The 53,864-nt window shown below is 61.9% G+C and carries 62 protein-coding genes, 2 tRNA genes and 1 riboswitch (2 of these 65 running past the window's edge); of the genes, 26 read left to right on the forward strand and 38 right to left on the reverse strand.

The genetic code is table 11. The annotated features are described in order from the left end of the window. The 9 genes from metK to miaB all read right to left on the reverse strand — a co-directional run. Positions 1-615: the 5' portion of a methionine adenosyltransferase gene (gene metK / locus KJP30_RS10260; protein WP_218449042.1), read on the reverse strand. It extends 564 nt beyond the left edge of the window; 615 of the gene's 1,179 nt are visible here — the first part of the coding sequence; its start codon is at positions 613-615; its stop codon lies beyond the left edge, outside the window. A gap of 6 nt (positions 616-621) precedes the next feature. Further along, positions 622-669, reverse strand: a riboswitch (SAM-SAH riboswitch). Positions 670-708: 39 nt separating this feature from the next. Further along, the gene (lnt, locus tag KJP30_RS10265) at positions 709-2,193 is read right to left on the reverse strand and encodes an apolipoprotein N-acyltransferase (RefSeq protein WP_218449043.1); all 1,485 of its coding nucleotides are present in this window, start codon (positions 2,191-2,193) and stop codon (positions 709-711) included. A gap of 49 nt (positions 2,194-2,242) precedes the next feature. After that, complete coding sequence (locus tag KJP30_RS10270) at positions 2,243-3,202, reverse strand: hemolysin family protein (protein ID WP_218449044.1); 960 nt, start codon at positions 3,200-3,202, stop codon at positions 2,243-2,245. A gap of 12 nt (positions 3,203-3,214) precedes the next feature. After that, on the reverse strand, positions 3,215-3,736 hold the full coding sequence (ybeY, locus tag KJP30_RS10275) for an rRNA maturation RNase YbeY (protein WP_218449045.1): 522 nt from the start codon (positions 3,734-3,736) through the stop codon (positions 3,215-3,217). Next, on the reverse strand, positions 3,730-4,227 hold the full coding sequence (locus KJP30_RS10280; protein ID WP_218449046.1) for a DUF6389 family protein: 498 nt from the start codon (positions 4,225-4,227) through the stop codon (positions 3,730-3,732). Before KJP30_RS10280 ends, ybeY begins: the two co-directional genes overlap by 7 nt. 96 nt (positions 4,228-4,323) lie before the next feature. Beyond that, a complete protein-coding gene (locus tag KJP30_RS10285; protein WP_218449047.1) occupies positions 4,324-5,292 on the reverse strand; it encodes a PhoH family protein in 969 nt (322 codons plus the stop codon). A 188-nt stretch (positions 5,293-5,480) separates the two neighbouring features. Beyond that, positions 5,481-5,789, reverse strand: a complete 309-nt coding sequence (locus KJP30_RS10290) for a hypothetical protein (protein WP_218449048.1) — start codon at positions 5,787-5,789, stop codon at positions 5,481-5,483. Between the two features lie 19 nt (positions 5,790-5,808). Next, entirely contained in the window at positions 5,809-6,405 is a 597-nt protein-coding gene (locus KJP30_RS10295; RefSeq protein ID WP_224874105.1) for an OmpA family protein, read from the reverse strand. Positions 6,406-6,624: 219 nt separating this feature from the next. Then, positions 6,625-7,935 carry a tRNA (N6-isopentenyl adenosine(37)-C2)-methylthiotransferase MiaB gene (miaB, locus tag KJP30_RS10300; protein WP_218449049.1) on the reverse strand — a complete coding sequence of 437 codons (1,311 nt, stop codon included), beginning with the start codon at positions 7,933-7,935 and terminating at the stop codon, positions 6,625-6,627. Between the two features lie 111 nt (positions 7,936-8,046). Between miaB and KJP30_RS10305 the strand changes: the two genes are divergently transcribed. After that, positions 8,047-8,916: a glycosyltransferase family 2 protein gene (locus KJP30_RS10305; protein ID WP_218449050.1), complete on the forward strand. Its 870-nt coding sequence runs from the start codon at positions 8,047-8,049 to the stop codon at positions 8,914-8,916. 15 nt (positions 8,917-8,931) lie between these two features. Here KJP30_RS10305 and KJP30_RS10310 read toward each other — a convergent pair whose 3' ends face one another. From KJP30_RS10310 to fabB, 4 genes are all read right to left on the reverse strand, one after another. Then, entirely contained in the window at positions 8,932-9,990 is a 1,059-nt protein-coding gene (locus tag KJP30_RS10310) for a GAF domain-containing protein (protein ID WP_218449051.1), read from the reverse strand. A gap of 91 nt (positions 9,991-10,081) precedes the next feature. Then, positions 10,082-10,420 carry a hypothetical protein gene (locus KJP30_RS10315; RefSeq protein WP_218449052.1) on the reverse strand — a complete coding sequence of 113 codons (339 nt, stop codon included), beginning with the start codon at positions 10,418-10,420 and terminating at the stop codon, positions 10,082-10,084. Between the two features lie 10 nt (positions 10,421-10,430). Beyond that, complete coding sequence (locus KJP30_RS10320; protein ID WP_218449053.1) at positions 10,431-11,219, reverse strand: enoyl-ACP reductase FabI; 789 nt, start codon at positions 11,217-11,219, stop codon at positions 10,431-10,433. 15 nt (positions 11,220-11,234) lie between these two features. Continuing rightward, entirely contained in the window at positions 11,235-12,464 is a 1,230-nt protein-coding gene (gene fabB / locus KJP30_RS10325; protein WP_218449054.1) for a beta-ketoacyl-ACP synthase I, read from the reverse strand. 305 nt (positions 12,465-12,769) lie between these two features. Here fabB and KJP30_RS10330 point away from each other — a divergent pair, with 305 nt between their 5' ends. Continuing rightward, positions 12,770-13,327: a hypothetical protein gene (locus KJP30_RS10330; protein ID WP_218449055.1), complete on the forward strand. Its 558-nt coding sequence runs from the start codon at positions 12,770-12,772 to the stop codon at positions 13,325-13,327. A 224-nt stretch (positions 13,328-13,551) separates the two neighbouring features. On the opposite strand, the gene fabA is transcribed toward KJP30_RS10330, so the two are convergent. After that, positions 13,552-14,061, reverse strand: coding sequence for a bifunctional 3-hydroxydecanoyl-ACP dehydratase/trans-2-decenoyl-ACP isomerase (gene fabA / locus KJP30_RS10335; protein WP_218449056.1), 510 nt, complete (start codon positions 14,059-14,061; stop codon positions 13,552-13,554). 182 nt (positions 14,062-14,243) lie between these two features. Here fabA and irr point away from each other — a divergent pair, with 182 nt between their 5' ends. Then, positions 14,244-14,666, forward strand: coding sequence for a Fur family transcriptional regulator Irr (gene irr, locus KJP30_RS10340; RefSeq protein ID WP_218449057.1), 423 nt, complete (start codon positions 14,244-14,246; stop codon positions 14,664-14,666). 75 nt (positions 14,667-14,741) lie between these two features. After that, complete coding sequence (locus KJP30_RS10345) at positions 14,742-15,800, forward strand: TauD/TfdA family dioxygenase (RefSeq protein WP_218449058.1); 1,059 nt, start codon at positions 14,742-14,744, stop codon at positions 15,798-15,800. A 49-nt stretch (positions 15,801-15,849) separates the two neighbouring features. On the opposite strand, the gene KJP30_RS10350 is transcribed toward KJP30_RS10345, so the two are convergent. The 3 genes from KJP30_RS10350 to KJP30_RS10360 form a co-directional block, all read right to left on the reverse strand. Then, a tRNA-Leu gene (locus KJP30_RS10350) sits at positions 15,850-15,935 on the reverse strand. 50 nt (positions 15,936-15,985) lie between these two features. Continuing rightward, the gene (locus tag KJP30_RS10355) at positions 15,986-16,441 is read right to left on the reverse strand and encodes a tetratricopeptide repeat protein (protein WP_246594463.1); all 456 of its coding nucleotides are present in this window, start codon (positions 16,439-16,441) and stop codon (positions 15,986-15,988) included. A 114-nt stretch (positions 16,442-16,555) separates the two neighbouring features. Next, positions 16,556-17,059 (reverse strand): Lrp/AsnC family transcriptional regulator, encoded by a 504-nt coding sequence (locus tag KJP30_RS10360; protein WP_218449060.1) that lies wholly within the window; start codon positions 17,057-17,059, stop codon positions 16,556-16,558. A gap of 130 nt (positions 17,060-17,189) precedes the next feature. Between KJP30_RS10360 and putA the strand changes: the two genes are divergently transcribed. The 3 genes from putA (at position 17,190) to KJP30_RS10375 (ending at position 21,875) form a co-directional block, all read left to right on the forward strand. Continuing rightward, positions 17,190-20,624, forward strand: coding sequence for a bifunctional proline dehydrogenase/L-glutamate gamma-semialdehyde dehydrogenase PutA (gene putA, locus KJP30_RS10365; protein WP_218449061.1), 3,435 nt, complete (start codon positions 17,190-17,192; stop codon positions 20,622-20,624). A gap of 106 nt (positions 20,625-20,730) precedes the next feature. Then, on the forward strand, positions 20,731-21,510 hold the full coding sequence (locus KJP30_RS10370) for a rhomboid family intramembrane serine protease (protein ID WP_218449062.1): 780 nt from the start codon (positions 20,731-20,733) through the stop codon (positions 21,508-21,510). After that, a complete protein-coding gene (locus tag KJP30_RS10375; protein ID WP_218449063.1) occupies positions 21,507-21,875 on the forward strand; it encodes a GFA family protein in 369 nt (122 codons plus the stop codon). The genes KJP30_RS10370 and KJP30_RS10375 overlap by 4 nt, the downstream gene beginning before the upstream one ends. A gap of 15 nt (positions 21,876-21,890) precedes the next feature. Here the strand turns inward: KJP30_RS10375 and KJP30_RS10380 are convergent, their stop codons facing one another. The 3 genes from KJP30_RS10380 to KJP30_RS10390 form a co-directional block, all read right to left on the reverse strand. Further along, positions 21,891-22,682: an inositol monophosphatase family protein gene (locus KJP30_RS10380; protein ID WP_218449064.1), complete on the reverse strand. Its 792-nt coding sequence runs from the start codon at positions 22,680-22,682 to the stop codon at positions 21,891-21,893. 85 nt (positions 22,683-22,767) lie between these two features. After that, positions 22,768-23,061 (reverse strand): hypothetical protein, encoded by a 294-nt coding sequence (locus KJP30_RS10385; protein ID WP_218449065.1) that lies wholly within the window; start codon positions 23,059-23,061, stop codon positions 22,768-22,770. Between the two features lie 105 nt (positions 23,062-23,166). Further along, positions 23,167-23,463: a hypothetical protein gene (locus KJP30_RS10390; protein WP_218449066.1), complete on the reverse strand. Its 297-nt coding sequence runs from the start codon at positions 23,461-23,463 to the stop codon at positions 23,167-23,169. Between the two features lie 141 nt (positions 23,464-23,604). Here KJP30_RS10390 and KJP30_RS10395 point away from each other — a divergent pair, with 141 nt between their 5' ends. Further along, entirely contained in the window at positions 23,605-24,063 is a 459-nt protein-coding gene (locus KJP30_RS10395; protein WP_218449067.1) for a YHS domain-containing (seleno)protein, read from the forward strand. 291 nt (positions 24,064-24,354) lie between these two features. On the opposite strand, the gene KJP30_RS10400 is transcribed toward KJP30_RS10395, so the two are convergent. Together KJP30_RS10400 and KJP30_RS10405 are read right to left on the reverse strand one after the other, a co-directional pair. Further along, a complete protein-coding gene (locus KJP30_RS10400) occupies positions 24,355-24,756 on the reverse strand; it encodes a hypothetical protein (RefSeq protein WP_218449068.1) in 402 nt (133 codons plus the stop codon). After that, positions 24,753-25,955 carry a pyridoxal phosphate-dependent aminotransferase gene (locus tag KJP30_RS10405; RefSeq protein ID WP_218449069.1) on the reverse strand — a complete coding sequence of 401 codons (1,203 nt, stop codon included), beginning with the start codon at positions 25,953-25,955 and terminating at the stop codon, positions 24,753-24,755. Before KJP30_RS10405 ends, KJP30_RS10400 begins: the two co-directional genes overlap by 4 nt. Positions 25,956-26,042: 87 nt before the next feature. Here KJP30_RS10405 and KJP30_RS10410 point away from each other — a divergent pair, with 87 nt between their 5' ends. The 3 genes from KJP30_RS10410 (at position 26,043) to KJP30_RS10420 (ending at position 27,393) form a co-directional block, all read left to right on the forward strand. After that, positions 26,043-26,435: a helix-turn-helix domain-containing protein gene (locus tag KJP30_RS10410; RefSeq protein ID WP_218449070.1), complete on the forward strand. Its 393-nt coding sequence runs from the start codon at positions 26,043-26,045 to the stop codon at positions 26,433-26,435. Positions 26,436-26,437: 2 nt separating this feature from the next. Then, a complete protein-coding gene (locus tag KJP30_RS10415; protein WP_218449071.1) occupies positions 26,438-26,710 on the forward strand; it encodes an FAD assembly factor SdhE in 273 nt (90 codons plus the stop codon). Between the two features lie 185 nt (positions 26,711-26,895). Then, positions 26,896-27,393, forward strand: a complete 498-nt coding sequence (locus KJP30_RS10420; protein WP_218449072.1) for a MarR family winged helix-turn-helix transcriptional regulator — start codon at positions 26,896-26,898, stop codon at positions 27,391-27,393. A gap of 111 nt (positions 27,394-27,504) precedes the next feature. Here the strand turns inward: KJP30_RS10420 and KJP30_RS10425 are convergent, their stop codons facing one another. Genes KJP30_RS10425 through KJP30_RS10445 form a run of 5 tightly spaced genes read right to left on the reverse strand, consistent with a single transcriptional unit; the run spans position 27,505 to position 31,748 of the window. After that, positions 27,505-28,182: a DUF1194 domain-containing protein gene (locus tag KJP30_RS10425; RefSeq protein WP_218449073.1), complete on the reverse strand. Its 678-nt coding sequence runs from the start codon at positions 28,180-28,182 to the stop codon at positions 27,505-27,507. Further along, complete coding sequence (locus KJP30_RS10430; protein ID WP_218449074.1) at positions 28,179-28,892, reverse strand: DUF1194 domain-containing protein; 714 nt, start codon at positions 28,890-28,892, stop codon at positions 28,179-28,181. The genes KJP30_RS10425 and KJP30_RS10430 overlap by 4 nt, the downstream gene beginning before the upstream one ends. Beyond that, on the reverse strand, positions 28,886-29,314 hold the full coding sequence (locus tag KJP30_RS10435; RefSeq protein WP_218449075.1) for a VOC family protein: 429 nt from the start codon (positions 29,312-29,314) through the stop codon (positions 28,886-28,888). The genes KJP30_RS10430 and KJP30_RS10435 overlap by 7 nt, the downstream gene beginning before the upstream one ends. Before the next feature lie 28 nt (positions 29,315-29,342). Further along, positions 29,343-30,722 (reverse strand): porin family protein, encoded by a 1,380-nt coding sequence (locus KJP30_RS10440; protein WP_218449076.1) that lies wholly within the window; start codon positions 30,720-30,722, stop codon positions 29,343-29,345. A gap of 3 nt (positions 30,723-30,725) precedes the next feature. Continuing rightward, positions 30,726-31,748 (reverse strand): hypothetical protein, encoded by a 1,023-nt coding sequence (locus KJP30_RS10445; RefSeq protein WP_218449077.1) that lies wholly within the window; start codon positions 31,746-31,748, stop codon positions 30,726-30,728. Positions 31,749-31,982: 234 nt separating this feature from the next. On the opposite strand from KJP30_RS10445, the gene KJP30_RS10450 reads away from it, so the two are divergent. The 7 genes from KJP30_RS10450 (at position 31,983) to KJP30_RS10480 (ending at position 38,986) form a co-directional block, all read left to right on the forward strand. Then, on the forward strand, positions 31,983-32,774 hold the full coding sequence (locus KJP30_RS10450; protein ID WP_218449078.1) for a thymidylate synthase: 792 nt from the start codon (positions 31,983-31,985) through the stop codon (positions 32,772-32,774). A gap of 11 nt (positions 32,775-32,785) precedes the next feature. Next, the gene (locus KJP30_RS10455; RefSeq protein ID WP_218449079.1) at positions 32,786-33,265 is read left to right on the forward strand and encodes a dihydrofolate reductase; all 480 of its coding nucleotides are present in this window, start codon (positions 32,786-32,788) and stop codon (positions 33,263-33,265) included. 1 nt (position 33,266) lies between these two features. Continuing rightward, a complete protein-coding gene (locus KJP30_RS10460) occupies positions 33,267-34,208 on the forward strand; it encodes a GIY-YIG nuclease family protein (protein WP_218449080.1) in 942 nt (313 codons plus the stop codon). Positions 34,209-34,570: 362 nt separating this feature from the next. After that, positions 34,571-36,529: a DNA topoisomerase IV subunit B gene (gene parE, locus KJP30_RS10465; RefSeq protein ID WP_218449081.1), complete on the forward strand. Its 1,959-nt coding sequence runs from the start codon at positions 34,571-34,573 to the stop codon at positions 36,527-36,529. 145 nt (positions 36,530-36,674) lie between these two features. Then, entirely contained in the window at positions 36,675-37,487 is an 813-nt protein-coding gene (locus KJP30_RS10470; protein ID WP_218449082.1) for a hypothetical protein, read from the forward strand. A 240-nt stretch (positions 37,488-37,727) separates the two neighbouring features. Continuing rightward, complete coding sequence (locus tag KJP30_RS10475; RefSeq protein ID WP_218449083.1) at positions 37,728-37,898, forward strand: hypothetical protein; 171 nt, start codon at positions 37,728-37,730, stop codon at positions 37,896-37,898. Between the two features lie 86 nt (positions 37,899-37,984). Further along, positions 37,985-38,986: a P1 family peptidase gene (locus tag KJP30_RS10480; RefSeq protein ID WP_218449084.1), complete on the forward strand. Its 1,002-nt coding sequence runs from the start codon at positions 37,985-37,987 to the stop codon at positions 38,984-38,986. A gap of 1 nt (position 38,987) precedes the next feature. Here KJP30_RS10480 and KJP30_RS10485 read toward each other — a convergent pair whose 3' ends face one another. Next, positions 38,988-39,782 (reverse strand): SseB family protein, encoded by a 795-nt coding sequence (locus KJP30_RS10485; RefSeq protein WP_218449085.1) that lies wholly within the window; start codon positions 39,780-39,782, stop codon positions 38,988-38,990. After that, on the reverse strand, positions 39,779-40,360 hold the full coding sequence (locus tag KJP30_RS10490; protein WP_218449086.1) for a uracil-DNA glycosylase family protein: 582 nt from the start codon (positions 40,358-40,360) through the stop codon (positions 39,779-39,781). Before KJP30_RS10490 ends, KJP30_RS10485 begins: the two co-directional genes overlap by 4 nt. A 121-nt stretch (positions 40,361-40,481) precedes the next feature. Between KJP30_RS10490 and KJP30_RS10495 the strand changes: the two genes are divergently transcribed. From KJP30_RS10495 to KJP30_RS10510, 4 genes are all read left to right on the forward strand, one after another. Next, positions 40,482-40,826 carry an ArsR/SmtB family transcription factor gene (locus KJP30_RS10495; protein WP_218449087.1) on the forward strand — a complete coding sequence of 115 codons (345 nt, stop codon included), beginning with the start codon at positions 40,482-40,484 and terminating at the stop codon, positions 40,824-40,826. Beyond that, on the forward strand, positions 40,819-41,844 hold the full coding sequence (locus KJP30_RS10500) for a permease (protein WP_218449088.1): 1,026 nt from the start codon (positions 40,819-40,821) through the stop codon (positions 41,842-41,844). Before KJP30_RS10495 ends, KJP30_RS10500 begins: the two co-directional genes overlap by 8 nt. Before the next feature lie 149 nt (positions 41,845-41,993). Further along, positions 41,994-42,653: an ABC transporter ATP-binding protein gene (locus tag KJP30_RS10505; RefSeq protein WP_218449089.1), complete on the forward strand. Its 660-nt coding sequence runs from the start codon at positions 41,994-41,996 to the stop codon at positions 42,651-42,653. After that, positions 42,631-44,310 (forward strand): KpsE/RkpR family capsule polysaccharide export protein, encoded by a 1,680-nt coding sequence (locus KJP30_RS10510; RefSeq protein WP_218449090.1) that lies wholly within the window; start codon positions 42,631-42,633, stop codon positions 44,308-44,310. Before KJP30_RS10505 ends, KJP30_RS10510 begins: the two co-directional genes overlap by 23 nt. A 15-nt stretch (positions 44,311-44,325) precedes the next feature. On the opposite strand, the gene KJP30_RS10515 is transcribed toward KJP30_RS10510, so the two are convergent. After that, the gene (locus KJP30_RS10515; RefSeq protein ID WP_218449091.1) at positions 44,326-45,018 is read right to left on the reverse strand and encodes a nitroreductase family protein; all 693 of its coding nucleotides are present in this window, start codon (positions 45,016-45,018) and stop codon (positions 44,326-44,328) included. Between the two features lie 148 nt (positions 45,019-45,166). Here KJP30_RS10515 and KJP30_RS10520 point away from each other — a divergent pair. Together KJP30_RS10520 and KJP30_RS10525 are read left to right on the forward strand one after the other, a co-directional pair. Then, positions 45,167-45,256: transfer RNA gene (locus tag KJP30_RS10520), tRNA-Ser, on the forward strand. Between the two features lie 147 nt (positions 45,257-45,403). Further along, entirely contained in the window at positions 45,404-46,672 is a 1,269-nt protein-coding gene (locus KJP30_RS10525; protein ID WP_218449092.1) for a DUF6538 domain-containing protein, read from the forward strand. On the opposite strand, the gene KJP30_RS10530 is transcribed toward KJP30_RS10525, so the two are convergent. The 7 genes from KJP30_RS10530 to KJP30_RS10560 form a co-directional block, all read right to left on the reverse strand. Beyond that, positions 46,654-46,851, reverse strand: a complete 198-nt coding sequence (locus KJP30_RS10530; protein ID WP_218449093.1) for a hypothetical protein — start codon at positions 46,849-46,851, stop codon at positions 46,654-46,656. The genes KJP30_RS10525 and KJP30_RS10530 overlap by 19 nt on opposite strands. 67 nt (positions 46,852-46,918) lie before the next feature. Next, on the reverse strand, positions 46,919-47,251 hold the full coding sequence (locus KJP30_RS10535; protein ID WP_218449094.1) for a DUF2190 family protein: 333 nt from the start codon (positions 47,249-47,251) through the stop codon (positions 46,919-46,921). A 2-nt stretch (positions 47,252-47,253) separates the two neighbouring features. Continuing rightward, on the reverse strand, positions 47,254-47,472 hold the full coding sequence (locus KJP30_RS10540; RefSeq protein WP_218449095.1) for a phage head-tail joining protein: 219 nt from the start codon (positions 47,470-47,472) through the stop codon (positions 47,254-47,256). Between the two features lie 2 nt (positions 47,473-47,474). Further along, a complete protein-coding gene (locus KJP30_RS10545) occupies positions 47,475-49,259 on the reverse strand; it encodes a prohead protease/major capsid protein fusion protein (RefSeq protein WP_218449096.1) in 1,785 nt (594 codons plus the stop codon). Continuing rightward, complete coding sequence (locus tag KJP30_RS10550) at positions 49,249-49,434, reverse strand: hypothetical protein (RefSeq protein WP_218449097.1); 186 nt, start codon at positions 49,432-49,434, stop codon at positions 49,249-49,251. Before KJP30_RS10550 ends, KJP30_RS10545 begins: the two co-directional genes overlap by 11 nt. Beyond that, positions 49,431-50,813 carry a phage portal protein gene (locus tag KJP30_RS10555; RefSeq protein WP_343222761.1) on the reverse strand — a complete coding sequence of 461 codons (1,383 nt, stop codon included), beginning with the start codon at positions 50,811-50,813 and terminating at the stop codon, positions 49,431-49,433. Before KJP30_RS10555 ends, KJP30_RS10550 begins: the two co-directional genes overlap by 4 nt. Positions 50,814-50,815: 2 nt before the next feature. Then, positions 50,816-51,355, reverse strand: coding sequence for a hypothetical protein (locus KJP30_RS10560; RefSeq protein WP_218449098.1), 540 nt, complete (start codon positions 51,353-51,355; stop codon positions 50,816-50,818). A gap of 174 nt (positions 51,356-51,529) precedes the next feature. Between KJP30_RS10560 and KJP30_RS10565 the strand changes: the two genes are divergently transcribed. Together KJP30_RS10565 and KJP30_RS10570 are read left to right on the forward strand one after the other, a co-directional pair. Continuing rightward, positions 51,530-51,778, forward strand: a complete 249-nt coding sequence (locus KJP30_RS10565; RefSeq protein ID WP_218449099.1) for a hypothetical protein — start codon at positions 51,530-51,532, stop codon at positions 51,776-51,778. A 67-nt stretch (positions 51,779-51,845) separates the two neighbouring features. Continuing rightward, positions 51,846-52,745: a hypothetical protein gene (locus KJP30_RS10570; RefSeq protein WP_218449100.1), complete on the forward strand. Its 900-nt coding sequence runs from the start codon at positions 51,846-51,848 to the stop codon at positions 52,743-52,745. Positions 52,746-53,270: 525 nt separating this feature from the next. Here KJP30_RS10570 and KJP30_RS10575 read toward each other — a convergent pair. Continuing rightward, positions 53,271-53,864, reverse strand: partial view of a phage terminase large subunit family protein gene (locus KJP30_RS10575; protein WP_218449101.1) — the final stretch only. Its footprint extends 1,179 nt past the window's final position; only the last 594 of its 1,773 coding nucleotides appear in the window; its start codon lies off the right edge, out of view; its stop codon occupies positions 53,271-53,273.

The following is a 53,864-nucleotide window of genomic DNA, read 5'->3' on the forward strand; positions in this document are numbered from 1 at the left end:
GTCATCGCTCGACATACTTTCGTCAAGATGCTGGGTCGACAGCACGATCGAGGTCACACCAACCGGCTTGCCGCCTTCGTAGCGGACCGACAGTTGCGATTTCGCGTCCGGCCCCAGCTTGGGTTCGGTGCCGTTCTTGCGGACCTCGGCCAGACGGCGCAGGATCGCATGGCTGAACTGGATCGGCGCGGGCATCAGTGCTTCGGTTTCGTTCGTCGCGTAGCCGAACATGATGCCCTGATCGCCAGCACCTTCGTCGCCCTGCTCGCCCGTTACGCCCTGCGCGATATGCGCGGACTGTTCGTGCAGCAGATTGGTGATCTCGCAGGTTTCGTGGTGAAACTTGTCCTGCTCGTAACCGATGTCCTTGATGCAGGCCCGCGCGATGTCGGGAATGCTGGCCATGAAGGCGGGCATCTTGGATTGATCGGTCAGACCCACCTCACCCCCGATAACCACGCGGTTTGTGGTGGCAAAGGTTTCGCAGGCAACACGCGCCAGCGGATCCTCGGCCAGGAAAGCGTCAAGGATTGCATCGGAAATACGATCGCAGACCTTGTCCGGGTGCCCTTCCGAGACGGACTCGGAGGTGAAAATATAGTTCTGTCGGGACATGTAAGGTGCTCCATTGAATGCCACCATCACGCCAGGAAGCCGTTGTGACGGGTTTTTGTATCCGAATTCGCCTACTCCCCGGAGCGCTCCGGGTCAATCGGCTTCTGTGTCTTTGCGCCACCGGGACAGCCCCCAAGCCAGCAGAAGTGCCAGAAACAGAACAAATCCTAAAGGTTTGTCTCCGGTGCGCGCGTAGACCGTGTGCCGCATCGGCGGCGGCAGGGGCGAATCGATATACCCCGCCTCGCCCAGCGCAATCGACCCCAGCACGCGCCCTGCCCCGTCGATCACCGCAGAGACCCCGGTATTGGCCGCACGCAGCATGGGCAGACCCTGTTCGATCGCACGGATTCGCGCCTGGGCAAGATGCTGGTACGGCCCCGACCAGGTGCCGAACCACGCATCATTTGTGATCTGGACCATCATCGCGGGGCGCAGAGGCGCGCCGCCGACATCCTGCGGAAAAACTGCCTCGTAACAGATCAGGGGCAAAGCCGTTCCCAAGGGGCCCAGATCAATGATCTGCGGACCGGGACCGGCCGTGTAGCCCCCCTCTGCACGCGCGGCCAGACCGGCAATGTTCCACCGCGCAAACAGCGCTGCGGCAGGCATGTATTCGCCAAAGGGCACCAAATGGTGCTTGTCATACAAGGCCTGCACACCACCGCCCGGCGCCAGCACGATCAGCGAATTGTAATATCCGGCCTGATCGGCGCGTTGGACACCGAGCACAACAGGCGTACCGCCTGCGGCTTCGGCAATGCGATCCAGCGTCGGACCGGCACGATGCAGCAAGCTGGGCACGCTGGTTTCCGGCCAGACCACCAGTGACGGCGCGTCCTGCCCTTCGGCCGGGGCCGCGCGGGTAAAGGACAGCTTGCGCTCCATGAACACGGGGATCTTGGCAGGGTCCCATTTTTCATGCTGCGGTGCATTGGGCTGAACCAGGCGGACAACCGGCTGTAGTGACAGGTCCTGTGCAGATGGAGTCAGAACCACGCCGCCGCCGAACAGCCCGGCCAGAACGGCCACGCCCCCCGCCGCGGCCAATGTGTTTCGACCGCCGCCCCTCAGAGCCACGGCAAACAAGGCTGCGCCGCCCAAAGTCGCAAAGGTCAGACCGTGCGGGCCAATGACCGAAACCAATTGGATCACCGGCACCGGCAGCCAAAAATAAGACACCAACGCCCAAGGAAATCCGGTGAAAACATAGGCCCGCGCCAATTCGGCCGCGGTCCATGCCAACACCAGTGTCAGGGCCGGATACCGTGCCGACGCCGACAGCCGAAAGGCAAGCCCCCAGAAAAGCGCCAACCCTCCGGCAAGACCGATCAGGGCAAAGGGGGCCATCCATCCGGTCGCCGCAGCATCAACGAAAAAAGGCTCGACGATCCATGTCATCGACACGCCGAAATAGCCCAGCCCCACGGCCCAGCCGATCCCGGCAGACCGCATTCCCGCTGGAAAACTCAGAAACAGCCAGAAGGCTGCGACATAGCCCCCAAAGGCCAAGAACCAAAGGTCGTAAGGCGGTTGCCCAAGCCCGATGATCGCGCCCGCGACCAAAGACAGGGGCATCCGTGTCCATAGCGGAAGAGTTGCGCGGCCGTTTCCGGCCGCCGCGATCTCAGGCACGGCCGGCTTCCGGGTTTGCCGCCGGCGGTTCGGGTGTGGCGACCGTGGTCACGACCTGCTCGGCCCGGGTTGTTCCCGACGGTCGCACCCTCAGACGCTTGATGCGCCGCGGATCGGCATCCACGACCTCGAAATCGAGCCCGACCGGGTGCGGGACCACCTCACCTCGGGCCGGAACACGCCCCGCCAGCATAAAGACAAGGCCGCCCAGAGTGTCGATCTCCTCGCCGTCGATCGTGTCGTGATCGGTCAGCGTCAAGCCAAGCTCGCCCTCGAAATCGGTGAGCGGCGTCTTGGCCTGCACCAGGTAGCATCCGGTCTTTTCACGGGTCCAGAACATGTCCTCATCAGTGTCATGTTCGTCGGCGATTTCCCCGATGACCTGTTCGATCAGATCCTCGATGGTCACCAACCCGTCAACGCCGCCGTATTCATCGATCACCAGCGCCATGTGCCGCCGCTCTGTCTGCATCTTTGTCAGCAGCACGCCGATCGGCATGGATGGCGGCACAAAAAGCAGGGGGCGCAACATGCGTTTGAGGTTAAACCGCCCCCCGGTGCCGTTGAAGCCGTGCTGAAGGGCAAAATCCTTCAGGTGGGCCATGCCGACCGGGGTGTCCAGCGTCCCTTCGTAGACCGGCAGGCGCGTCAGCCCGCTTTCGCGGAACACGCTGACCAGGTCATCCTTGGTGATCGTGTTCGGCACGGCGATGATATCGGCCTTTGGGACGGCCACATCCTCCACCCTCATCCGGCGCAGGTTGATCATCCCGTGTATCGGACGCTCCGGCGTTCTTGGCGCACTGGATGCCGAGGCACTGTCGTCCTCTTCCCCGTTGCCACCAAATCCAAGCAACCGTTGCCAAAAGCCCGGTTGCGGCTCGTGTCCGTTCATGTCTCCCGTCCCAGGCGCGCTCTGCGCTGCCATAGACGAGTCGTCGCTATCGCCCATCTTTCCGTTCCATCACGCCCCCGCGGGGCTCTCATCCTCACCATATGGGTTCGGCAGACCGAGATTGCCAAGTATCTCGACCTCAAGCCGTTCCATCAGCGTGGCGTCTGCATCACGCATATGGTCATAGCCCAACAGATGTAACACACCATGAACCACCAAATGTGTGACATGTTGCTCCATCGGCTTGCCCTGATCGGCGGCTTCCCGCGCACAGGTTTCCCAAGCCAGGGCAATATCGCCAAGGTGGTGCGGGTCTTCATCCTCGGGTTCGGGCCGGTCGGGCACCTCACCATCCACGTCGGCAGCAAGATCTTCGGACGGCCAGCTAAGGACATTCGTCGCCTTTGGCTTGTCCCGGAAATCACCATTCAGCACCGCGATGCGTGCGTCGTCACAGCCCAGAACCGCAATTTCATACTCGGCGGCGGGCAGATCGAGATGTGTCAGGGTCGCGACAGCAGCCATTTCGGCAAGTCGCTCCAAACCGCCCTCTTGCCAGCGGTCGTCTTCGCAAATCGTATCGGTCAGCATCCCGGTCCCTTATGCAACCGGCAGGCAGGGCGCAACTCTTCGGTCCAGCCGTTTTCGGCAAAGACCTCGACCGGGATGCCCAGCGCCTTGTCCCCGAACCGATCCCAAAGCCGACCCGCCCATGCAAAGCCTTCATCCGCGATGATCGCGGGAAAATCGAATGGCAGGTTTTCTGGATCAAAGCCCGGCAGATTGGCAAGTTTGCCGTCAAAGGCGAAACACCGCCCCTCAAACAGCGTCCGATACGGCGCAATAGCCTTGTTCAAGACGAACTGGTCGGGCCCGACCGCATGCAGCCACACGTCAAAACCGCCTTCCCCGTCCTGATCCAGATGCAGACCGATCTGCAAGACCTGAACCATCCGTGGCAGGGTCTCTTGCGCAGCACAAAGGGCCGCGCCGGCTGTCTCCTCGGATAGTGCAAACCTGTCCCGCAAAAGCGCCCGGTATTCGTCAGGATCCGAAATGGCAGGTGGCCGTGCAGGGGGCATCTGGCCCCCTCGCCTGCGACCACCGGTTATCACGGCAAAGAAATGACGAAGTCTGGGCACTGGCACTCCATGTTACGCAATCCGCACCCGGCGCGGTCAGCTTTCCGCGTCTTTCTCGTAGGCTTCGATGATGGCGGCCACCAGTGGGTGGCGCACCACGTCCTTGCCCGTGAAGTAGTTGAAGGAAATCCCCGGCACCTTGTCCAAGAGCCGTTCCGCATCCGCCAGCCCCGAGGGCACGCCGCGCGGCAAGTCGATCTGCGTGCGGTCGCCGGTGATGACCATGCGCGACCCTTCGCCAAGGCGGGTCAGGAACATCTTCATCTGCATGGTGGTGGCGTTCTGCGCCTCGTCCAGCACGACAAAGGCATTGGACAGCGTCCGCCCCCGCATGAAGGCCAACGGCGCGATCTCCACGGTCTTTTCCTCGCGCATCTTGGCAAGCTGCTTGCCCGGCAGGAAATCATTCAGCGCGTCCATCAGCGGCTGCATGTAGGGATCGACCTTTTCCTCTTGCGTGCCGGGCAGAAAGCCCAACCGCTCGCCCGCCTCGACGGCAGGACGGCAGAGGATGATCTTGTCGACCTCGCCGGTGATCAGCATGTTCACGCCCACCGCCACGGCCAGATAGGTCTTGCCCGTCCCGGCCGGGCCGATGCCAAAAGCCATCTCATTGGCAAAGAGCGACTGCACATAGGCCTTTTGCGCGTCGGTGCGCGGCTCGATCAGCTTCTTGCGTGTCTTGATCTCGACCTTGCCGCCGCTGAACATCTCCAGTTGCTCGTCAGGCGCGATGTCTTCAAGACGAAAGGCGCGATCGATGTCGCCCCGCCCCACTTCGCGCCCCTGTTCAAGCCGTTCATACAGCGTGCGCAACACTTCGACCGCCGCCGGGACCGCATCCTCTGGTCCATGCACGGCCAGCTGATTGCCGCGGCGCAAGATTTGCACCCCGGTGCGGGCCTCTATATCGGTCAGGTTGCGGTCGAACTCGCCACAGAGATCGATCAACAAACGGTTGTCGGGGAATTCAAGGATGGCTTCGGTCAAGGTGCCCGCTGTCAAACCCGTCTCCTGCACAGGGCCGTCCGAATCCGGACGCGTGTTTCTTCTAGATATGGTGCACTTGGCAACGGCAGGGCGCAAGTCTCGGTCGCGCTTCGTGATCGAATGTCATGCAAGTGCCACAAAAACAGACCGCGCAGCAGATGCCGCGCGGCCCATTTTCCCGTCGTGCCTGTACGGGTTGGAAATCAGAGAGGGTCGCCGATGACCGAGGTCGAGCCGCCCTTGAAATCGCCGGTGGCGATGGTCGGCGGAGCAATGCCCGAACAGACCGGCTTGCCGTATTTGTCCAGACGCGCCGAAAGATAGCCTTCGACGCCGTCGTCGATGATCCAGTGGTCACAGCCGTTCGGATCGACCCAGATGCCAGCCTTCATGCCGGTCAGGTCGTCACGGTCGATGGACTGACGGTCGCGGCTCTTGTCCGGGCCGACCGGATCGCAGGCCGACAGACCTACGGCGGCAACTACCAGAAGGATCGGTTTCACAAAGTTCATTGTCTTGGTCCCTTCTGGATCAACGGAAGCAGAGAATTTCGACACGGCGGTTCTTGGCCATGCCCTGCGCGGTGTTGTTCTTGGCGACCGGCATCCGTTCGCCATAGCCGCGGACATCGGTGATATTGGCGCCAACGGAACGGGCGACCTTGGCCACGGCCAGCGCGCGGTTGTAGCTCAGCTTGATGTTGTATTCATCCGACGCGCGGCTGTCGGTGTGACCGGCGATCACATAGCCCACGGCCGAGGCGCTGCGGAAGAACTCCGCGATGCGGGCCTGACCGGCCTTGGAGATCCGGTAGCTGTCGGTCGCAAAATACTGGTCGGTGTTCAGCACGCCGCAGGTGTTGGCGCGGCGGCAGACCGGGATGCCCTTGCGGGTCACGTGGGGGCTCATATAGCCCTCGACACCGTCGTCCATGACCCAATGCTCACAGCCATCGGGATCAACCCAGATGCCCGGAATATACTGCTCACCCTTGATGGTGCGGGTGTTCTGAGCAGAAATGAAAGGTGTTTTGCCCGCGTCTTCGGCAGCTGCCGGCGCAGCGGCCGACAGACCAGCGAGAGCCGCAAGCGCCATCGCGCCGATGGCCTTGGAAATGCGATACGCCACAGCCTGGTCCCTTGGTTATAGTTTCCCCGAATGCGTGCGCCACCTTTGGCAGCGGGCGCACGCAAATTTACTATAATCAACACATTAGCAAAGTTGCCTTCCCTGTGAAGAGAAAAGCTATGCATACTGTCCCAAATTCGGAAACAGTTCCCGCAACCGCCTTGTTTTACTGTGGATAATCCGAACCTATTTTTTGAAACAAAGGGTTCGGAGCGGTCGTTAGAGTGGGTTCAGGCGTCCCTTGAGCGAGTTCGGCCCGCTGGAATCGATTCGGACTCTGGCCAGATCACCGGGGGCGATTCCGTCGCTTTCGACATGAACCGCGTGCAGATACTCGGATTTTCCGACCATCTGGCCGGGCATCCGTCCGGGCTTTTCGAACAGCACGTGGACATCCCGTCCGACCATCGCGTCCTGAAGGCTGCGCTGCTGGCGGGTCAGCAGCGCTTGCAGCCGCTGCAACCGGTCATCCTTCTCTGCCTCGGGCACCTGCGGGCGTTCGGCCGCAGGGGTGCCGGGGCGCTCTGAATACTTGAACGAAAAGGCCGAGCCGTACTGAACCGCCTCGATCAGGTCCATCGTGGCCTTGAAATCCTCTTCGGTCTCTTCGGGGAACCCGACGATGAAATCGCCCGACAGATGCAGATCGGGCCGTGCCGCGCGCAGCCGTTCGATCAGGCGCAGATATTGCTCGGCCGTGTGCTGGCGGTTCATCCGCTTCAGGATCTTGTCCGAGCCCGCCTGCACCGGCAGGTGCAGATAGGGCATCAGCTTTTCGCACTCGCCATGCGCCGCGATCAGGGCGTCGTCCATGTCATTCGGATGCGACGTGGTGAACCGGATCCGCGCAAGCCCGTCGATCTCGGCCAGTGCATGGATCAACCCGGCTAACCCGCCGTCGTGGCCGTGGTAGGCGTTCACGTTCTGACCCAAGAGCGTGATCTCGCGCACGCCGCGTTCGACCAGATCGCGCGCTTCGCGCAACACACGTTCCGCCGGACGGCTGACTTCGGCACCGCGCGTATAGGGTACCACGCAAAAGGCGCAGAACTTGTCACAGCCCTCCTGCACCGTTAGGAAAGCCGTCGGCCCGCGCTTGGCCTTGGGGCGTGCCTTGAGGTGTTCGAACTTGTCTTCCTCGGGGAAATCCGTGTCCAGCGCCTTGGCGCCGTTGTGCGTCCGCGCCGTCAGTTCCGGCAGGCGGTGATAGCTTTGCGGCCCGACCACAAGGTCCACCATCGGCTGCCGCCGCATGATCTCTTCACCCTCGGCTTGCGCCACACAACCCGCCACGCCGATTTTCAGGTCCGGCTTTTCCGCCTTCAGGCCTTTGTAGCGGCCCAGTTCGCTGTAAACCTTTTCTGCCGCCTTTTCGCGGATGTGGCAGGTGTTCAGCAGGATCATGTCCGCGTCTTCGGGCCGTTCCGTCGTTTCATAGCCCTCACCGCCCATGGCTTCTGCCATGCGCTCGCTGTCATAGACGTTCATCTGGCAGCCGTAGGTCTTGATATACAACTTCTTCGGGGCCATGGCGCGCGCTCCTGTGTGGTACGAGGGCTGCGGATACCCCAGAATCCCCCAATCTTGCAATGCACCAGATTTTCACCGACTCTGGGGCAAAAGCCCCACCAGAGGCCGAGCATGTTCTATTCAGACCTAGATCAATTCCTGTCCCAAGGCGCAGAGGCGCTGAAACGCGGGCCTGTCGCGATGATCTTTGCCGAGGATGCGACTGAGCTGGACACCACGCTGCGCCATCATCGGCACTGTGGTTTTCGGGCCGTGGTGCTTTTTGGGGATAGCGAGCTTGCCCTGCCCCCGGATCTGGAAGGCAAGATCCACCACGTCGGCCATGACATGCGTGAGGACGGCGCCCTGCAAACCGCTGTGAACGCCGTGATTCCCCATGCGACCGGGCAATGGCTGTACTACTGCTACAATGCCGAGTACCTCTTTTTTCCCTTTTCCGAAAGCCGCACCATCGGCGAGATGCTGACCTTCCACACCGAGGAACGGCGCGACGCCATGCTGACCTATGTGGTCGATCTCTACGCCGGCGACCTAGACCGCCACCCCGATGCTGTTTCGCTTGACGACGCATGGATGGACCGGTCGGGATACTACGCGCTTGCCCGCCCGGATGCCGCCAATCACAATCATCCGAAGGAACGGCAGCTTAATTTCTTTGGCGGGCTGCGTTGGCGGTTCGAGGAACATGTGCCCGAAGACCGGCGCAAGATTGACCGGATCGCGATCTTTCGCGCCAAACCCGGTCTGACCCTGCGCGAGGATCACACTTTTTCGGATGAAGAGTACAACACCTATGCCTGCCCGTGGCATAACAACCTGACGGCCGCCATCGCATCGTTCCGCACGGCCAAGGCGTTGAAACGGAACCCTGGCTCGACCTTCGACATCCAGAGCTTTCGCTGGCACAACTCGACACCGTTCGAATGGCATTCACGGCAGTTGCTGGACTTGGGATTGATGGAACCGGGCCAGTGGTTCTGACCCGCCCCCTACACGTCAGGCAGGCACGCCCTCTCGGTCTGACGGGCTGAACTCCAGCAGCATCGCAGCGAACATGCTGGCAATGCCAAGAACCGTTTCGTCGTTCACGTCCAGAGGGGTTGCCCGCAGGTCCGGCCCCGTCAGTTCGATCACCCCGATGGACTGCCCGCGGGCGTCTTGAATCGGGACGGCGGCATAATCGCGGGCCGGTGCGCCTGTCAGGTCGGTCCGTGTCTCGGCCGTCATGCCCGCGTGACGACTTAGGATGCGCCCGCTCTGCATCACCTGCCCTGCCAGTGTATTGTCCAGCGGCATGCATTTGCCGGGCTGATGAAAGCCCGATGGAGACATCCGTGCAAGGATGCGCGCCTGCCCACCCTCGACCAAGGCCAGATGCCCCGCAGAAAACCCAAAGGCCTGCACCGTTGTCCGCACCAGTTCACGCAGACGGGATGGCAGATCCAGACCGGGTGCCAAAGCCGGTTGCGCCACCAATTCGTTCAAGGCGGCATAGCGTTTCAGGCGTTCGTGAGCCACTTGAAGGCTGCGATACAATTGCTCTTGTTTCAGGACGTGCGACCGCAAGCGGATCTCATCGCTGACACAGACCGCCAAATCGCCCAACAGCGCCTCATCCCGGGCCGACCATTTCCGTGGCCGGGCGTCAATCACGCATAGCGCGCCCAGCGGGTTGCCCCCGGGATCATGAACCGGCTGCCCAAGATAGGCGATCACGTTCAGATCGCGGATGGCGAGGTTTTCGCATACCAACGGATGCTCGCGCGCATCGCTGACGATCAGCGGCGTATTGCTGTTCTTGACGTGCTGGCAAAAAGAATGCGACAGCGGCGTTTCCCCGCGATCGGACCACGGGGCGTCAAGCCCCAGTTGGCTGGCAAAGACCTGCCGGTCGCGCAATTCGTCGATGATCGAGATCAGCGCCACCGGCACGTCGAACATGGCCGTCGCCACGCGCGTCAGGCTATCGAACGCAGGCGGAGAGGTATGAGATTTCAGTTCCTGAACAACAGGTTTCAGGACAGAATCCGCCCAATTGGACGGTTTGATCTGCATCATTTGGGATAGGTCCTCAGGCGCGTGTTTAGCGACCGAAGCTATCCCTCACATGGTTTACAAACAGTTAACGAAAGCCTCTGACACGAGGTCAGACAGAGGGATCGACAAGCCCGCCATAGGTGCAGATCGCGCCATGTCCATCGGTCGCGCGGACCAGTCGATCCACCCGGAAAATCGCATGCACGTAGCGCAAATTGCCTTCGGCTCCGTAGACATAGCTGACGCATGTCTCATCCCAGTCCGCGGGATTGCGCTCGTATCCGGCATCCACGCCAAAGACCGCTTCGGCCTGTGCCGGCGACATGCCGGTCGACAGTTTGCGGGCCTGTGCGCCTTGACCTCCGCCCCCACCCGTCACGGGGGCAGCGCCCTCCATGCAACCTCCAAGGGCCAGACTTGCGGTCAGGGCAATTGCAAAGCCGCGCATCGCCATCTCCTTACAGGTTTTCCAACTGCGGCATCCCGACCACGTGATATCCGCCGTCCACCATGATGACCTCACCGGTCGTACAGGCCCCGGCATCCGAGACCAGCCAGACCGCCGTGCCGCCCACCGCCTCCAGCGTTGCGTTCGAGCGCAGAGGCGCGTTGGCGCCCGTGTGCTTGTAGGTCCGCCGCGCACCGCCGATGGCCGCACCGGCCAGCGTTTTCATCGGACCGGGGGAAATCGCGTTGACGCGGATGCCTTCCGGCCCAAGGTCATTCGCCAGGTAACGTGTCGTCGACTCCAGTGCCGCCTTGGCAACGCCCATGACATTGTAATTCGGCACCACCCGCTGGCTGCCCAGATAGGTCAGCGTCAGCATGGTGCCGCCTTCGGTCATCATCGGATGCGCCCGCCGCGCCACCTCGATGAAGGAATAGACCGAGATATCCATCGAGTTCTTGAAGTTCGCCCGGCTGGTGTTGATGAACCGCCCGGTCAGTTCTGTCTTGTCCGAATAGGCAATCGCATGGACGAGAAAGTCCAGACGGTCCCAACGCTCTGCCAGTGCGGCGAAACCCGCATCAAGAGAGGCATCGTCGGTCACGTCCATATCCACAAGCAGGTCGGACCCAACGCTCGCCGCCAACGGCTCCACGCGCTTGCCAAATGCCTCGCCCTGATAGGAAAAGGCCAGTTCTGCACCGGCCTCGTAGCAGGCCTTGGCAATTCCCCAGGCGATCGAACGATCGTTCGCCACGCCCATCACAAGCCCGCGCTTGCCTTCGAGACTCATCATCATCCCAGCCTATCCGCGTCAGTCGTCATATCGCGACAGCACCATCGACCCGTTGGTGCCGCCAAAACCAAAGGAGTTCGTCATCACCGAATCCAGCCCCGCGTTTTCCACCAGCGAGGTCGCGATCTCTGCGGGCTTCAGCGCGGGGTCCAGCGTTTCCACGTTGATCGAGGGGATGATGAAATCGTTCTGCAACGCCAGCAGGCAATAGATCGCCTCTTGTGCGCCGGTCGCGCCCTGGCTGTGGCCGGTCATCGACTTGGTCGAGCTGACCGGCGGTGTCGAACCGTCACCGAACACGCGGCGCACGGCCTCGATCTCGCCCACGTCGCCCACCGGAGTCGAGGTGCCATGCGCGTTGATATAGCTGACCTTACGGCCCTCGGGCAGCGTCGACAGCGCGATCCGCATCGCCCGCTCACCGCCTTCGCCCGAAGGGGCCACCATGTCCGCCCCGTCCGAGGTCGCGCCATAGCCGGTCACTTCGGCATAGATCTTGGCGCCGCGCGCGCGGGCGTGCTCCAGCTCTTCGAGCACGACGATGCCGCCGCCGCCCGAGATGACAAACCCATCACGATCCGCATCAAAGGCGCGGCTCGCCCGTTCCGGGGTGTCGTTGTACTTGGACGACATCGCGCCCATGGCGTCGAACAGGCAGGACAGGGTCCAATCCAGTTCCTCGCCGCCACCGGCGAACATCACGTCCTGTTTGCCCATCATGATCTGCTCGGCCGCGTTGCCGATACAATGCAGAGAGGTCGAACAGGCCGAGGTGATCGAATAGTTGATCCCCTTGATCTTGTAGGCCGTCGAAAGGTTCGCCGACACGGTCGAGCACATGGCCTTGGGCACCGCGAAGGGGCCGACCCGTTTGGTCGCGCCAGTCTTCAGCACCGTCTGATGCGCTGTCAGCATGGCCGAGGTCGACGGCCCGCCGGACCCGGCCACAAGGCCGGTGCGCGGGTTCACGATGTCGCTTTCGTCCAGACCGCTGTCCGCGATGGCCTGCCCCATGGCGATATAGGCATAGGCCGCGCCCGGCCCCATGAAACGCAGCGTGCGCTTGTCCACGTGGTCGGCCACATTGAGGTCAATGGCCCCGGCGATCTGGCTGCGAAAACCATGTTCCTTCATCTGCTCGTTGGCAGTGATCCCGGATTTGCCCGCCTTGAGCGAGGCAAGAACCTCTTGGGCATTATTGCCGATGCTCGAGACAATCCCGAGCCCGGTGACGACGACGCGGCGCATGGAGCCTCCTCCTGATGTGTCAGGATGTTACTAGGGTAAGGAGGGGGGGAGGCGCAAGGAGGTGTCGGACAACGCCCTACTGCATGAATCTTCGCGGCAGGGGCAATTCGGCCCAGAGCTTTCCACCATTGCCGGGCTCCGATCGCCCAAACCCGCGCCCCCGGAAACAGGCCATCCTACACCTATGGGTGAAATTGTGGTAACGTCGGCGCGTCAAAGTGGAGCGCGATTCAGCCGGCCCGCTTTGAGGTGTTTTGCCGAGACCTCCCTTTCTTATCTTTGGATTCAAACTTGGAGACCGTCCAATGTCACCAATCAAGCGACTAATCTCGATAGTAATTTGTGGCGCTGCATTTCTGACGACCACACCTGCCGCCAAAGCCGATATTATCAGCATCCTGGGCAAGGCCGAACGCGGCGAGGAAGGTATTTCGATACAGGACTATTTCTGTTTGTGCGTGACCGCCGAAAACTGCCCCTGCATGGCAAGCCCCCTTCCCCTTCCCACCCCTGACGATCCAATTGTCCGGGAAAGGGGATACACCCGGGTTATCCTGATCCCCGACGAAGCCAATCCACGCGTTGAGGAAATGGAAAACGGGCTGGCCAAAGTCAGCTTCGAGTCTTCCGTGCCGATCCGGTTTTCAACCTCCTATGACGCCTCCATCGACGCGCTGCGCCAAGACGTCATGGAGTTCAACGCCGACAGCGACGATGTGAAAGTCGACGATGAAGACATTCAGGTCCTCTATCTATGGGGCGGGCTGACCAAGCTGGGGAAATTGGCATGGAAGCATCGGGTCAAGATCGCGCTGGCCGTTGAGGCCGCCGTCGAAACCATCATCGAAGAGTTCGACGAGTAGAACCGGCCCCGGAAAAAATCGCTGCCGCAAGGTTTGACCGAACCTTGCGGCGGTCCTTTCGTTCCCGACAGAGCGCGCGTTTCAGTCTTTGCACTGCGGGAGCCGCCTACAAAGACAACGACACCGTGTCCAATCCTGGAACAGCCCCGCCACCTCAAAGAAAAAACGGGCCCCCGAAGGAACCCGTTCGCGATCTTTGGAACTGCCGTTCACCCAAGGCGGGCTCAGCTTTCGGACAGGGCCACCTTCATGTCCTTGACCTCGTAGATGACCTCTCCATCAGCTTCCACGATCCCGTCGGCCACGCCCATGGTCAGGCGGCGGGTTTGCACAGCCTTGGTGAAATCCACCTTGTAGGTCAGCATCTTCCGGTCGGGCCGCACCATGCCCTTCAGCTTGACCTCGCCCACGCCCAGCGCATAGCCCCGACCCGTCCAGCCGCGCCAGCCCAGGTTGAAGCCGGTCAACTGCCACAAACCGTCCAGCCCAAGGCAGCCCGGCATGATCGGATTGCCCGGGAAATGGCAGTCAAAGAACCACAGGTCCGGGGTGATGTCGAACTCGGCCAGAACATGGCCCTTGCCATGCAGGCCACCGTCGCCGGAAATCTCGGTGATCCGGTCCATCATCAGCATCGGCGGTTCGGGCAGCTGGGCGTTGCCCGGCCCGAACAACTCTCCACGGGCGCATTTCAGCAGCTCTTCCTTGCCAAAGCTGGTCGGATAGTCGGCCATTCAGGCGGATCCCTCTTGTCGTGTCACATTCAAAACCTGAACCGGTCTAGCACCCGGCGTCCGCGCCATGCAAGCCTGCCACCAAGGGGTGCGACCCTGCCGCCCGGCTGCAAAATGCATTGAATTGCGGCACGAAGCCGCTTTATATACACTGTCAAAGTTCGAACAGACGGCGAGAGACGATGTCCGAGGCGATCGAGCGAGGAAAAACATGGCTGGGCCGCAGCGACCTGCGCCCGACGCGTCAGCGCGTCGCGCTGGCTGCGTTGCTCGTTGGCGATGGCCAGAACCGCCACGTGACCGCCGAAAGCCTCTTTGCCGCCGCCAAGGACAGCGGTGAACAAGTCTCGCTTGCCACGGTCTACAACACGCTCAAAGCCTTTTGCGAGGCTGGCCTGATGCAAGAAGTCACGGTCGATGGTTCGCGCAGCTACTTTGACACGAACACCCATGATCACCCTCACTTCTACTGGGAAGACAAGGGCGCGTTGACCGACGCACCTGCGCATCAGCTGGAAATCAGCCGCCTGCCCGACGCGCCGGAAGGATCTGAAATCGCCTCTGTCGAGGTGGTGATCCGCCTGCGTCGCAAAACGAACCCCTAAAGGCCGCAAACGGACCTGCCGGGCCCATAGGGCGCTGCCTATCCTGACCGAAGAACGGCAGGGAGGCGCAGGACCATGAGCATTCTGGATAGCATTCCGGATCGGATCGACGGACCGCAGGCCTGGACCGGGGACGAGATGCGCGCCAACCCATCGCGCTGGCTGGTCCAGCTAGACGCCAAGGATGTGGCCGACCTTGAACAGGCGGCGGCGCATTTCCTCTCGCTTGACCGCGATGTGGGAGAGATCACGCGCAAGGATTTCCCTTTGCGCAATTTCCAGTCGCACCTCGAACAGCTTCAGAAGAAACTGCGGAACGGCAACGGGGTGGAGGTTCTGCGCGGGTTGCCGATCAAAACCTACGATCAAAAGACGGCGGCGACGATCTTTTGCGGCATCGGCGCCCATCTTGGGGTGGCACGGTCCCAAAACGCCGCCGGGCACATCCTTGGCCATGTCCGCGACCTTGGCGCGGACGCCAGCAATCCCAACACCCGGATCTATCAGACGGCTGATCGCCAGACCTTTCACACCGACAGCGCCGATGTGGTCGGCCTGCTGTGCCTGCGCAACGCACGCGAAGGTGGCGACAGCCTGCTGGTCAGCGCCGTATCGATCTACAACCGGATGCGCGCTGAGCGGCCCGACTTGTTGGAGCGCCTCTTTGATCCCATTGCCACTGACCGGCGCGGCGAGGTCCCCGAGGGTATGCAGCCCTTCATGACGATCCCGCCCTTGAATTGGCACGCGGGACAGTTGACCGTCTTTTACCAGCGCCAGTACATCGACAGTGCACAGCGTTTCGCCGAAGCTCCGCGTCTAACCCCCGATCACGTGGCGGCCTTGGACATGTTCGACCAGCTGGCAAACGATCCCGCGTTGCATTTCTCGATGCGGTTGCAACCCGGAGACATGCAGTTTGTCTATAACCATGCCCAGCTGCATGACCGGACCCGCTTTACCGACTGGCCCGACCGCGAGAAACGCCGGCACCTGTTTCGACTATGTCTTTCGCTTCCCGGCGACCGCCCCCTGCCCGAGTGTTTTCGCCAGCGCTACGGGTCAATCGAGATTGGCAACCGCGGCGGGATCATCACACCGGAAACGCGACTGCACGCCCCGCTGGACGTCTAAGAACGGCCCGTCACCGACTGGCTGAAGCGTCATCGTTTTTCTGAAACACTGGTACCCGCGGCCGGACTCGAACCGGCACGGCCATACGGCCTGGAGATTTTAAGTCTCCTGTGTCTACCATTCCACCACGCGGGCCAGTGTCGCGACCATAGACTTTCGGCCTGCCGTGTAAACCGCCAGAATGCCTAGAGTTCATCCCCGGGTAACGGTTTCAAAAGCGCACGTTCCGCCAACCAGGGATTGACAGCCAGGGCAGCCCTCAGGGCAAGCTGTGCGTCTTCCTCGCGCCCCATGGCAAAGAGTGTCACCGCCTTGCCCGAAAGCGCGCCCACATGGCGCGGGTTCAGCTCCAACGCCCGGTCGAGGTCGGGCAAAGCCGCCGCGAAATCCTCGCGCAGAAAGTTGACAAAGGCTCGCTGGTTGTACCCCTCGGCATAAAACGGACAATAACCAACCAGCGCGTTCAACCGATCCAGCGCGTGCAGGAAATCAAACCGTGCGCGCGCACGCATACCGTCATCCAGCATGGCCTGACTGGCCTCGTCCGGCGCGTTGTCCCAGTATCCCCACATCTGGTTTGTGATGGCCCGCGCAGCCATTTCGTCAGGGGCAACAAGCAAGGCATCATACAGCGGGTCCATTTCCGCACTGTGATCCGGGGCAGTCGGGCACCCATCACCCCATAGGGGAGAGGCGAACATAGTCAGGACAGCGGCATATTTCATAAGCAAATGGTGGCACGGGTTGCCCTTGGGTCAAGTCACATCCGCGACACCGTCCTCTTTGACCGCCTCCATCGCCACAAAGGTCGAGGTCGAGGCGACCCCCGGCAGGGTCGACACTTTCTCGGCCAACACGCGCCGATAGCTGGGCATATCCTGTGTTCGGACTTTCAGAAGATAGTCGAAATTCCCGGCAATCAGATGCGCCTGTTCGATTTCGGGGATGGTTGCGATCGCATCATTGAACCGAGCAAGCGTCTTTTCCCGCGTATCGACCATGCGGACTTCGACAAAGGCCACGTGATCCAAGCCCAGCCGGATCGGGTCCAGTACCGCCCGGTATCCGCGGATATAGCCCGCCTCTTCCAGCCGCTTCAGTCGGGTCTGTGTCGGGGATTTGGACAAACCGATACGCCGGGCCAGTTCAGTGACGGAAATCCGCGCCTCACCCGCCAGTTCACCCAGAATCGCCCGGTCAAAGCCATCCAGATCATCACCACCCGTTTGCACCGAAAAAACCTCCAAAATCAGACGCATTGGCGCAGCATTCGCCAACCTTCGGGAAATTCGCCCGCACGCCTCGGATTATCTTACCCGAAATGACGCGTCAGAGAAGCCCCTGCGCGCCATTTCCCCATTTCCGCATCAGAACGCGAAAGGCACGAGAATGCCGAAGGACCAGATGACAGACCTGCGCACGCGCATTGACGCGCTCACCTATGCCGACGAGGGCGACACGCTTGCCCACCTGCGCGAGAGCGCCGCGCTTGATACCGTCGCGCGGGCCGCGATCTCTGGCAAGGCCGCACAGCTTGTCCGCGATATCCGATCGTCGACCCGCCCCGGGTTGATGGAGGTCTTTCTGGCCGAGTATGGCCTTTCGACCGAAGAAGGCGTGGCGCTCATGTGCCTTGCCGAGGCCCTGCTGCGCGTGCCTGATGCCGCCACTATCGACGCGCTGATCGAGGACAAGATCGCACCGTCCGACTGGTCTCAGCACCTCGGCCATTCCACCTCGCCGCTGGTCAATGCCTCGACATGGGCGCTTATGCTGACGGGCAAGGTTCTGGAAGATGCCAAACCGGGGCCGGTTGGCCATCTGCGTAGCGCCATCAAACGCCTTGGCGAACCGGTGATCCGCACCGCGGTCGGCCGCGCAATGCGCGAGATGGGCGCGCAGTTCGTTCTGGGGGAAAGCATCGAGGCCGCGATGAAGCGCGGCAAGGCGCAAGAGGCCAAGGGCTATACCTACTCCTACGACATGCTGGGCGAAGCCGCCCGGACCGAAGCCGACGCCCAGCGCTATTTTGACGCCTATGCCCGCGCGATCCGCGCCATCGCCGCAAATGCGCCGCATGAGGCTACCCGCGACAACCCCGGCATTTCCGTCAAACTGTCCGCCCTGCATCCGCGCTATGACGAATTGCAGGCCGAAAGTGCCTGCGCCGCGCTGGCGCCCCGCCTCAACGCTCTGGCCCTGCAAGCCAAGGACGCGCGCATCGGACTGAACATCGACGCCGAAGAGGCCGACCGCCTGTCGCTCTCGCTTGACGTGATCGAAGAGGTGCTGTCCGACCCGCGTCTTGCCGGATGGGAAGGTTTTGGCGTGGTGGTTCAGGCCTATGGTCAACGCGCAGGCGCGGTCATCGACTACCTTTATGCGCTGTCCGAAAAGCTGGATCGCCGCATCATGGTACGTCTGGTGAAAGGGGCTTATTGGGACACCGAGATCAAGCGCGCTCAGGTTGCAGGGCTAACGGGTTTCCCGGTGTTCACCTCCAAATCCGCGACGGATGTGTCTTATATCGCCAACGCGCGCAAACTGCTGTCGATGACGGACCGCATCTACCCGCAGTTCGCCACGCATAACGCGCACACGGTTTCCGCCATCCTGCACATGGCAGATGACCTGACCGCCTTTGAATTCCAAAGGCTGCACGGCATGGGCGAAACCCTGCACCGTCTGGTCATGGAGCAGAACACGACCCGCTGCCGGATCTATGCCCCGGTTGGCGCACATCGTGACCTGCTGGCCTATCTTGTCCGCCGTCTTCTGGAAAACGGGGCGAACTCCAGCTTCGTCAACCAGATCGTGGATGAGGACGTGCCTCCCGAAACCGTGGCCGCCGACCCGTTTGAGGCCGCACCGGGGCGGGCCCTGACCGCCGGGCCAGACCTGTTCCAGCCGGAACGCCGCAACTCTGCCGGGCTGGACCTGCGCCACCGTCCCAGCCTGACTGCCCTGGATGCGGCGCGCGGGGCTTTCAAGGGGCACCAGTGGTTGGCCGGTCCGCTGACGGTGGCCGACGCACCTGCGGGCGAAACCGCCGCCGTCCTTAACCCCGCGGCGAGCCAAGATACGGTTGGCCATGTCACTTGGGCCAGCGCCGAGCAGGCGCGCGCAGCGGCCTCTGCCGCCCAGCCATGGCAGGTCACGCCAGCCGAGCGCGCCCGCATTCTGAACGCCGCCGCCGATCTGTATGAAGCCAATCAGGCAGAGATTTTTGCAATCCTGCACCGCGAGGCAGGCAAGACACTGATGGACGCCTTGGCCGAACTGCGCGAGGCTGTGGACTTCCTCCGTTACTATGCCGCGCGCGGACAGGACGGTGCCGACAGCCCGCTGGGCACCTTTGCCTGTATCTCGCCGTGGAACTTCCCTCTTGCCATCTTCACCGGCCAGATCGCCGCTGCACTGGCCGCAGGAAATGCCGTTCTGGCGAAACCCGCGGAACAGACGCCACTGATCGCACATTTCGCGACCCGACTGCTGCATCAGGCTGGTGTGCCCGCGGCCGCCTTGCAACTGTTGCCCGGCGCGGGTGACGTTGGTGGGGCGCTGACATCCTGCCCGGATGTTGATGGCGTCGCCTTTACCGGCGGGACCGAAACGGCACAGATCATCCATCGCAGCATGGCCGATCACCTTGCCCCCGGCGCGCCGCTGATCGCTGAAACCGGCGGTCTGAACGCCATGATCGTGGACAGTACCGCCCTGCATGAACAGGCAGTACAGGCGATCATAGAAAGCGCCTTCCAATCGGCGGGCCAGCGTTGTTCGGCGCTCCGCTGCCTTTACGTGCAGGAAGACGTGGCCGAGGGCTTTTTGGAGATGCTCAAGGGCTCCATGCAATGCCTCGCCGTGGGCGATCCATGGCAGGCTGCCACCGATGTCGGCCCGGTGATCGACGCAGAGGCGCAGGACGGCATCCTGTCCCATATCGCGCAGGCCGCCCGCGAGGGACGTGTCTTGCAGCAGGTCGCAGTTCCCGCAAGCGGACATTTCGTTCCGCCGACCCTGATCCGGGTCAACGGAATCAAAGATCTGGAACGCGAAATCTTTGGCCCTGTCCTGCATGTGGCGACCTACAAGGCCCGCGATCTGAACAAGGTGATCGACGCGATCAACGACACCGGGTTCGGCCTGACCTTCGGCCTGATGACCCGGATCGACGAACGCGTACAGCAGGTCTCGGAACAGGTGACGGCGGGCAATATCTACGTCAACCGCAACCAGATCGGCGCTATCGTCGGCAGCCAGCCGTTCGGCGGCGAAGGCCTGTCCGGAACCGGTCCCAAAGCCGGCGGTCCGCGCTATCTGAACCGGTTCCGCGCGCATCCCGCGCCCGAAACCGCCGTGACCGGGGACAGCGCCGCCCCCCAAGCCGATCTTGCAGCGCGCATCGCACAGGCCGCAGCCAGCGCACCCGCACCACAGCGCATTGACCTGCCCGGCCCCACGGGCGAGGCCAACGTTCTGCATGACCACGCCCGTGCCCCGGTTCTGTGCCTTGGCCCGGGCCGCGACACAGCAGAAGCGCAGGCCAAGGCCATCCGCGCGCTTGGCGGCTGTGCGGTCGTGGCGCCCGGGGTTGCCGCAGAGGCACTGGCCACGCTTGACGGCTTTGCCGGGGCGCTGTGGTGGGGTGACAAGGACGCGGCCCGCGCCCTGCGCCAGACACTGGCCGCCCGCAAGGGTCCGATCCTGCCGTTGATCACCGGCATGCCGGATCAGGGCCACGCCCGCGCGGAACGGCACGTCTGCGTCGACACCACGGCGGCAGGCGGCAACGCCGCTCTGCTGGCCGGACAGGACGCCTGAGCCGCCATAAAATCCCGCCGAAAGCGAGGCATGCCTTCGCTTTCGGCCCGTGGGTCAAACCGCTTTCCGGCTTGACCTCACGCGGACCGGTGCCAATCTCCAGTCCATGTTTCCGATCCGCGACCACAACCCCTCGGGCCGCACGCCTTTCGTGACCTACGCCCTGATCGCGATCAACGTCGCGGTCTTTCTTTATTCGCTGCAATTCGAAGGCGCCCCGCGCGCGCAACTGAATTTCTACGCCGAATACGCGCTGGTGCCACGGTTCCTCAGCGAAGGCTTTGGATATTCCGGCCTGTTCACCTCTATGTTCCTGCACGGCGGCTTTATGCACATCGCGGGCAACATGTTGTTTCTCTACATCTTCGGGGACAATCTCGAGGATGAGATGGGGCACATCGGCTTTACCCTGTTCTACGTTGCCGCGGGGCTGGGGGCCGGGTTGATCCATTGGACCTCGGCCCCACTGTCAAACGTGCCAACCGTGGGAGCATCTGGCGCGATTGCGGGGGTCATGGGTGGCTATTTGCTGTTGTTTCCCAAGGCACGGGTGGACATCCTGTTGATCCTCGTGGTGATCTTCAAAATCATCCCCGTGCCCGCATGGCTGATGCTGGCGCTATGGTTTGCCATGCAGCTTTTCGGCGGGTGGAGCGCACCCTCTGATCAAGGCGGCGTGGCCTATTGGGCCCATGTGGGGGGCTTTGTGGTGGGTCTTGTTCTGACAATCCCGGTCTGGCTGCGGCGCGGTGCGACGTCCTACTGGAACCGCACTCATGGACATCCACCGCACCCAGAAAAAGAATACGCCTTTGAACGCAGCCACGTCCCCCGCGTCCAGGGCCGCAAGAGTCACACCCAGGTCCCAAGGATTCGCCGAAAATGACCGAAACCCATACCGCCACTTGCCATTGCGGTGCCGTCGAACTGCGCGTCACCCTGTCAGAGGGCACGGCCTCGGCACGACGGTGCGACTGTTCCTATTGCCGACGTCGCAGCGCAGCGGTCGTCACGGCCCCGCTGGATGGAATCGAGATCGTCAAAGGCCGGGATAACCTGACGCTTTATTCCTTCGGCACGCATACGGCCCAGCATCATTTCTGCAAGACTTGCGGCGTCTACATGTACCATCGCCGCCGGTCCAACCCGAATGAACACGGGGTGAACCTATATTGCATCGAAGGGATGGAACCCAAGGCATTCGAGCCGCTCAAATGGAACGATGGGGTCAATCACCCATCGGATCAGTAAACGGCCCGTGCCGGATCAGCTCTCGCGCAGCAGTTTGGCAAAGCCCTTGAAGACGTCGTTGTTCGCGCAGAGGATACTGCCGCTTTCCAGCGGATCCTGATCCTCACGAATACCTTCGACCAGCGCACCCGCCTCCTTGGCGATCAGATAGCCCGCCGCGATGTCCCAGAGGTGCAGCTCGCGCTCCCAGTAGCCTTCGTAGCGACCGGCCGCCACATAGGCGAGATCCAGAGCCGCCGACCCAAAGCGCCGCACACCAGCACATTCCGGCATCACCCGGGCAAGATCCTTGAGCGTGGCAGGAAGCGTCCTTTTGGCCGCAAAGGGAATGCCCGTGGCAAAGACCGATTCGACCATACGGCGACGGCCCGACACGCGCAGACGTTTGGAATCGTTCAGCCATGCACCGGTGCCGCGTTCAGCATAGAACATCTCGTCCTTGGCGGCGTCGAAGATCACCGCCGAAACGATCTGGCCCTTGTGTTCCAACGCGATGGATACCGCCCAGTGCGGCAGACCGTGCAGAAAGTTCGTGGTGCCATCCAGCGGGTCGACGATCCAGCGGCGCGTCGGGTCCTCTCCGGGCGTTTCACCGCTTTCTTCACCCAGCCAGCCATAGTTCGGGCGGGCGCCCAGCAGTTCCTCCTTGAGGATGCGCTCGGCCTCCATGTCGGCTTTGGAGACAAAGTCGCCCGCGCCCTTCATCGAGACCTGAAGGTTCTCGACTTCGCGGAAATCCTTGACCAGCGATCGCCCCGCCTTGCGCGCCGCCTTCATCATGATGTTCAGATTCGCGCTGCCCTGCATGGCCCGGCCTTTCCCGCGTGGTCACAAAAGAAATCAGGCCGCGCATATACGCGGCCCGACGGATAATGCCAAGAGGCGCAGGCCCTCAGCGGTAGACGACACCTTTTTCGCCGGGCACGATCTGCGGCGCATAGGAACGGTGACCCGAACCCGAGTGGTTGTAGTACACGCCCGCGTTCGGCGTACCGCAGCAGACAACGCCGCCAGCCAGAACCGGTTGCAGGCCCGCGGGGCAGAAATTAGGTGCCTTGTATTCGTGGATCAGGAAATTCGAATTCGGATCATTGGTCGCATCGCCCATGTACATGTCACCCCAGGCCAAAGCCGAGGTGGCGCTCAGGGCGATCGCCGTGGCAGCGGCGGTCAGCGTCAGTTTCATTATGTCCCCCTAAAGACGATGAAAAATTGTCAACAGGCTACCAGCACGCCAGCCTGAGTCAATTTCTTCATGTCATTTTCGGAAGATTCTCCCGTTTTCGGCGACTCATGCAGGGTTACTGTCGCCGAATTCCTGCCAATAGCCGCCCATCGCCACGATACAGGATGTGCCCGAGGCATATTTGATCACCATGGTCCAATCGCCCTGCGAGTCGGTCCAGATCTCAACCACCTCTTCGGGGCTGCGCAATCCGCTGGCGCGACGCTCGGTCCCGAATTGTTCCACCAATTTGCGGTGCATCTGGTCCGTCGGCGCGCAAAGCACCTCGGCGATCGGACTGCCCAAGGCAGCGGTGCCGGGCAGGCCAAGACAGAAAACCAAAGAAAAAATCGCGCGTGCCATGGCTCAATGTAACAGAATCATGACGATCCGACGAGAGGATTTCGCCCAACACGCCGGCTCAACTCCGCGTGTCCGGGGCTTATGCCAATCGCACAGGCAGGCCATTCTTTCGTCACACACCATCCCTGACCGGAGACAGCCATGACCAACCTGACCCGCCGAGCCACTCTGAGCCTTGCGCTTGCCGCCCCTGCCCTGCTGATTACCCAGCGCGCCGCCCTTGCAGCCGAGCCAGAGATCTATGCTGAGGCCGGCATTGCCATCGACGGGTCCGACCCCGTGGCCTATTTCGCCGAACAGGGCCCGGTGCCGGGCGGTGCGGCGACGACGGATTGGAAAGGCGCGACATGGCGCTTTGCAACACCAGAGAACGCGGATGCCTTCAAAGCCGATCCGATGAAGTTCGCCCCCCAGTTCGGCGGGTATTGCGCCTATGCGGCGTCGTTGGGTTACCTTGCGCCGACCGCGCCCGAAGCCTGGACCATCCACAAGGGACAATTGTTCCTGAATGCCAGCCTGCGCGCGCGTGAGCTTTGGCTACAGGATGTGGATGGCAATATTGCCAAGGCGCGCGCCAACTGGCCGGGCATCCTTGGCTGATTTCGGCCGCCGTGGCGGGCCGTAGCTTACCCTTCCTTCAATCCCGCCTGAGCAGCAAGGCACGGATGTCTTCGGGCGATAGCGGGAACAGCGGGCGGTCCGTTTCAAACGGCCCTTGCCCGGAGGGCGGGGTCAATGTGATCTGGTCCTTTGGCATGGCTAAAACCTAGGAACCGCAGCCACGCGAAAAAAGGGTTTGGTCACATCCCCCCCGTTGGCGGCTGGAAAACGCCCATTCCCAGGGCGATGCCCAGCACAGCGCCCGTTCCTGTGGCACAGCCGAAAACCCGCTCAGCCCTTGGTCAGCCGATCCGCTTTTTTGCGCACAAGAACGCTGCGCAGATCGTGCATCGCCAGCAGGAGGTCATCCGTGACCTCCTCCAGTTGCTGCGGAGTTGCGCGTGCCTGCGCCCATTGCGCCGTCAGGTTCAGATGATCGACCGTCCGCCGAATATCGTCGATCTCTCGCATCGCCAAAAGCGCCTGCCGCGCCTCCATCCACGCGCGAATCTCTTCCAGCTCACCCGCGCTGAGGTCGCGGTCGCCGTGGGGCTTGATCTCACCTTTGTTGATATTGATGACCGCGATCTGGTCCATCTCGATCCGCCGCTGGCGGTTTTCCGTATCGACACGATAGACCAGCGCACCGTTGTCCCGCACGCGAAAGTAAAATTCCGGCAGATCCGCAGTCATGTCAGCCCCGCGCAGAACCGTTCGATCCTTGTGCAGGCTTCGGCCAGCGCCTCGTCCGAGGCGGCATAGCTGACGCGGAAATGCGGGCTCAGGCCAAAGGCCGCGCCAAAGACGACGGCAACGCCCTCTTCTTCCAGAAGCGCGGTGCAAAAATCCTCGTCATTGTCGATCCTGCGCCCCCCGGCCGAAGTCTTGCCCATGCACCCCGCAACCGAAGGATAGACGTAAAAAGCCCCCTCCGGAGTGGCGCAGGTGATCCCGGCACAGGCGTTCAGCCGTTCGACCACCATGTCACGTCGGCGGGCAAAGACCGCACCGCGCTCGGCAAGGTAATCCTGCGGGCCGTTCAGCGCCTCGACCGCAGCCCATTGGCTGATGGAACAGGGATTCGTCGTCGACTGCGACTGAACCTTGCGCATCGCGGTGATCAGGTTTTGGGGGCCGCCGGCATAGCCGATCCGCCAACCAGTCATCGCATAGGCTTTGCTGACCCCGTTTACCGTCAGTGTCCGGTCGTACAGGCCCGGTTCGACCTGTGCGGGGGTCACAAATGAGAACCCGTCATAAGCCAGATGTTCGTACATGTCGTCCGACATGACCCAGACATGGGGATGCCGCACAAGAACATCTGTCAGCGCCTTCAGAGCAGCCCTGTCATAGCCTGCCCCGGTCGGGTTCGACGGCGAGTTGAAGATAAACCATTTGGTCTTGGGCGTGATCGCGGCCTCAAGCTGTTCCGGCGTGATCCGAAACCCCGCCGCCTCGGCGCCCTCGACAATCACCGGCTCCCCCCCGCCCATGCGCACCATGTCGGGGTAACTGACCCAGTAAGGCGCCGGAATGATGACCTCGTCACCCGGGTTCAGGGTGGCCATCAGCGCGTTGTACAGCACCTGCTTTCCCCCAGTGCTGACACTGATCTGTGCGGGTTCGTAGTTCAGACCGTTTTCCCGCGCGAACTTGGCGCAGATCGCCTGCTTCAGCTCGGGAATCCCGTCCGGCGTGGTGTATTTCGTTTTCCCCGCTTCGATTGCCGCAATTGCCGCAGTCTTGATGTTGTCGGGCGTGTCAAAGTCCGGCTCGCCGGCGCCGAGTCCGATGACGTCTCGCCCCGCTGCCTTGAGTTCGAGCGCCAACTGCGTGACGGCCACGGTCGGGGAAGGTTTCACGCGGGACAGCGTCTGCGACAGAAAGGACATGATGGGCTCGTTGTTTGAAAAATCGCCTTCCCTGTCTTAGTAAGCGCCCAAAGGGCGTTCAAGCGGCTTCACCTGAAAGGTAAGACCATGGATAATTCGAAAGACTGGTACGGACCGGAATCCGCAACCTTCGGCGACCGTCTGGCCGCGGCGCGCGAAGCGGCGGACATGACACAAGAAACCCTGGCCAAACGGCTGGGCGTGAAGATCAAGACCCTGCAAGCCTGGGAAGACGACATCAGCGAACCCCGCGCCAACCGGCTGTCGATGCTTGCGGGGCTTTTGAACGTGTCGATGGTCTGGCTGATCACCGGCGAAGGCGAAGGTCTGTCCGATCCCGACGACGAAGAAACGCTGGCGCCCGACGTCAACGCCGTCCTGACCGAGATCCGCGCCCTGCGCGGCCAGTTCCGCGCCAAGGCGGAAAAACTGGGCCGACTGGAAAAGCGTCTGCGCAAACTGCTGACAGAGACAGAGTGATCATGACGACCGGCACCGGAGAAACCCGCGAAACCCGTCTTCGCCGCCTGCGTATGCGTTCCATGCGCAGGGGGACAAAGGAGATGGACATCCTGCTTATCCGTTTCTCCGAGGCCCGTCTTGACGCGCTGGATTCCACGGCACTGGACGCCTACGAGGCCCTTCTGGCTGAAAACGACCAAGACCTATACCAATGGATATCAGGTCAGCGTCCCGCCCCCGAGGCACATGCCGCCATGGTGGCAGAGATCTGCCGGGTCGCGGCAAACGGTTGATACCGCAATTAATTTCCGGTTCGGCGGTGGTATTTCACGCCGCTGGACGCCCCTGCACACCCGGTAAGATTGGTTAATCAACCCACGGAAATCCCTAGAATTTTCCGGGTCTTCTAGTCGGTTTAACGCGATATTTGGGATTATCCTCGAAAGCTCCGTTGCAAGAAAAACAGGCGGAGAACGAAATGAGCATTCATTCGTCCATGAACCAGGGGCCGGTGCAAGGCTTCATGTCAAGTTACCTGGAGGCGTTGAGCCTGGTGGAACGACTCCACCGTCTATTGCTCGACGTCATCAAGGATGAGTTCGAAAGACTGGGCATCATCGACGTGAACGCGGTACAGGCGCTGTTGCTGTTCAACATCGGTGAGAACGAAGTGACCGCAGGCGAACTCAAAAGCCGCGGGTACTATCAGGGTTCGAACGTCAGCTACAATCTCAAGAAGCTGGTCGAAATGGGCTATATGCACCACCAGCGGTGTGAGATCGACCGGCGTTCGGTGCGCGTCCGGCTGACCCAACGCGGCCGCGAAATCCGTGATATCGTTGGTGAACTTTTTGCCCGTCACGCCGAAGGCCTGCAAGGCAAAGGCGTTCTGTCGGTCGATGGGATCGACGAAATCACCACTGCCCTGCGCCGGGTCGAACGCTATTGGACCGACCAGATCCGCTATATCTATTGAAGACGGGCAACGGCCTGCGGGTCGATGCCCCCCTTCTCCGGGTTCGCCCGAGGAATCCCCCTTGCGCGCACACCGATTTCACCCTGGTCAAAACCTGCGCTCGGCAGGGTCCTACCGTTCGGAAACGGCCAGCACCTGCAACTCCCGTTTCAACTTGCGAATCATAGCCTCTTCGAAGGCTTCGAAGCCCAGCGCTGTTTCGACAAAGGCATCCGGCCCGGCGATCACATAGGCCCGGTAATAAGAGGCCAGCGCACCGATTCCATCGGCATCCGCCGAAGCGCCGATCACCAGCCCGTTGATCGTGATGCCATCGGGGCGTCGATCCTGCGGCCGCGGTCCGGTGTTCGACCGGCCATCGCCTGACAGGTCAAGCACGCGCCGCCAGCAGGCCGGTTGAGCGTCCAGCAAAGCCGCGCCAAACACTTTGGCCGAACCTATCGCTGTCGATTGTCCCATTTCGCCGCGCAGCGTTGCGCGCAACCGTGACGCCAACTCGGCCACATCAGCAGGCCCTTGCAAGACCCGCCACGGGGCAACCACCCGCTGCGATCCGGGACCGCTCCATTCGAATACCGCGATGGCCACCGGTGTCTCGGGCATGACCAGCAAGGCCGCCAGCACTTCGGGATCTTCCAACGCTGATGCCAAACCGTCCAACTGCAAACGGTATTCGCGCGCATCGACCGACCCGGAAACATCCAGTCCAAGTGCCAGTGCCTGCCGACAGGCCGCATCGGCCAGCCCACCCCAGCACAGCAGCGCCGCAAGCCACAGGCCCCGCCTCATCCGGGCCCCATCGGTTCGCCGGGCAGCGCCCCCACCACGCGATCCTGAATCTCACGGTACAGCTTGCGGATCATCGCCCGTTCATAGCCCTCATAGCCTTTGGCGGTTTCCACAAAGGCCCCCGGCCCGTGCATGACCTCGAATTCAAAATGGTCGACCACATCCGGATCCGCCCCCAGCACGGCAAGTCCATTCACCGTGATCCCGTCAAAAGGAAAGTGCCGATAGGCCAGTTGCGGCCAAAACCCGTCATTTGTGATGCCATCACCGGACACGTCGATCACCCGCCGGATACATTCGGGCGCTTCGCCCATCATGGTTGCGCCAAAACCCAACGCATAGCCGAGCGCCGTGGGAAAACGCCGATAGGACCGCTGCACCGTTCGCAAACGGTCCGATACCGCCACGATATCCGCCATGCTCTGCAACAGGACCCAGTCCTGAATCACCACGGATTGCCGACGCCCGCTCCATTCGTAGACGGCGAAAGCGACCGATCCGCCACCTTCCTGAAGGATCGCTCCGGCCACATCCTCGTTCATCAGCGCGGCGGCCAGCCCGTCGCGTTGCAGGATGTACTCCGCCTCATCCACCGAGGAAGAGACGTCCAGCGCCAGTAGAAGCGCCAAGCGGCAGGCAGCCTCGGCCCCCGCCGGAAACAGCGCCGCCGCGAAGGCGGCGCCAAGACGGGTCAGTCCCGCCGTTACCAATGGCCCGTGTTGCCCATGCTGGCCCAGGGTTCCGCCGGCGCAAGCGCCTCCCCCTCTTGCAGCAATTCGATCGAGACATTGTCGGGCGAGCGCACAAAGGCCATGCGACCGTCACGCGGCGGGCGGTTGATGGTCACACCGTTGTCCATCAGATGCTGGCACGCCTCGTATATGTCGGGAACAGAGTAGGCGAGATGCCCGAAGTGCCGCGAATCCGACGGCAGACCCTCGTCTCCGTCCCAGTTGTAGGTCAGTTCCACCGGACATTCCTCTTGCCCCGGAGGCGCCATGAAGATCAGCGAGAAACGGCCTTCTTCGCTGTCGATGCGCCGCGTTTCTTTCAGACCGAGGAGTTCGTAGAACTTCATCGAAGCCTCGAGGTCTTTCACCCGAACCATCGTGTGCAGATACTTGACTGCCATGTTTTTCCTTCCGGCTTGCGCCGTCTTGTCAGAATACCGATTTCAAACCCAGCCGCAGGTCGGTGCCGCGGGTCTCGTAAATGGTATAATTGGAACTCCGGTCGCGGAATGAAACCCCGATCTCTGGCGCAAAGCCGTAAACGTCCAATTTCGGAAGCAAAACATCCACCGACAGGGACAGTTCTTCGTCCCGGCGCGGCGTCACCCAGAAGCTGGATGGCCCCTTGTCGTAATCCGATAATTCCCACGCCAGCGTCACACGCGGCAGCATGCCTTTGACCGGCTTGCCAAGGCTATAGCTCAAGGCCGCCCGGGTGGTTTCCCGTGCCACAAGGCGCGAGTCCGAGGCGGTATCTGTCAGGCGCAGGTCCAGCCCAAGGCGGTCCTTGCCAAAGGACTTGCTGAGCGTCATGCCAAGCTCGCGCGTCTGCGCATCCCGCAGCGCGGCATCGTGGCGTTTTTCGACCTCATAGGCATAGCGAACAGACCCGATCACCCCCGGAACGACTTCCTGACCGTAACTTAGGTCCATGCGCGTCGCGTCCGAGAACAATTCGCCGCCCAGCCATTGACGTGTCATGGACAAGCGGGAATTGGCCAGCCAACTGCCGTCGTTGCCACGCACCTCGTACCCAAGGCTCAGGGCCAGCGCATCCTGCCGGTAGTCGTCATTGTCGATCCCCGGCACCTTGTCCCGTGCCGAAGCCGAAAAGCGAACACGCTGGATTTCACCCGAGATACCAAAGTTCAGCCGTCGCGTTTTACTCAGCGGCACGCGCCGCACGAAATCAGCGCCAAGCACCATGCGTTCGCCGGACAAGGGGACAGCGGAGGGGTTGACGAATGGCAACCCCGCAAAGGTAAACCGGTTCGTCTTGGGCGCACCATTCAGGTTGTCCGAAGGTTCCACCGACAGATCCAGCGACAAACGCCAAGGCGTCATTGCGCGGACATGACGAAAATCGCGAACCGCCACAGCACGCAACTGATCGTCCGGCGCGATCTGAGCGGCGCGGCGCAGCCATAGCTGCGCCATTCCGGGGTTGCCGCCAGAGGACCGTGCCTGCGCCAGCAACAGCGCCGCAAAGAAACGTGCCCGTTCGTCTTCGCTGTTTGAAAAGGCGTCCCGCGCCACCTCTGCCGCTTCGCTGGTGCGGCCCATCAGACGCAGGGCGCGGGATTTAATCATAAGGGCGTTTGTGTCACCGGGCGCGCCCAGCAGAACCCCTTCGGCCAGAACCAAAGCCAGTTCTGCCTGTCCGGCCATCAAGGCCTTTGCCGCGGCACCGCGCGCCTCATCGACGCTCATGCGGGTTTCTTCGGCCTCTGCCGGGCGGGCAAGTGCGACCGCAAGGCAAAGGACCATCGCCACACGCAGGCCCCGGGAAATCTGGGCGCCGATGCTCATGGATCAGGGGCGCGTCGCGATGAAACCGCCAGTTTCCCGCACGGGCATGGTGATTACGTCGCCAGTGCCCGGATCGATCCCCACCGGACCGGTTCCTTCGACCACCACGATCCCGACGACCTCTTCGCCATTCGGACCCGCGAAGAGACCCGACCAGCTGCCGGTTTGAGTGACTTCACCAAGATCGTCCGGCAACCGGCTGACCGCGCTGGCATCCGAAGACGTGATTGTCCAGCTGTCGAAATTGATCGCCGCTGTGGACAGCGCGAGGTAGTCGGCCCCGCTGAGCGAGCCGATATTGATGCCGTTTTCGTCAAAGAACTCGCGGCTGACGATCAGCCCTTCGACCGCGCCCAGAACGTCGAAGTCCTGAATATCCACGTCGATCATCGCGACGCCGGAAACATATTCGACCCGCGATCCGGTGGTATCGTCAAGCACGGTTCGGACAGCGGCATACTCACCGGTGAACACGTAGGAATCATTGGCCGCGGGCAGCCTTCCATTGCCGCTCAGGCGTTGCGCTGCAGCGCCGCCAAACCCGAACGAAAGATAGCGGTCAGAGCCAACGGCACCGACTTCGCTGAACCCGGTCGGGGAACGGCGGAAGACGGCGTAATATTGCGAGGTTCCGGCAGGACCGGCCACATTGCGATAGGCATCGAACCCGGCGCCGCCCGGGTTGATGCCCGCGCTGACCCCTGCATCGCGAGCATAGACGTTTTCCCCGCCCACGACCTTGTTGCTGTCGAACGGCAGGTTGTTGAAGACCAGTTCACCGGTCGCCGGATCGAATTCCATTTCATCGACCGTCAAATCCGGCGAGGCATTGGCCAGCTCGCTTGTGTACAGCTTGTCGGGATCCGGATCCGCGTCGGGATCGGTCCCCCCTGCGCCGGTATCTGGTTCGGCAATCAGGGGCTGTGCGCCCTTGCCGATGCCGGAACTGTCGCCGCCGGTCAGAATCGCGCCTTCACACGCGGCAAGTGCGCTCGCCAAAGCGAGCGCAGCGATAATGCGATACATGGAACTGCCTCAGGTCTTGCCTTTTATTTTGTCAACAGGGTGCGCAGCCCCCTTTGAAAAGTCAATCTGCGGCACAACCCCTGCGGAAATGTGCGGCAAATTCGTCCCACAAGGCAGAGGATTTCCCGCAAACGGATCGCGATGCCCGGCCGTTTCCGACTGCTTCCGCCCCTCGTCGAAATGCCCTATGCCAAGGGAACCGGCCTCGCGCCACGATTTCCCGGAGGCACTATCATGCAGCAATACCTCGACGCGCTCCGCACCGTTCTTGACCACGGCGAGGAGTCATCCGACCGCACAGGCACCGGCACCCGCAGCTATTTTGGCCTGCAATGCCGCTATCCGCTGGCCGAAGGTTTTCCGCTGGTCACGACCAAGAAACTGCACCTGCGCTCGATCGTGCATGAATTGCTCTGGTTCCTCTCAGGCGACACCAACATTGCCTATCTCAAGGAAAACGGGGTCTCGATCTGGGACGAATGGGCGGATGCGAACGGCGATCTTGGCCCGGTCTACGGTCACCAGTGGCGTCACTGGCCCTCGCGCAAAGGAGAGATCGACCAGATCCAGACCCTTCTTGACCAGATCCGCAAAACCCCCGATTCCCGCCGCATGATCGTGTCCGCATGGAATCCCGCGGATGTCCCCGAAATGGCGCTGCCGCCCTGCCACACGCTCTGGCAGGTCCGCATCATCGGGCGCAAGCTGCATATGCAGCTTTACCAGCGGTCGGCCGACATGTTCCTTGGCGTGCCCTTCAACATCGCCTCTTACGCCCTGCTGCAATGCATGCTGGCCAAGGTGACGGGATACGAGCCGGGCGATTTCGTCCATTCCATCGGCGACGCGCATATCTATTCCAACCATATGGATCAGGTGGCAGAACAGCTTTCGCGTGCGCCCCGCCCCCTGCCCCGACTGGAAATCGCGCGCGAGGTCACGGACCTGTTCGATTTCCGCTACGACGATTTCGCCTTTCCCGGCTATGACCCGCACCCCGCCATCAAGGCGCCCGTCGCGGTCTAAGGAGTTTTACCATGATTACCCTCATCGCCGCCCACGACCGCAACCGCGCCATTGGCAAGGACGGCGACATTCCCTGGCACCTCCCCGAGGATCTTGCGATGTTCAAACGCGAGACGCTGGGCGGCGCGATCATCATGGGCCGCAAGACGTGGGAGAGCCTGCCCTTCAAGCCGCTCCCCAAGCGGCTGAACATCGTGGTCTCGCGGGACAAGGGGCTGCACGAGCATGTGGTCGGCTCCGTCGAAGAGGCCATCGCGCTGGCGCAATCGCAGGGCTACTTCCGTATCTATGGCATTGGCGGGCAAGCGATCTACGAGGCAATGCTGCCGCTGGCGCATCGGCTGTTGATCACGCATGTGGATCTGGCAGTCGAGGGCGCGGACGCGTGGTTCCCGGAGATTGGGGAGGGGTGGCGGGAGGTTGGGCGAAAGGTGCTGGAAGGCTCCGATGTCGTGAGCCAAGCTTCGGAAATGTTGAGCCGGGAGGACTGACATGAACAAGGGTCGATCTGTTCGCCTCTATTTGGCTGACGGCACCTCATCCGGAATTGTGACTGCCGAGATCATGAATTGGACAGGTCATATTCTCTCTGCACCAAGAACACGATTGGAAAGCGCGCTAGCAAGGGAGGAACTTGGACGGACAGGTGTCTATTTCCTCCTAGGCCCAGATGATTCCGGGAGCGATCTCATTAAAGTCTACATTGGAGAGACCGATGAGATCGGAAAACGAATTTACTCGCACAACAAAGATGAACAAAAAGCCTTCTGGGAACGCTTTATCGCTGTGACCAGCAAGGATTTAAATCTGACCAAAGCACATGTACGCTACCTTGAAAGCCGCATATTAGAGATGGCAGTGACGGCAAAAAAGTGCAAGATCGCCAACAAGGACATACCAAAATTCGACAAGCTTCCCGAAGCCGACATAGCGGACATGGAAAGCTTTATCACTGAGATTGAACTGGCACTTCCAGTAATCGGAGTTGAATTCTTAAAAAGGCCAAAGACCTTTGAAGTCAAAAAAGATGCGAATGAAACATCTAAGAATGCAGACCTAGACGCCGAAACCAACCCACTTTTCAGAGTAGAAAGCCCAAAGCACGGCATCCGCGCGGAGGCTATCGAAGTAGATGGGGAGTTCGTCGTTCTTGCTGGATCAATCGGCGCGAATAGAGAAAAGCAGTCCTTTCATGATCGAATCAAGTCTATTCGTGATGAAGCAATGGAGAGTGGAAGGATAAGCGTACTTACCGGGGGAAAATTCAAGGTTGAGCAGGACATCAATTTTTCAAGTCCAAGCGCAGCCGCAGTTTTTCTTTTTGGCACATCAAGAAACGGGAGAACTGACTGGATTCATTTGTCATCTGGTCAATCCTATGGAGTCTGGAAAGACAACAAAATCGACGCAGGGCTGACTTTGCTCCCGCAATAAGGCCGCGGCATGTTATCCACTTGGAATTTCCCATCTCGGAAAAAGGACCGCAGGTGCGCCGGGCGAGCGCCTGACCGGCCGCACCGGGCAGGCGCTTTGTCAGCCGTCCTGCGCCACGCCGGCCGAATACGGGAGAAGCAGGGATAAACTGCCAGCCACAAACCTGGCTGCGCCTCCCCGCCGGTCAGGACCCCTCCCGGCTCATCGCCAAGCACAACCAAATTTGCGCACAACATCTAGCCAGTACCCACCCTTGCCCCCACAACGCACGGCCAAACCAACCACATTGCGCGCCCCGTTTACCCGGGCCGAACCCTCTGCCATAATCGCCGCCAACCAATCAGAACAAACCGAGCACGCACATGGCCGACGATCTCCTCAAAGCGACAGAAACCGCCGATTACGACGCCTCCTCGATCGAGGTGCTCGAAGGGTTGGAGCCGGTCCGCAAGCGCCCCGGCATGTATATCGGCGGCACCGACGACCGCGCCCTGCACCACCTTGTCGCCGAGGTTCTGGACAACTCCATGGACGAGGCCGTCGCCGGCCACGCCAACAGGATCGAGATCACGCTTCACGCTGATTATTCCATCGAGATCAAGGACAACGGCCGCGGCATCCCGATCGACCCGCACCCCAAGTTTCCCGATAAATCGGCGCTTGAGGTCATCCTTTGCACCCTGCACGCGGGCGGCAAATTCTCGGGCAAGGCCTATGAGACCTCGGGCGGTCTGCACGGGGTCGGCGCCTCGGTCGTGAACGCGCTGTCGGATTCGATGATCGTGCAGGTGGCCCGCAACAAGGAGCTCTACGAACAGCGTTTCTCGCGCGGGATTCCCCTTGGGCCGGTTGAAAAGATCGGTCAGGCGCCCAACCGTCGCGGCACCACCGTCACCTTTCACGCGGATGAGCAGATCTTTGGCCACCACCGGTTCAAACCCGCCCGCCTGTTCAAGATGGTGCGCTCCAAAGCCTACCTCTTTTCCGGCGTCGAGATCCGCTGGAAGACCGAGATCGAGGATGGCGACACCCCGACCGAGGCGACCTTTCACTTTCCCGGCGGCCTGTCGGACTATCTGACCGAAACCCTTGGCAGCGCCTCGACCTATTCGGACAAACCCTTTGCCGGCGTCGTCGATTTCAAGGAAAAATTCGACACCCCCGGCAAGGTGGAATGGGCGATCAACTGGACCCCGTCCCGCGACGGTTTCATCCAGAGCTACTGTAACACCGTCCCCACGCCCGAAGGCGGCACCCACGAGGCTGGTTTCTGGGCCGCGATCCTCAAGGGAATCCGCGCCTATGGCGAACTGGTAAACAACCGCAAGGCCGCGCAGATCACCCGCGACGACCTTCTGACAGGCGGCTGCGCGCTGGTCTCCTGCTTTATCCGCGAACCGGAATTCGTTGGCCAGACCAAGGACCGCCTTGCCACGACAGAGGCGCAGCGGCTGGTCGAAAACTCCGTCCGTGACCATTTCGACAATTGGCTGGCCTCGGATACGAAATCCGCCGGCTCTATCCTCGATTTCCTTGTTCTGCGCGCCGAAGAACGGCTCCGCCGGCGGCAGGAAAAGGAAACCGCCCGCAAATCCGCCACGAAAAAGCTGCGCCTGCCGGGCAAGCTGACCGACTGTTCGTCCAAGAACCGCGAAGGCACCGAGATCTTCATCGTCGAGGGCGACTCGGCCGGTGGTTCGGCCAAGGGCGCGCGGTTCCGCGAGTTTCAGGCCCTGCTGCCCCTGCGCGGCAAGATCCTGAACGTGCTCGGCGCGGCCTCCTCCAAGCTGGGCCAGAACGCCGAAATCCGCGACCTCTGCGAGGCGCTTGGTGTCGGGCTGGGCACGAAATTCAACGTCGACGACCTGCGCTATGACAAGGTCATCATCATGACCGATGCGGACGTGGACGGCGCGCATATCGCTTCGCTGCTCATGACCTTCTTCTTCACCCAGATGCGCCCGCTGATCGACCACGGGCACCTGTACCTTGCCTGTCCGCCGCTCTACCGCCTGACGCAGGGCGCCAAACGGCTTTACGTCCCCGACGACGCCGCCAAAGAGGCGGCGCTGGCCAAAGGCTTGGGCGGCAAGGGCAAAATCGACGTGCAGCGGTTCAAGGGTCTGGGCGAAATGGACGCCAAGGACCTGAAGGAAACCACGATGGACCCGGCGACCCGAACGCTGATCCGTGTCACCATCGACGAGGACGAACCGGGGGAAACCGGGGATCTGGTGGAACGCCTGATGGGCAAGAAGCCGGAATTGCGTTTCCAGTATATTCAGGAGAATGCGCGTTTTGTTGAGGAATTGGACGTCTAAGGCCCGATTTTTTCTTATCTTTCTCGGCCTCAGCCTGCTTCACGCTCCAACATCAGGCCATGCCCAGGGTTGGGATCAAAGGATTGCGGCCGCGCAGGCTGATGCCGCCCGGCTTGAACAGCTGGCAAACGAGAAAGGCGCGCCCATGCTGGGCAGCCTCGACAGGCGGGCCGATGTAGCCGAGATCAAATGCCTGATCCTTGGCGAAATGCTTAACGCGGGCGACCTTTCCTATCATCTGAGCCTGTATGGCCCGAATCCGGCAGATGATCCCGATCCCGGCAATGCCTACGACATAAGCCTGCACGCGCTGGCCAAGGCGAAATGGGCCCATCAGGCTAGCCTGATCCTTGACCTGTCCGACGACCAGCGGCTGGAAACCTGGAACCTCACCTGTGACGGAAAGCTGGGCATTCCCGCCGGGCTGGTGGCCGCAGATTGGAACACACGGGCCACGTTCCGGGTCGATGGCGCAACCCTATACGTTCTTGGTGACATCGAAGCCGGTTTCTTTGACGAATTCCAATCCTTCATACAGGGGCACGACATCCGCAGGGTCATGTTTGGCAGTCGCGGCGGGTCAGTTGGCGAAGCCGTCCAGACGGGCAAGCTGATCCGCGCCCTCGGTCTGGAAACCGATCTGTACGCCACTTGCGCCTCGGCCTGTCCGCTGGCCTATCTTGGCGGCACACAGCGCGTCATCAACGATTGGGATTTCCGGCTTGGGTTTCACCAGATGTCCGTTGCCGGCACGGCCCTGCCGCTGGACCATGAATTCTACGGGCTGGTTCGCAACTATGCCGCCGAAATGGGCGCCAGCGGGGATTTTGTCGTGGCAGCCATGCACAACGCGCCGATCGACCAGATCTTCTATCCGGAATTTCAGGACATGTGCGACGCCGGGATCACTTGGGTGCGAGGCAACTGCTCTCAACCCCATCCATCTGCCCGCCACTGACCCCTGAAAGCGCTTCAAAGCGCGCAGATACGCGCCGTTGCAGGTGCTCCAAAGATTATTTTCACCGCCCCCGTTGAACCCTCTTGTGCGCCGCAAAACCCAACACACATCTTCCATCGCATCCCGCAAGATGCCTCATCGGTGTCATCGCCTTGGCCCTTCGCCAAGCAACCCTGCCCCCTCTGAGCGTTGCCCCCTCCGGCCCTGCGTGCCGGTCTACGTGTCGAAAGAGGAACCGCCATGTCCAAGGAAAAGAACCGCGGCAACCGCGAAGCAAAGAAACCCAAGAAGGAAAAGGTCAAGGTGTTGGCCACCGCCAATAGCAACGCCGGGAAAGACCCGGTGATCGCGGGCAAAGCTGTGTCGAACAAGCTGGCTCGCAAACCCGGCAAGGCCCCGCGCGCCGCCTGATCGCTGATCGGGAAGGGCCACGTCAGGCCCTTCCCCTTTACGCGCCGCCCCTTGCCATTCTTCCGGCCCATGGCCACTGTCCCGCCATGCGACCCGGACCAAAGAATCTCATCACCGATGTGCCCGGCCTGCGGGTCGGGAACGCCCAGTGCCCGCGGATCAAGTCCGGGACGACGGTGCTCACCTCGGATGCCCCTTTTGCCGCCTCTGTCGCGGTCATGGGCGGGGCCCCCGGCACCCGCGAGACAGACCTTTTGGCCCCCGACAAATCGGTGCAGGCGGTGGACGCACTGGTCCTGTCGGGCGGCAGCGCCTTTGGCCTTGCCGCCGCACAGGGAGTCATGGATGCGCTGCACGCGCAGGGTCGCGGGCTGGAGGTGCTTTCCGCGCGCGTGCCCATCGTCCCTTCGGCCATCCTGTTCGATCTGCTGAATGGCGGCGACAAGACATGGGATGAAAATCCCTACCCCCGGCTTGGCCGCGAAGCTCTGACCGCCGCAGCAAGCGATTTCAGCATCGGCAGCGCAGGCGCGGGCATCGGCGCCCAAACTGCGCAACACAAGGGCGGGCTGGGCTCGGCCAGCCTTGTGCTGGACGATGGAACCACCGTCGGCGCCCTTGTCGCGGTAAACCCGATGGGCAGCGTAACCACGCCCTCGGGTCGCCATTTCTGGGCGGCCCCTTTCGAGGTTGATGGCGAATACGGCGCGCTTGGTCCCGACCTCGCGCCGGGATTGGCCCTGCCGCCAAGTCGCAAGGCCGCGGCCATGGCCTCACAGGGCAATACGACCATTGCGATCGTTGCCACCGATGCCGCCCTTTCCAAGGCACAATGTCAGCGTGTGGCCGTGGCGGCCCATGACGGGATCGCGCGAGCCATCCTGCCCGCGCATTCGCCAATGGACGGGGACCTTGTTTTTGCCGCAGCCACAGGCGCACGCCCGGTCGATGAGGCAGGTGTCCAGATCACCATGATCGGACATGCCGCCAGCCTGTGCCTCGCGCGGGCCATCGCCCGCGGCGTTTGGGAGGCGCGACCGGACCCCGGCGACACGCTGCCCACCTTTCGGGACAGCCTCAGGCAATAGCCTAGCGCAGGATCGGCGGCTTTTCGGGGTCCGCCCCCGGAGCCAACCGCTCGACGCGGTTGGGCGCCTGCGGCTCGGGAAGGTCGAACCGCAGGGCAACGCGGGCCAGTTCCGCAGTCAGGCTGTCGCTGTCCGACAAAAAGGTTACGTCCAGCGCCCCGGCTTCCAGTCCGGAAAAGACCAGCGCCTCGTTGATCGCCCCCGCCAGCGCATGTTCCGCCCCCGGCACAGCGCCGGTCAGGCCAAGCAGATGGCCGCGTGACCCGTCCTCATAGACCACTTCGGCCAAATAGGCCTTGCGGGCCAGCCCGGCCCCCGTCGCCAGACGGGCATCCAGCGCGGTCACAAGACTTTCCGGCACACGCGGCGTGCGCACCTCGACAGGGCGGGCCTCGGCTTGTTGCGGCCCCTGCCCAAGGGTTTCCGCCAACCAGGCCAGCGCCTCGGGCGGCAGGAGGATCTGCGAGGGAGCAACCTCAAGGTTGAGCGCCAGTCCAATGCCCTGTCCGGCCAGCATCCCAGCCAGCGCGCGCCCCGACAGCGCGGCATAGGGTACGACACGGCCAGCAAAGCCTGACAGCCTGTCCTCACGATCGAACCCCAGAACAAACCGCGCATCGCCAAGGTCGAACAGCTCGGGCGCAATATTGTCTCCACGCGGCTCTTCGGTCAGCATCAGGAACAGCTCGGACGTGGCCAGACGGTCATAGAACCGCAGGCGCGCGGCATCGTCTTCGGGCGCGGCTTCCATCGCGGCATGGGCGCGATCCAGTTCCGTCAGGATGTCTTCGGTCATTGCAGCACCTCCGCGACACGTGTTCGCAAGACCGGCAAAAGTTCGGCCTCGAACCAGGGATTGCGTTTCATCCATGCGGTATTGCGCCAAGAGGGATGCGGCAAGGGGATCGCGGCGGGCGAAAAGTCGCGCCAACGGGCAACCGTTTCTGTCACACCGGCCTTATGGCCCAGATGCCATTTCTGCGCATAACCACCGATCAACAGCGTCAGGCCGATGTTTGGCAAGGCCTGCATGACCTGTTTCCGCCATGTCCGCGCGCAGATAGGCGGTGGCGGCAAATCCGATCCCTTGCGATACCCGGGAAAGCAAAACCCCATCGGAACGATTGCGACGCGGCGATCATCATAGAAGGTTTCGCCATCGATCCCCATCCAGTCACGCAAGCGGTCTCCGGACGGATCGGTGAACGGCATCCCCGAGTGGTGCACCTTCATACCCGGTGCCTGCCCGGCAATCAGCAACCGGGCACTGCCGGACGCCCGCAGCACGGGCCGTGGTTGATGCGCCGTTTCGGTGGCCGCAAAGCGATCGGTGCAGAGGCGGCAGGCGCGGATCTCTTGCAACAACTTGTCCATTGTCGGGAACTTACCCGTGAGACGCGCCAGGCGACAGGGCGCGCATCACCGCGCGCGCCACATTTCGACAAGTCTAGAAATAATGCTTGCCAGAGCCAATCATTTCGACAAGTCTAGAAATATGAAAATGAATGATTCCCGCCCCCTCTCCGTCGAAGTGGCTGCATCGAAATTCGCAGCCCTTGGGTCCGAACAACGCCTTCAGGTGCTTCATGCCCTTGTCCGTGCCGGTCGCGAAGGGCTTAGCATCGGAGCGCTGGGAGATCGGACCGGCATCACCGGCTCCACCCTGACGCACCACCTGAAAATCCTTTCTGCCGCTGGCCTTGTGACACAGGCGCGGCAGGGACGGTCCACCATCTGTGCGGCTGCCGACTATTCCGAGGTCGAGGCCCTTTCAGAATATCTTCTGCGTCAATGCTGCGCGGATGCCACCACATGCCACAAGGACATTGACCATGGCTGATACCACCACAACAGCGTCGCGTCGCCTGCCGCAGATCTCCAAGGTCTGGCTTGCCAGTGCCGCGCTACTGGCGCTTGTTGCCCTGCTGGACTGGCCTCAATTTGGCGAAACCCTGCGATTCGCCGCCGATGCGCTTCTGGGTACGGCACCCTTTATTCTTTTTGCGGTTCTGGCGGTGGCCTACATGAAGGCGACCGGGGCCGAAACTTTGCTGGCCAAGGCTTTTGAAGGGCGTGAAACGCGCATGATCGTCTTTGCGGCCTTGCTGGGCGGGTTATCGCCCTTCTGTTCCTGCGAAGTGATCCCTTTCATTGCCGCCCTGCTGGCTGTCGGCGCGCCTTTGTCGGCGGTCATGGCGTTCTGGCTGGCCTCGCCGCTGATGGATCCGGCCATGTTCCTGATCACCGCTGGCACTCTGGGATGGGGGTTTGCAGTGGCCAAGGCGGGTGCCGCCGTCGGCTTGGGATTGCTGGGAGGTTTTGGCACGCGCGCCTTTGCCGACAGCGCCGTGTTTCGTGACCCACTGCGTGAAAAACCGCAGGTGGGTGGCTGCTGTGGCGTGAAGAAACCCTTTCAAGGCAAACCGGTGTGGCAGTTCTGGAAAGAAGCTGATCGCACTGCGACCTTCCGCGACAGCGCGATGGACAACGCCATTTTTCTGCTGAAATGGCTGACACTGGCCTATGTGATCGAAGCGCTGATGATCCACTACGTCCCGGCGGACATGATCGCCGGCGTGTTGGGCGGCACTGGCTTTATGCCGATCCTGTTGGGCGCGCTGGTCGGTGCACCGGCCTATCTGAACGGCTACGCCGCTGTCCCGCTGATTGATGCGCTGCTGGCCCAAGGCATGGCCCCGGGCGCGGCAATGAGCTTTGTGGTTGCCGGCGGCGTCAGCTGCATTCCCGCGGCAATCGCCGTCTGGGCGCTGGTCAAACCCCGTATTTTTGCCGCCTATCTGGGCTGGGCGCTGATCGGAGCATTGGTGGCGGGCATGGCCTGGGGGCTCATCGCCTGAATATCTTGATTAACTGTTGCAAAGCCGGGCCTCAATCGAGGCCCGGTTTGTTTTTGTTTCGCCAACCCGCCATAATGTGAACAAATTATCTACCTAGTTGTCCCATACACCAGTTCACAAGGGATCCAAGGCACAACCAGGGCACCCAGATGTTAGAGTTCGACATGGTCAGCAAGTCCTTCTGGACAGGGGCCCAGCGCAAGGTGATCCTTGACCGGGTTTCTTTTCGTGTCGACCTTGGGGAATCCCTTGGAATCTTGGCCCCGAACGGCACCGGCAAATCAACCGTCATCAAGATGATGGCCGGACTGGAAAAACCCGATGAGGGAGAAATCCGGCGCGGCTGCCGTGTGTCATTCCCGCTGGGTTTCATGGGCGGCGTGGTCTCCAAGATCTCGGCGAAGGAAAACGCCCGTTTCATCGCCAAACTCTATGGATTGGATCCCGATTACGTGGAATCCTTCTGCCGCTGGCTTTGCGATCTGAAGGAATATTTCGACCAGCCGATCGGCACCTATTCATCCGGGATGCGGGCGCGGTTCACTTTTTCGCTGATGCTGGCGCTGGATTTCGACATGTACCTGATCGACGAAGGCATGCCAAACTCGACCGATGCGGGGTTCAACAAACGCGCCGGCGACATTCTGGCCGAACGGCTGCGGACCACGACGATCATCATTGTCAGCCACCAACCAAAGGTGCTGGAAAAATTTGCCCGCAAGGCGGCCGTCCTGATGGACGGCAAGATGCATATGTTCGACACCCTTGAAGAAGCGAAGCGGCTCTATGACTATGAAACCCAAGGCTAAGAAGTTTCGCATCCGGCGCTCTCCGACGATGACGCCCGACACCGCGGATGAAGGACGCCCGCCGGTTCAGCCACAGTCCCCGCCGCCATCTTCGCCTGTCCCGCAACAACCGACACAGGCCGCAGCAACCGGCCGTCCGCAATTCTCGAACACGGGCGACACCGCCAAGGCCCAGAGCGGCGAAGTGTCCTCTGCCCGCGAGGTCGCGGGCGAAACGGATCTGGACTCGATCCGCGCCGAAGGATTGACAGGACGCCAGTTGCGCATGGCTCGGCGCGTGGCAAACAAACACGGGCTGGAGCCGACCTCGGATTTCGATGCCGTTCGGCTGCTCCGCGAACGCGGGATCGATCCGTTTCAACGCACCAACATGTTAGAACTGGTGCAGGCCGAACCGGATTCGCGCGCCCAGCCTCAGCCGTCCCGGCCCGAGCCGAAGATTCAGCTGCCGCAGACCGTGAAGGTCGAAAAAGCCCAACTGCCCTCGACCGAAACCATCAGCCCGGCAGAGCGGCGCGCTGCCGAGATCCTGCAAATTCAACGCGAACTGGCCGCGCGACGTCGCAAGAAAATGCTGCTGCTGCTTATGCGGCTGGCCGCCTTTGTCCTGCTGCCGACGGTTTTGGCCGGATATTACTTCTACGCCGTTGCGACGCCCATGTATTCGACCAAGTCCGAGTTCCTGATCCTCAAGGCCGAGAATTCCGGTGGCGCCATGGGATCGCTGTTCTCAGGTACACAATTTGCGACCAATCAGGACGCGATTGCTGTGCAATCCTACCTGACGTCCAAGGACGCCATGTTGCGACTGGATCAGGATGAGGGATTCAAATCGCATTTCACTCAAGGCTTCATCGACCCGATCCAGCGGCTGGACGCCGAACCCACCAACGAAGAGGCCTATGCCCTTTACAAGCGGCATGTCCAGATCGGCTATGATCCGACCGAGGGTGTGATCAAAATGGAAGTCATGGCGGCCGACCCGGAGGTCGCCGCCGATTTCTCTCGCGCGCTGATCGGATATGCCGAGGAACGGGTGGACAACCTGTCTTTCCGCAAACGCTCGAACGCCGTCAAAGATGCGCAAGAGGGACTTGCCGATGCCGAGGCTGCGCGCCGCGAGGCACAGGAAAAGCTGGTCCGCATGCAGCAAGAGGGCAACGTGGTCGACCCCGAGGGGCGCATCGCGGCGCTCCGCTCGCAGATCAACACTTATGAACTGCAACTTCAGGAAAAACAGCTTCAGTTGCAGGCGCTTTTGGACAACTCCCGGCCGAACAGCGCCAAGGTGGACGGCACCGAAGGTGACATTCGCCGGCTTGAGGCGCTGTTGGTACGCCTCAACAACGAGATGACCACCGCCACCACTGGCAAGGATTCCCTGGCCGAAGTGGCGGTTCAGATCAAGCTGGCCGAGGCGGATCTGGCCACGCGCGACCTGATGCTGCAAACGGCGCTGGAACGACTGGAACAGGCCCGCCGCGATGCCGACAGCCAGGCTCGCTACCTGACGACATCGGTCGTGCCCGTCCCGTCGGAAGACCCCAGCTATCCGCGCAAGTTCGAAAATACGATCCTTGCTTTCCTCATCTTCGGCGGCATCTACCTGATGATCTCGCTCACCGCCTCGATCCTGCGCGAACAGGTGTCCAGCTAATCCGCTGGCAGCGGATCAATCCGCCACGGTCAGGATCTCGTCCAGCGGCTTCTTGATCTTGGCCACGGCGGGCACGGTCGCTGTATCAGACGGGTGGCCCACGGCAATGATCATGACCGGCTTTTCCGAATCCGGGCGTTTCAGCAACCCGTTCAGAAAGCGCATCGGGTTGGGCGTGTGTGTCAGCGACACCAGCCCGGCATGATGCAACGCCGCCAAGAGAAAGCCGGTGGCGATGCCCACGCTTTCCGGCACGTAGTAGTTCTTGAACCGGGTGCCGTCATCGAACGCGCCGTAACGCTGGGCAAAGACCACGATTAACCACGGCGCAATCTCCAGATGCGGCTTTTCCGGCCCGGTGCCGATGGGTTCCAACGCCTGCAACCATTCGTCGCCTGCCGCCCCGTCGTAAAACCGTTTCTCCTCTTCCTCGGCGGCGACGCGGATTTGCGCCTTGATCGCCGAGTTCGAGATCGCCACGAAATGCCACGGCTGATGGTTTGCACCCGACGGCGCGGACCCCGCCGTGCGAATGCAATCTTCGATCACGTCGCGGGGGACCGGACGGTCGCAGAAATCCCGCACACTGTGGCGGCGTTTCATGTGGTCGTAGAACGCCCGCGCCGCCTCGGCCATCCGCGTATCGCTCATGTCCATCCGGTCCGGCAGGTCCAGCGCGGTATAGGTCAGCTTCTCCTTGGCGAACATTCGATCCCTCCTGTCGTCGTTTTCCGGCCAGTGGGACCAAGGGACGACCCGGATGCAAGCCCCATTCCGGTATTGGACGGGCTTGATGTCATCAACCGGTCGGAATGCCTCTTGCAGCCCGCGCCCGGTCCTTGCTAAAGGGGTCGACGGAGAGGTGGCCGAGTGGTCGAAGGCGCACGCCTGGAAAGTGTGTAGGCGGGAAACCGTCTCGAGGGTTCGAATCCCTTCCTCTCCGCCACTTTTCGGCAATCGAAAATCCCATAAACACTTGAAAATAAAAGATTATCGCACTTAGGCACGCGGGCCGTCCGCCGTTTTTGCCTTGCTTTGTGACACATAACGTTGCACAATCTGATCCACGGGGCATTCGCACGGGGTTCAGCCGATGACGATCTACAGACGGGGCAACACCTACCATCTGCGCAAGCGCGTGCCGCTTCGCTACGGGTCCGTAGAGGACCGCAAGATTGTGGGAATCAGCCTGCACACCGACTCCGCGTCCGTTGCCCGGACCAAGGCGGAAGGCTTGTGGCAGAACCTCATTGAAGGCTGGGAAGCCAAGCTGGCAGGCGACACGTCGGACGCAGAACGCCGCTTTGAGGCGGCGCGCGAGCTGGCGGCCGTGCGGGGCTTCCGCTACCTGCCAGCCACCAAGGCGTCGGCCCTGCCGACCGAAGAGTGGCTGGCGCGCGTGGAAGCCGTGCCAGAGCGCAACGGCAAGCCGGACATGAAGGAAGCGGCCGCGCTCTTTGGCGGCGTGGAAGAGCCGCCTATCACGGTGACCCGGGCGCTGGAATTGTATTGGGGGCTTGCGGCCGACAGGTCGCGCGGCAAGAGCGAAGATCAGCTTCGCCGCTGGAAGAATCCGCGCAAGAAAGCCGTGGCCAATTTCATTGCCCAAGTGGGCGACAAGCCGCTGGCCGAGATAACCGGCGACGACATGCTGGCCTTCCGGGACTGGTGGATGGAGAAGCTGGAAGAGGACGGGCTTACGGCCAATTCCGCGAACAAGGACTTGATCCACCTTGGCGACGTGCTGAAGACCGTGAACCGCATGAAGCGGCTCGGGCTGGTGCTACCCCTCACGGACTTGTCGCTGAAGGAAGGCGAAGCGCAAACCCGGCCGCCGTTCTCCACGGATTGGATACGCGACAAGCTCTTGGCCCCGGGCGCGCTGGACGGGCTCAACACGGAAGCCCGGTGCATCGTGCTTGGCATGGTCAACACCGGATACCGGCCGAGCGAAGGCGCGGCCCTCACGGCCGCCACGATCCGGCTGGACCACAAGGTGCCGCATATCTCGATTGAGCCCAACGGCCGCCAGCTCAAGAGCCAATACGCCCGCCGCGTCATACCGCTGGCGGGGGTGAGCCTAGAGGCGTTCAAGGAATGTCCGCAGGGCTTCCCGCGCTACAAGGACAAGCCGGGCCTCTCGGCCACGGTGAACAAGTATCTGCGGGCAAACGGGCTCATGGAGTCGCCCAAGCATGTGCTCTACAGCCTGCGCCATAGCTTTGAAGACCGGATGCTTGCGGCGGGGGTTGATGACCGGATCAGGCGAGACGTGTTCGGCCATCGCCTGACCCGGGAACGCTATGGCAAGGGGGCCAGCCTAGCGCATTTGCTGAAGGTCGTTCAGCAGGTGGCACTCTGACCGGCGACGGCCCGGGCGCGGGCCAGAATGTCGTCGGACATGAGGGCTTCGGCGTCGGCCACTTCGGCTTCGGCCCGGCGGAAATGCAGGGCATAGGCCGGATTCTTGGGCTCGGCCATGACCATGCGCGCGATCTTGGCGCGGGCCGCCTTCAGGCGTTCAAGGTGTTGAAGGTCCATCGGGATACCCGGGACGGACGCTCACGGGCTGCGTCGGGTTGCCGGGCTGGTCAGGCCCGCTTGATGGTCAGCCGTCCAGCCGCACGACAACGGATGCGGACGGGTTGGCGGCGGCCGTGACGGCCACGCCGATGCGGTCATTCGCGCCGGTATCGTCGTCCGTCGTGACCACGCCATTCGCGGCGTCGAAGTAGAGCACGTCGCCCACGGCCACGGCGTCGGTGGACACCTTGGGCAGCGTGAAGCACCCGACGGTCACAAGGTCGAGGTCCGCGCCGCTGGCGGCGTCGCCAGCCGCCACGCCGATCAGTGCGCCGATTTGCACGATGCTGCCAGAGGTGATCGCCCCGGGCGCGGTCAGGGTGAGCGTGTCACCCGGTTGGACGTAGTTCGTCGCCATGGTCAGAGTCCTTTCGAGGTTCTGAAGAGGATGGTGGAAGGCGGCCGCCGGGTGGCGGCCAAGATTTCAGCGTCAAGCGCGGCAAGGGCGCGGGCCATTTCGGTGTCGGAGCGGTATTCCACCTCTTCGCCGTTCTGGTCCCGCACGCGCCGCACGCCGCTCGCCCGCGCCGTCATGAGCGCGTCACGGGCGGCCGTGAGCTGGGCGAGCGTCAGGGCCATGCTCAGGCCCCGGCGTTGCGGTATGCGCCCCGGTGATCCACGGCACCGCAGCCGAAGTCGAGCACCACACGAAACTCCCGGCCGAGCGTTTCCCAGCCGTCGCGGCTGGCGAGCTGCGGCCCGGGCGCGCTGGACAGGTAGGCGTATTCCAGCACCGGGGCCGTGGCCGGGTCACCGAAGACCCACCATTGCGGGCCGGTGATACGCGGCTCCACCAGAAGCGACAGCTTCGTGGCGTAGACGTTCACGTCGTCGGTCGTGGCCGGGTAGATGCTCGCCAGCAGCTTTTCGGCGGCGCTTTCGGACTCCGGCCCCACCAGCAGATACTTGGGCCGGACGTTGACCGGCGTCTTGCCGTCAAGGCCCTTCTGCGTCCGCATGGCGAGCCGGGCGGCGTCCAGCGTGGCCTGCACGCCCACGTCGCCCAGCCCATCGCCAGTGCTGGAAAGGTTGCCATGATCGGCGTGGAAGAGGTTCTTGCCGTCCGACAGCTTCACGCCGCCGCCGCTGTTCGCGGTCAGAAGGCCAATGAGCTGCGCCGCTTCGGTCTCGGCCGCCGCGCTGCCCATCATCTCGGCCCAGCGGCCGAAGGCCCCCAGATCGTCGTTGATGATCGCCTTGCGGGTCAGGCTGAACATTCCGCCGAAGGTTTCGAGCGAATAGCCTTCCTTCGTCTCGCCCGTGGTCATGGCCTTGATTTCACCATGCTCCGAAACCTTCTGAAGCCCGGAAAACTCGGCCACCTTCAGGATGGACAGGGCGCGGAAGTCCGACGCCGTGCGCTGGCGGGCCAGCGTCTTCAGCACCGACTCAGCACGTTGATAGGCGTTCGTCAGCACGCGGTTGCCCGCGCCGGTCAGCAGCTCGGGGAAGTCGCTGGTGCCGTGCATGGCGCGCGTCATAAGCTCTTCGCGGCCCATCATGCCCACACGCTCGCCCGCCCGGGTCAGAGCGTCGCGGGCGAGGTCTTCCAGCCCAAGGCCCATGTAGGCGCGGGCTTCGTCGCTGGGGGCGTCGCCAGCCATGCGGCAGGCCAGAGCTTCGGTCTGGCGAGTGGCGATGACGGCCGGGTCTTCGTTCTGCGGCGCGGCCGTGCGGATGGTGGGCGCGGTGCGGGTGGCGCGGGCGGTCACGGCCTCTTCCCGGCCGGACTCGCGCACGTCGTCGTCCGTCAGCTCTTCGCCCGCCTCTTCCATACGGGTTGCCCATTCCTCGGGCAGATTGTGGGCCGCCCGGACACGCTGGATCAGCGCGGCGCGGTCGGTCGTTTGGGTATCTTTCGGCACGTCGGCCTCCTCTTGATGCCGCACGGCCGCGTTCGGGTCGGCGGGGTTGCTGGTCAGGGTGACTTCGGAAAGAGTGATGCGCTTGGCGGTCTTGGTCCGCATTGCGCCGCGCTTCCCGAGGGTCCATCCGGCGACGCGGTAACCGATGCTGACGCCGGAAAGGGTTCCATCCGCGATCCGTTGCCCGACGGGGGCAACATCTTCGGCAGAGGAAAGCCGCATGTCGGCTTCAATGGCGGCGTCCACGCGCCGGATGGATACGGTTCTGCCCAGAACGGCCCGCACAGTGCGGGTGTTGTGCGAGTCGAGTACGGGCAGGTTTTGCGCCACCAGATCGAAGGCGTCCGGGGGCAGGATTTCCAGATACGGCCCTTGCGCGTCATGGCGCGTGACGGCGTGAGCCGTGGCGATGACGGCCGAGAACGTCCGGGTTTCCGGGTCGAAAGAGTTCACCCGCACTTCGGCCGAGCGCGTCAGGTGTTGAGGATCGTCAAGAGGCAAGGCAGGCCCTCCATTTGCGGAACACTTCGGTTTCACGGGCCATGAGCTTGCCCGTTCGCGGGTCGCGGATGACGCTTGCGCGGGACAGGTCCATGGTCAGCCGCTCAGGCGCATCGGCCGGGTGCGGCACGTCGGCAGCGGACTGGCGGACGATCTTGGCAATGTCGGGCTTCATTCGCTCGCCCCCTTGGGCCAGCCATCGGCAGCGATTTCCGAGTCCAGGTCTTCTAGTGCCCAGCCCCGGGCGGCCACGGCCTTGCGGCGGCTGGTCAGTCCGGCTTCAATCTCTGCCACGGTCGCTTGCGTGTCCTTCAGCGGGTCCACTTGCTGCCATGCCGGGGGCAGCCACTCGGCCCGGTAGGCGCGCGGATCGGACTCGTAGTCGGGCGCGTCCAGCGCCCCGGACAGCACGCCCCATGCCACCACGCGCCGCCAGATCGGGTTGAGGAGCTGGGGCACGAAAACGCCATACTGGACTTGCTCGCACCGCTGGCGAAAGGGCAGCAGCCCGGCGCGCAAGCTGGAATAGTTCGCGTCGCTCAGGTCGCCGTCCAGAAGGTGCGAGGGCAGCCCGAGCCCGGCGGCGAGCTGGCGCAGGTTGAGGCGCAGGAAGGCCCCCAGCTCTTGCGCCTGCGCCGGGCTGTTGAATTTCACGTCCAGCCCCGACGGCAGCCGTTTCAGCGTGCCGGGCTCAAGGCCGGACTCCATGATGCCGCCCGCTTCGGTGCCGTCGTAAGGCTCGCCCGCCGTGCCGTTCATGTCGGTCAGGAAGCCCGCGTGCATTGCGGCCACTTTGGCTCCCATCAAGAGGGCGTCGCAGAGCTGGTCGAAGTCGGACGCGGACAGGATGACGGGGGCCAGCCACGACACGCCCCGGACTTGCCCCGGGCCGAGCGGCTTGAACACATGAAGGATTTCCGCCGCCGGGATGCGGACCGGCGACGCGGACGTGGCGAATGTATCGGTGGGCTTGGCGGGCAAGACCCAATAGGCGGCCCGGGTGCCATCGGCGGCAAACTCCACGCCCGAGACGATGTAGCGGCCGTCGGCCAGTTCTCGGGTCAGAGACTCGTCCACCAGCTCGGGCGGCAAGAGGCGCAGGCGCGGCCCCTCGGGCGTGTCGAGGAGCTGCACAAAGGCTTCGCCGTCCACGACAAGGCACCGGGCAATCTCGGCCTGAAGGCCCCATACGTCGGTCCGGCCGTCGGCGTCGGCCTCTTCGCCCCATTGCGTCCAGAGCCCCGCCAGCCCGGCCCGGGTGTCAGCTTCGCGGTGCTGGGGCGTCGGGTTGATGCCCGTGCCCGCCAGCGCGCCCACCCAATTCGCCACGGCTTGAGAAATCCAAGGGTTGTTTGCGGCCAAATGACGGGCGCGGACGCGCAGCACTGGCCCGGACAATACCGTTTCCGTCCCGTGCCGGTGATAGATGCCCATCCCCGAGCCGCGCCGCCCATGCACCCCCGTCACGGCGTCAAAGCCTGCACGCTGGGTGTGACGTGCCCGAGGCCGAACGGTTTGGGCAGGAATAGTGAAGAGGCGCGACAGCAGGGACACGATCAGCCTCCCAGCTCCACCAGCAACTCCGCAATCAAGCGGGACGCATGAACGGTGAAAGTCGCAACGGGCTCTTCGGTCTCAACCTCAGAGAACACCTTGTCAGCGACGGCCGCCGCGCTCGCGTCATCGGAGGGCCAGTCGGTTATGAATGCAAGACGGCCGTCGCGATGAAGGTGCAGGTTGAAGTCGAAGCTCTGCCCTTCGCGCACACGCTGAACGGCTTCTTCTACAGGCGACATGGGCCGCTCGCCGCCATCAAGTTTGACACGGCGGGCCTGTCCCGTGGGTTGGCTCTGCATGTCGCGCGCGAACGTATCCAGCACCCATCGGTCAGACAGGATACCGCTTGCCATCTGAAGCATCCGCAGGGCGCAGATGGTGTGGAGGGGATAAAGGTCCGCCCGGCCGCGACGGTCAGCGGGCGGAAGGTAGTGTCGTTGCGACAGGTTCCGCAGCGCCTTGTCGAGCGCGGGCAGGTTCTCTTCGGCAATCGCGTCGATACGCGCGAAACAGGTCGTGGCTTCTTTGATGGTGAACACGGGCTCGTCTCCAAAACAGCTTGAAGACTCAATAACTCAAAATTAAGTTGTATGGCAAGACGGAATCAACTAAAAGTTCTGGCGTGGCCCGGTTGCGGAGTGCGGGTCACGACAGTGCCAAAGGCGGCCGGGGAACCCTCGCTCCGGCCGCCGCCCGCAAGATAGGACAATCAGATGCACGCGCTTTACCAAAAACGGCTCGGCCTTGCCGGGCTCGCAACCATGAACGGCTCTCATCGCAAGGGCGAAAACGCCGTGTTGCGATCCGGCCGCCAGCGGCGAAAGGCGTTCGAGAAAAAGCAGGACGCCTTGATTGAGGCGGCGTGGAAGCGATGGGGCGATGTGGAGAACATGCCCCCGGAAGAGCAGTCTAAACTGCACCGACAGATTGACCGGCTGCACCGTGAGTACGGTCTCGCCTAACGGTCTTGCGGTTGACAAACTGACAAGATTTACACGAGATGCGGGAGAGCAAAACTGAGGGAAACTCGTGGATAACAGTATCGGCCTGCATATTTACGCCATTCATAAGTATAAGACCAGAAAACACAAGGTTATTCCCTTTGACACCACGGGCGACGGCGCTCGACTAAAGAAGTTCATGCCGCACTTCTTGGAGCGCTACAAATCGGCCGAGTATGAGGAAGGCGAGGCACCACGACCATGGTATCTTGTGCCGGACATTGACACCGGTGACACCTACGATGGACTGGTAATGTACGGCAGTTCAGGTTATGCCACTGACATTGTAGATCGGGAGACGAGAACAACACAATACAGAAGAAAAGTCTCAGATATTGAAATAATTCCACTCTATTATCGAATTTGGGTGCCTGACTCTGGGAATTATGCGCTGATTGGTTTCCAAACTTTCGGGCAGAGGTCCTGCGTGGGTCGCGTTCAAATCGCCATGGAGTCGGGCTTCAGGCACAGCAATAGCGGCTATAGGATAACTTTCACGCCTGTGGCACCATCCCAAATAACCTCATACAAGACCGCAGAGGTTAAGCGCCTATACTTGACCAAACACGATTACTCTAGTGACCCGGCAGACAATCAGCTTGTGGAAGAGGGCGAAATAGTCGATTTGAGCGTCTCGTTTAGTGCAAAGCGTCGTTCAAATTTGGGAATTTTGGATTCTTTTACCAAGAGAATTGCTTCGAGTGCGCAGAGCAAGGTTTTGCGCTATAATGACACGGAGTTCGATGAAGCAGCCGCTGATGTTATGGTCGGAGGCAAGCGCAGAAAGGTGACGCTCGTGGGCATTAGCAGGAACACGGGAAAATTCGATCTTTCAGAGGACGTTTCCCGAGGAGTGAACGGGATGCCTCGCCTCGCTTCGATACGGCAGGAAGTCGAGAAGATCTTCAACGACATTGTGGCAGGATAAGATGCTCAAAATAAATGTACTGGTCATAATTTCTGACCATCTGAGCACTCTCTATAACGACCGCTCGGGAAAGCGGTCTTACACCGATTTTCTGTTTTTCTACGGCCTCCCAGTAGCGCTTGGCGTGGCTTTCTATCTCTTCCCATTTCCGCTACCTCAGGATATTAATACTGCATTGATAGCGGTTTTTTCCGTCTTTGGCGCACTACTTTTCAGCGCACAAATGGCGCTCTATGGCCTTTCACCTCAACCACCCGCCTCTTCTGGTGATGCCACTACCGACGCAAGGGAGAAGTCGAGGTATGAAAGAGACAGGAAATATTTCTCTGATGTAAACTTCAATGTCTCTTACCTAATCCTGTTATCATGTCTTTCACTGGTAGCTTTTCTTGCCATGATGGTCATGAATGCTCCCGGTCATGCAGAGGGCGCTATACTAGTTGGTCTAGTATCGCACTTCTTCCTTACTTTGCTAATGCTCGTGAAAAGAACGCATATTGCGTTTTCAACAAAGTACAATGCCAGCTAGCGGCCCAAAAGCCACTTTGACCGCACCACCGTAGCGGGTTTCTTTTCGACCGTCACGGCCTCAACCTCCTCGGCCCGGCGGTCCACGCTGGCGTTCACCAGCGCCCGCACGGCCATGGCGTAAATCACGCAGTCCAGCGACTCTGCGCGGCGGCCGGGCGTGCGTTCCCATTGCCGGACGGGGGCACCGCGCCGATAGCGCACCACCAGCCGTTCGGACGCCAGCTCTTCAAAGAACCGGCCTTCCAGCGTGTCGCTGAAGCGGACAGAGCGGCCCCGGGTCAGCCGGTTGATTAGCTGCCCCTTGAGCCCGTCCACGCCCACGATGAAGAGCCGCGCGCCCCGCGTGTCGCTGGCCCGGATCGCTTGGCGGTCACCGGACGCCCCCTTCACGGCGAAGATGCGCCGAGCCATGCGCGGGCGGCAAAAGCCCAGGACTCGGTCCATGGTCACGCCGTCGCCCGCGTCGATACCGGCCGCGTCCACCCGCAGGAAGCCGCCCTTGGGGTGCTTCCAGATGGTGCGCAAAGCGTCGTCCAGCTCGGCCCACACGTCTTCCCCCATCGGGTCGCCCCAGATGACGGATTGCCC

The sequence above is a fragment of the Antarctobacter sediminis genome (assembly GCF_019218285.1).
GTDB lineage: Bacteria > Pseudomonadota > Alphaproteobacteria > Rhodobacterales > Rhodobacteraceae > Antarctobacter > Antarctobacter sediminis.

What these genes read in the sequence shown, in the direction of transcription:
- lnt (WP_218449043.1), bottom strand. Translation starts at nt 2,193, where the DNA reads ATGCCCCTGTCTTTGGTCGCGGGCGCGATCATCGGGCTTGGGCAACCG.
- KJP30_RS10270 (WP_218449044.1), bottom strand. Translation starts at nt 3,202, where the DNA reads ATGGGCGATAGCGACGACTCGTCTATGGCAGCGCAGAGCGCGCCTGGG.
- ybeY (WP_218449045.1), bottom strand. Translation starts at nt 3,736, where the DNA reads ATGCTGACCGATACGATTTGCGAAGACGACCGCTGGCAAGAGGGCGGT.
- KJP30_RS10280 (WP_218449046.1), bottom strand. Translation starts at nt 4,227, where the DNA reads ATGCCCCCTGCACGGCCACCTGCCATTTCGGATCCTGACGAATACCGG.
- KJP30_RS10290 (WP_218449048.1), bottom strand. Translation starts at nt 5,789, where the DNA reads ATGAACTTTGTGAAACCGATCCTTCTGGTAGTTGCCGCCGTAGGTCTG.
- miaB (WP_218449049.1), bottom strand. Translation starts at nt 7,935, where the DNA reads ATGGCCCCGAAGAAGTTGTATATCAAGACCTACGGCTGCCAGATGAAC.
- KJP30_RS10305 (WP_218449050.1), top strand. Translation starts at nt 8,047, where the DNA reads ATGTTCTATTCAGACCTAGATCAATTCCTGTCCCAAGGCGCAGAGGCG.
- KJP30_RS10310 (WP_218449051.1), bottom strand. Translation starts at nt 9,990, where the DNA reads ATGCAGATCAAACCGTCCAATTGGGCGGATTCTGTCCTGAAACCTGTT.
- KJP30_RS10315 (WP_218449052.1), bottom strand. Translation starts at nt 10,420, where the DNA reads ATGCGCGGCTTTGCAATTGCCCTGACCGCAAGTCTGGCCCTTGGAGGT.
- KJP30_RS10320 (WP_218449053.1), bottom strand. Translation starts at nt 11,219, where the DNA reads ATGATGATGAGTCTCGAAGGCAAGCGCGGGCTTGTGATGGGCGTGGCG.
- fabB (WP_218449054.1), bottom strand. Translation starts at nt 12,464, where the DNA reads ATGCGCCGCGTCGTCGTCACCGGGCTCGGGATTGTCTCGAGCATCGGC.
- KJP30_RS10330 (WP_218449055.1), top strand. Translation starts at nt 12,770, where the DNA reads ATGTCACCAATCAAGCGACTAATCTCGATAGTAATTTGTGGCGCTGCA.
- fabA (WP_218449056.1), bottom strand. Translation starts at nt 14,061, where the DNA reads ATGGCCGACTATCCGACCAGCTTTGGCAAGGAAGAGCTGCTGAAATGC.
- irr (WP_218449057.1), top strand. Translation starts at nt 14,244, where the DNA reads ATGTCCGAGGCGATCGAGCGAGGAAAAACATGGCTGGGCCGCAGCGAC.
- KJP30_RS10345 (WP_218449058.1), top strand. Translation starts at nt 14,742, where the DNA reads ATGAGCATTCTGGATAGCATTCCGGATCGGATCGACGGACCGCAGGCC.
- KJP30_RS10355 (WP_246594463.1), bottom strand. Translation starts at nt 16,441, where the DNA reads ATGGACCCGCTGTATGATGCCTTGCTTGTTGCCCCTGACGAAATGGCT.
- KJP30_RS10360 (WP_218449060.1), bottom strand. Translation starts at nt 17,059, where the DNA reads ATGCGTCTGATTTTGGAGGTTTTTTCGGTGCAAACGGGTGGTGATGAT.
- putA (WP_218449061.1), top strand. Translation starts at nt 17,190, where the DNA reads ATGCCGAAGGACCAGATGACAGACCTGCGCACGCGCATTGACGCGCTC.
- KJP30_RS10370 (WP_218449062.1), top strand. Translation starts at nt 20,731, where the DNA reads ATGTTTCCGATCCGCGACCACAACCCCTCGGGCCGCACGCCTTTCGTG.
- KJP30_RS10375 (WP_218449063.1), top strand. Translation starts at nt 21,507, where the DNA reads ATGACCGAAACCCATACCGCCACTTGCCATTGCGGTGCCGTCGAACTG.
- KJP30_RS10380 (WP_218449064.1), bottom strand. Translation starts at nt 22,682, where the DNA reads ATGCAGGGCAGCGCGAATCTGAACATCATGATGAAGGCGGCGCGCAAG.
- KJP30_RS10385 (WP_218449065.1), bottom strand. Translation starts at nt 23,061, where the DNA reads ATGAAACTGACGCTGACCGCCGCTGCCACGGCGATCGCCCTGAGCGCC.
- KJP30_RS10390 (WP_218449066.1), bottom strand. Translation starts at nt 23,463, where the DNA reads ATGGCACGCGCGATTTTTTCTTTGGTTTTCTGTCTTGGCCTGCCCGGC.
- KJP30_RS10395 (WP_218449067.1), top strand. Translation starts at nt 23,605, where the DNA reads ATGACCAACCTGACCCGCCGAGCCACTCTGAGCCTTGCGCTTGCCGCC.
- KJP30_RS10400 (WP_218449068.1), bottom strand. Translation starts at nt 24,756, where the DNA reads ATGACTGCGGATCTGCCGGAATTTTACTTTCGCGTGCGGGACAACGGT.
- KJP30_RS10405 (WP_218449069.1), bottom strand. Translation starts at nt 25,955, where the DNA reads ATGTCCTTTCTGTCGCAGACGCTGTCCCGCGTGAAACCTTCCCCGACC.
- KJP30_RS10410 (WP_218449070.1), top strand. Translation starts at nt 26,043, where the DNA reads ATGGATAATTCGAAAGACTGGTACGGACCGGAATCCGCAACCTTCGGC.
- KJP30_RS10415 (WP_218449071.1), top strand. Translation starts at nt 26,438, where the DNA reads ATGACGACCGGCACCGGAGAAACCCGCGAAACCCGTCTTCGCCGCCTG.
- KJP30_RS10420 (WP_218449072.1), top strand. Translation starts at nt 26,896, where the DNA reads ATGAGCATTCATTCGTCCATGAACCAGGGGCCGGTGCAAGGCTTCATG.
- KJP30_RS10425 (WP_218449073.1), bottom strand. Translation starts at nt 28,182, where the DNA reads ATGAGGCGGGGCCTGTGGCTTGCGGCGCTGCTGTGCTGGGGTGGGCTG.
- KJP30_RS10435 (WP_218449075.1), bottom strand. Translation starts at nt 29,314, where the DNA reads ATGGCAGTCAAGTATCTGCACACGATGGTTCGGGTGAAAGACCTCGAG.
- KJP30_RS10440 (WP_218449076.1), bottom strand. Translation starts at nt 30,722, where the DNA reads ATGAGCATCGGCGCCCAGATTTCCCGGGGCCTGCGTGTGGCGATGGTC.
- KJP30_RS10445 (WP_218449077.1), bottom strand. Translation starts at nt 31,748, where the DNA reads ATGTATCGCATTATCGCTGCGCTCGCTTTGGCGAGCGCACTTGCCGCG.
- KJP30_RS10450 (WP_218449078.1), top strand. Translation starts at nt 31,983, where the DNA reads ATGCAGCAATACCTCGACGCGCTCCGCACCGTTCTTGACCACGGCGAG.
- KJP30_RS10455 (WP_218449079.1), top strand. Translation starts at nt 32,786, where the DNA reads ATGATTACCCTCATCGCCGCCCACGACCGCAACCGCGCCATTGGCAAG.
- KJP30_RS10460 (WP_218449080.1), top strand. Translation starts at nt 33,267, where the DNA reads ATGAACAAGGGTCGATCTGTTCGCCTCTATTTGGCTGACGGCACCTCA.
- parE (WP_218449081.1), top strand. Translation starts at nt 34,571, where the DNA reads ATGGCCGACGATCTCCTCAAAGCGACAGAAACCGCCGATTACGACGCC.
- KJP30_RS10470 (WP_218449082.1), top strand. Translation starts at nt 36,675, where the DNA reads ATGCTGGGCAGCCTCGACAGGCGGGCCGATGTAGCCGAGATCAAATGC.
- KJP30_RS10475 (WP_218449083.1), top strand. Translation starts at nt 37,728, where the DNA reads ATGTCCAAGGAAAAGAACCGCGGCAACCGCGAAGCAAAGAAACCCAAG.
- KJP30_RS10480 (WP_218449084.1), top strand. Translation starts at nt 37,985, where the DNA reads ATGCGACCCGGACCAAAGAATCTCATCACCGATGTGCCCGGCCTGCGG.
- KJP30_RS10485 (WP_218449085.1), bottom strand. Translation starts at nt 39,782, where the DNA reads ATGACCGAAGACATCCTGACGGAACTGGATCGCGCCCATGCCGCGATG.
- KJP30_RS10490 (WP_218449086.1), bottom strand. Translation starts at nt 40,360, where the DNA reads ATGGACAAGTTGTTGCAAGAGATCCGCGCCTGCCGCCTCTGCACCGAT.
- KJP30_RS10495 (WP_218449087.1), top strand. Translation starts at nt 40,482, where the DNA reads ATGAAAATGAATGATTCCCGCCCCCTCTCCGTCGAAGTGGCTGCATCG.
- KJP30_RS10500 (WP_218449088.1), top strand. Translation starts at nt 40,819, where the DNA reads ATGGCTGATACCACCACAACAGCGTCGCGTCGCCTGCCGCAGATCTCC.
- KJP30_RS10505 (WP_218449089.1), top strand. Translation starts at nt 41,994, where the DNA reads ATGTTAGAGTTCGACATGGTCAGCAAGTCCTTCTGGACAGGGGCCCAG.
- KJP30_RS10510 (WP_218449090.1), top strand. Translation starts at nt 42,631, where the DNA reads ATGACTATGAAACCCAAGGCTAAGAAGTTTCGCATCCGGCGCTCTCCG.
- KJP30_RS10515 (WP_218449091.1), bottom strand. Translation starts at nt 45,018, where the DNA reads ATGTTCGCCAAGGAGAAGCTGACCTATACCGCGCTGGACCTGCCGGAC.
- KJP30_RS10525 (WP_218449092.1), top strand. Translation starts at nt 45,404, where the DNA reads ATGACGATCTACAGACGGGGCAACACCTACCATCTGCGCAAGCGCGTG.
- KJP30_RS10530 (WP_218449093.1), bottom strand. Translation starts at nt 46,851, where the DNA reads ATGGACCTTCAACACCTTGAACGCCTGAAGGCGGCCCGCGCCAAGATC.
- KJP30_RS10535 (WP_218449094.1), bottom strand. Translation starts at nt 47,251, where the DNA reads ATGGCGACGAACTACGTCCAACCGGGTGACACGCTCACCCTGACCGCG.
- KJP30_RS10540 (WP_218449095.1), bottom strand. Translation starts at nt 47,472, where the DNA reads ATGGCCCTGACGCTCGCCCAGCTCACGGCCGCCCGTGACGCGCTCATG.
- KJP30_RS10550 (WP_218449097.1), bottom strand. Translation starts at nt 49,434, where the DNA reads ATGAAGCCCGACATTGCCAAGATCGTCCGCCAGTCCGCTGCCGACGTG.
- KJP30_RS10565 (WP_218449099.1), top strand. Translation starts at nt 51,530, where the DNA reads ATGCACGCGCTTTACCAAAAACGGCTCGGCCTTGCCGGGCTCGCAACC.